The organism is Isoptericola sediminis, from assembly GCF_013085345.1.
Taxonomy (GTDB): domain Bacteria; phylum Actinomycetota; class Actinomycetes; order Actinomycetales; family Cellulomonadaceae; genus Isoptericola; species Isoptericola sediminis.
This window is the reverse complement of record NZ_JABFAJ010000018.1, coordinates 1-56,947: the sequence shown is the minus strand read 5'-3', so window position 1 is coordinate 56,947 and position 56,947 is coordinate 1. Positions and strand designations below refer to the sequence as shown.

General features: G+C 73.4%; 50 protein-coding genes, 1 tRNA gene and 1 pseudogene (1 of these 52 cut by a window edge). 30 read left to right on the top strand and 22 right to left on the bottom strand.

The window, feature by feature from the left end; genetic code table 11:
- The 6 genes from HLI28_RS09795 to HLI28_RS09770 all read right to left on the bottom strand — a co-directional run.
- Positions 1-527, bottom strand: the 5' end (the start) of a protein-coding gene (locus HLI28_RS09795) for a cyanophycinase (RefSeq protein WP_171247337.1). Its footprint begins 748 nt before the window's first position; the window shows 527 of its 1,275 coding nt (coding positions 1-527); its start codon is at positions 525-527; the stop codon falls past the left edge of the window.
- Positions 524-1,771: a M20/M25/M40 family metallo-hydrolase gene (locus HLI28_RS09790; RefSeq protein ID WP_171247336.1), complete on the bottom strand. Its 1,248-nt coding sequence runs from the start codon at positions 1,769-1,771 to the stop codon at positions 524-526. Before HLI28_RS09790 ends, HLI28_RS09795 begins: the two co-directional genes overlap by 4 nt.
- Complete coding sequence (locus HLI28_RS09785) at positions 1,768-2,574, bottom strand: amino acid ABC transporter ATP-binding protein (protein WP_216077582.1); 807 nt, start codon at positions 2,572-2,574, stop codon at positions 1,768-1,770. Before HLI28_RS09785 ends, HLI28_RS09790 begins: the two co-directional genes overlap by 4 nt.
- Positions 2,571-3,497, bottom strand: coding sequence for an amino acid ABC transporter permease (locus HLI28_RS09780; RefSeq protein WP_171247335.1), 927 nt, complete (start codon positions 3,495-3,497; stop codon positions 2,571-2,573). The genes HLI28_RS09785 and HLI28_RS09780 overlap by 4 nt, the downstream gene beginning before the upstream one ends.
- A 1-nt stretch (position 3,498) precedes the next feature.
- On the bottom strand, positions 3,499-4,464 hold the full coding sequence (locus tag HLI28_RS09775) for an ABC transporter substrate-binding protein (RefSeq protein WP_171247334.1): 966 nt from the start codon (positions 4,462-4,464) through the stop codon (positions 3,499-3,501).
- A gap of 183 nt (positions 4,465-4,647) precedes the next feature.
- The gene (locus tag HLI28_RS09770; RefSeq protein ID WP_343035765.1) at positions 4,648-6,318 is read right to left on the bottom strand and encodes a DEAD/DEAH box helicase; all 1,671 of its coding nucleotides are present in this window, start codon (positions 6,316-6,318) and stop codon (positions 4,648-4,650) included.
- Positions 6,319-6,535: 217 nt separating this feature from the next.
- Between HLI28_RS09770 and HLI28_RS09765 the strand changes: the two genes are divergently transcribed.
- Positions 6,536-7,240 carry a ferritin-like fold-containing protein gene (locus HLI28_RS09765; protein WP_171247332.1) on the top strand — a complete coding sequence of 235 codons (705 nt, stop codon included), beginning with the start codon at positions 6,536-6,538 and terminating at the stop codon, positions 7,238-7,240.
- A 98-nt stretch (positions 7,241-7,338) separates the two neighbouring features.
- Here HLI28_RS09765 and HLI28_RS15550 read toward each other — a convergent pair whose 3' ends face one another.
- Positions 7,339-7,563, bottom strand: a complete 225-nt coding sequence (locus HLI28_RS15550; protein WP_171247331.1) for a DUF3107 family protein — start codon at positions 7,561-7,563, stop codon at positions 7,339-7,341.
- A gap of 148 nt (positions 7,564-7,711) precedes the next feature.
- Here HLI28_RS15550 and HLI28_RS09755 point away from each other — a divergent pair, with 148 nt between their 5' ends.
- The 3 genes from HLI28_RS09755 to HLI28_RS09745 are packed head-to-tail and all read left to right on the top strand — an operon-like array spanning position 7,712 to position 14,919.
- Positions 7,712-11,008, top strand: a complete 3,297-nt coding sequence (locus HLI28_RS09755; RefSeq protein ID WP_171247330.1) for a PD-(D/E)XK nuclease family protein — start codon at positions 7,712-7,714, stop codon at positions 11,006-11,008.
- Entirely contained in the window at positions 11,005-14,538 is a 3,534-nt protein-coding gene (locus HLI28_RS09750; protein ID WP_343035764.1) for an ATP-dependent helicase, read from the top strand. The genes HLI28_RS09755 and HLI28_RS09750 overlap by 4 nt, the downstream gene beginning before the upstream one ends.
- A gap of 9 nt (positions 14,539-14,547) precedes the next feature.
- Positions 14,548-14,919 (top strand): hypothetical protein, encoded by a 372-nt coding sequence (locus HLI28_RS09745; protein ID WP_171247329.1) that lies wholly within the window; start codon positions 14,548-14,550, stop codon positions 14,917-14,919.
- Between the two features lie 102 nt (positions 14,920-15,021).
- On the opposite strand, the gene HLI28_RS09740 is transcribed toward HLI28_RS09745, so the two are convergent.
- The gene (locus HLI28_RS09740; protein WP_171247328.1) at positions 15,022-15,945 is read right to left on the bottom strand and encodes a macrolide 2'-phosphotransferase; all 924 of its coding nucleotides are present in this window, start codon (positions 15,943-15,945) and stop codon (positions 15,022-15,024) included.
- A gap of 74 nt (positions 15,946-16,019) precedes the next feature.
- Here HLI28_RS09740 and nudC point away from each other — a divergent pair, with 74 nt between their 5' ends.
- Positions 16,020-16,970, top strand: coding sequence for an NAD(+) diphosphatase (nudC, locus tag HLI28_RS09735; RefSeq protein WP_171247327.1), 951 nt, complete (start codon positions 16,020-16,022; stop codon positions 16,968-16,970).
- Between the two features lie 21 nt (positions 16,971-16,991).
- Here nudC and HLI28_RS09730 read toward each other — a convergent pair whose 3' ends face one another.
- The gene (locus tag HLI28_RS09730) at positions 16,992-17,255 is read right to left on the bottom strand and encodes a mycoredoxin (RefSeq protein ID WP_171247326.1); all 264 of its coding nucleotides are present in this window, start codon (positions 17,253-17,255) and stop codon (positions 16,992-16,994) included.
- A gap of 61 nt (positions 17,256-17,316) precedes the next feature.
- Here HLI28_RS09730 and HLI28_RS09725 point away from each other — a divergent pair, with 61 nt between their 5' ends.
- The 3 genes from HLI28_RS09725 to HLI28_RS09715 all read left to right on the top strand — a co-directional run bounded on the left by HLI28_RS09725 (position 17,317) and on the right by HLI28_RS09715 (position 20,220).
- Positions 17,317-19,359: an ATP-dependent helicase gene (locus tag HLI28_RS09725; protein ID WP_171247325.1), complete on the top strand. Its 2,043-nt coding sequence runs from the start codon at positions 17,317-17,319 to the stop codon at positions 19,357-19,359.
- A 155-nt stretch (positions 19,360-19,514) separates the two neighbouring features.
- Complete coding sequence (locus HLI28_RS09720) at positions 19,515-19,685, top strand: hypothetical protein (RefSeq protein WP_171247324.1); 171 nt, start codon at positions 19,515-19,517, stop codon at positions 19,683-19,685.
- Between the two features lie 166 nt (positions 19,686-19,851).
- On the top strand, positions 19,852-20,220 hold the full coding sequence (locus HLI28_RS09715; protein ID WP_171247323.1) for a WhiB family transcriptional regulator: 369 nt from the start codon (positions 19,852-19,854) through the stop codon (positions 20,218-20,220).
- 59 nt (positions 20,221-20,279) lie between these two features.
- On the opposite strand, the gene HLI28_RS09710 is transcribed toward HLI28_RS09715, so the two are convergent.
- Positions 20,280-21,356 carry a ThiF family adenylyltransferase gene (locus HLI28_RS09710; RefSeq protein ID WP_171247322.1) on the bottom strand — a complete coding sequence of 359 codons (1,077 nt, stop codon included), beginning with the start codon at positions 21,354-21,356 and terminating at the stop codon, positions 20,280-20,282.
- 188 nt (positions 21,357-21,544) lie between these two features.
- Between HLI28_RS09710 and HLI28_RS09705 the strand changes: the two genes are divergently transcribed.
- Positions 21,545-22,033 (top strand): M48 metallopeptidase family protein, encoded by a 489-nt coding sequence (locus HLI28_RS09705; RefSeq protein WP_343035763.1) that lies wholly within the window; start codon positions 21,545-21,547, stop codon positions 22,031-22,033.
- Between the two features lie 16 nt (positions 22,034-22,049).
- On the opposite strand, the gene HLI28_RS09700 is transcribed toward HLI28_RS09705, so the two are convergent.
- Positions 22,050-23,498: a zinc-dependent metalloprotease gene (locus HLI28_RS09700; RefSeq protein WP_171247321.1), complete on the bottom strand. Its 1,449-nt coding sequence runs from the start codon at positions 23,496-23,498 to the stop codon at positions 22,050-22,052.
- Positions 23,499-23,628: 130 nt separating this feature from the next.
- Between HLI28_RS09700 and HLI28_RS09695 the strand changes: the two genes are divergently transcribed.
- From HLI28_RS09695 to map, 6 genes are all read left to right on the top strand, one after another.
- On the top strand, positions 23,629-24,813 hold the full coding sequence (locus tag HLI28_RS09695; RefSeq protein WP_343035762.1) for a YlbL family protein: 1,185 nt from the start codon (positions 23,629-23,631) through the stop codon (positions 24,811-24,813).
- A gap of 155 nt (positions 24,814-24,968) precedes the next feature.
- The gene (locus tag HLI28_RS09690; protein WP_171247320.1) at positions 24,969-28,019 is read left to right on the top strand and encodes a UPF0182 family protein; all 3,051 of its coding nucleotides are present in this window, start codon (positions 24,969-24,971) and stop codon (positions 28,017-28,019) included.
- Positions 28,020-28,120: 101 nt separating this feature from the next.
- A tRNA-Met gene (locus tag HLI28_RS09685) sits at positions 28,121-28,197 on the top strand.
- Positions 28,198-28,500: 303 nt separating this feature from the next.
- Complete coding sequence (locus HLI28_RS09680) at positions 28,501-29,079, top strand: TetR-like C-terminal domain-containing protein (protein WP_171247319.1); 579 nt, start codon at positions 28,501-28,503, stop codon at positions 29,077-29,079.
- Complete coding sequence (locus HLI28_RS09675; RefSeq protein ID WP_171247318.1) at positions 29,076-30,263, top strand: GDSL-type esterase/lipase family protein; 1,188 nt, start codon at positions 29,076-29,078, stop codon at positions 30,261-30,263. Before HLI28_RS09680 ends, HLI28_RS09675 begins: the two co-directional genes overlap by 4 nt.
- Positions 30,260-31,042, top strand: a complete 783-nt coding sequence (gene map / locus HLI28_RS09670; RefSeq protein WP_171247317.1) for a type I methionyl aminopeptidase — start codon at positions 30,260-30,262, stop codon at positions 31,040-31,042. The genes HLI28_RS09675 and map overlap by 4 nt, the downstream gene beginning before the upstream one ends.
- Before the next feature lie 168 nt (positions 31,043-31,210).
- Here map and HLI28_RS09665 read toward each other — a convergent pair whose 3' ends face one another.
- The gene (locus HLI28_RS09665) at positions 31,211-34,654 is read right to left on the bottom strand and encodes a hypothetical protein (RefSeq protein ID WP_171247316.1); all 3,444 of its coding nucleotides are present in this window, start codon (positions 34,652-34,654) and stop codon (positions 31,211-31,213) included.
- Between the two features lie 568 nt (positions 34,655-35,222).
- Here HLI28_RS09665 and HLI28_RS09660 point away from each other — a divergent pair.
- From HLI28_RS09660 to HLI28_RS09635, 6 genes are all read left to right on the top strand, one after another.
- Positions 35,223-35,492, top strand: coding sequence for a DUF7218 family protein (locus HLI28_RS09660; protein ID WP_171247315.1), 270 nt, complete (start codon positions 35,223-35,225; stop codon positions 35,490-35,492).
- 99 nt (positions 35,493-35,591) lie between these two features.
- Entirely contained in the window at positions 35,592-36,089 is a 498-nt protein-coding gene (locus HLI28_RS09655) for a dsRBD fold-containing protein (protein ID WP_171247314.1), read from the top strand.
- A 140-nt stretch (positions 36,090-36,229) separates the two neighbouring features.
- Positions 36,230-37,096, top strand: a complete 867-nt coding sequence (locus HLI28_RS09650) for a transporter substrate-binding domain-containing protein (RefSeq protein ID WP_171247313.1) — start codon at positions 36,230-36,232, stop codon at positions 37,094-37,096.
- Between the two features lie 13 nt (positions 37,097-37,109).
- The gene (locus tag HLI28_RS09645; RefSeq protein ID WP_171247312.1) at positions 37,110-37,991 is read left to right on the top strand and encodes an amino acid ABC transporter permease; all 882 of its coding nucleotides are present in this window, start codon (positions 37,110-37,112) and stop codon (positions 37,989-37,991) included.
- Complete coding sequence (locus tag HLI28_RS09640; RefSeq protein WP_171247311.1) at positions 37,988-38,749, top strand: ATP-binding cassette domain-containing protein; 762 nt, start codon at positions 37,988-37,990, stop codon at positions 38,747-38,749. The genes HLI28_RS09645 and HLI28_RS09640 overlap by 4 nt, the downstream gene beginning before the upstream one ends.
- A gap of 115 nt (positions 38,750-38,864) precedes the next feature.
- On the top strand, positions 38,865-40,034 hold the full coding sequence (locus HLI28_RS09635) for a DUF2235 domain-containing protein (protein ID WP_171247310.1): 1,170 nt from the start codon (positions 38,865-38,867) through the stop codon (positions 40,032-40,034).
- A gap of 9 nt (positions 40,035-40,043) precedes the next feature.
- Here the strand turns inward: HLI28_RS09635 and HLI28_RS09630 are convergent, their stop codons facing one another.
- The 4 genes from HLI28_RS09630 to HLI28_RS09615 are packed head-to-tail and all read right to left on the bottom strand — an operon-like array spanning position 40,044 to position 42,966.
- Positions 40,044-40,418, bottom strand: coding sequence for a universal stress protein (locus HLI28_RS09630; protein ID WP_171247309.1), 375 nt, complete (start codon positions 40,416-40,418; stop codon positions 40,044-40,046).
- A 12-nt stretch (positions 40,419-40,430) separates the two neighbouring features.
- Positions 40,431-41,540, bottom strand: a complete 1,110-nt coding sequence (locus tag HLI28_RS09625; RefSeq protein ID WP_171247308.1) for a calcium/sodium antiporter — start codon at positions 41,538-41,540, stop codon at positions 40,431-40,433.
- A gap of 36 nt (positions 41,541-41,576) precedes the next feature.
- Positions 41,577-42,023, bottom strand: coding sequence for a SufE family protein (locus HLI28_RS09620; protein WP_171247307.1), 447 nt, complete (start codon positions 42,021-42,023; stop codon positions 41,577-41,579).
- A 37-nt stretch (positions 42,024-42,060) separates the two neighbouring features.
- Complete coding sequence (locus HLI28_RS09615; protein WP_171247306.1) at positions 42,061-42,966, bottom strand: sulfurtransferase; 906 nt, start codon at positions 42,964-42,966, stop codon at positions 42,061-42,063.
- Between the two features lie 182 nt (positions 42,967-43,148).
- Between HLI28_RS09615 and HLI28_RS09610 the strand changes: the two genes are divergently transcribed.
- The 5 genes from HLI28_RS09610 to HLI28_RS09590 all read left to right on the top strand — a co-directional run bounded on the left by HLI28_RS09610 (position 43,149) and on the right by HLI28_RS09590 (position 48,012).
- Complete coding sequence (locus HLI28_RS09610; RefSeq protein WP_171247305.1) at positions 43,149-44,432, top strand: GAF domain-containing protein; 1,284 nt, start codon at positions 43,149-43,151, stop codon at positions 44,430-44,432.
- 137 nt (positions 44,433-44,569) lie between these two features.
- Positions 44,570-46,093: an acetaldehyde dehydrogenase ExaC gene (gene exaC, locus HLI28_RS09605; protein ID WP_171247304.1), complete on the top strand. Its 1,524-nt coding sequence runs from the start codon at positions 44,570-44,572 to the stop codon at positions 46,091-46,093.
- A 15-nt stretch (positions 46,094-46,108) separates the two neighbouring features.
- Complete coding sequence (locus HLI28_RS09600; protein WP_171247303.1) at positions 46,109-46,513, top strand: DUF779 domain-containing protein; 405 nt, start codon at positions 46,109-46,111, stop codon at positions 46,511-46,513.
- A 60-nt stretch (positions 46,514-46,573) separates the two neighbouring features.
- A complete protein-coding gene (locus HLI28_RS09595; RefSeq protein ID WP_171247302.1) occupies positions 46,574-46,879 on the top strand; it encodes a DUF3175 domain-containing protein in 306 nt (101 codons plus the stop codon).
- An 83-nt stretch (positions 46,880-46,962) separates the two neighbouring features.
- On the top strand, positions 46,963-48,012 hold the full coding sequence (locus HLI28_RS09590; protein ID WP_216077580.1) for a hypothetical protein: 1,050 nt from the start codon (positions 46,963-46,965) through the stop codon (positions 48,010-48,012).
- A gap of 54 nt (positions 48,013-48,066) precedes the next feature.
- Here HLI28_RS09590 and HLI28_RS09585 read toward each other — a convergent pair whose 3' ends face one another.
- The 5 genes from HLI28_RS09585 to HLI28_RS09565 all read right to left on the bottom strand — a co-directional run bounded on the left by HLI28_RS09585 (position 48,067) and on the right by HLI28_RS09565 (position 51,122).
- Complete coding sequence (locus tag HLI28_RS09585; RefSeq protein WP_171247301.1) at positions 48,067-48,543, bottom strand: HNH endonuclease; 477 nt, start codon at positions 48,541-48,543, stop codon at positions 48,067-48,069.
- Positions 48,544-48,795: 252 nt separating this feature from the next.
- A complete protein-coding gene (locus HLI28_RS09580) occupies positions 48,796-49,725 on the bottom strand; it encodes a CHAD domain-containing protein (protein WP_171247300.1) in 930 nt (309 codons plus the stop codon).
- Between the two features lie 7 nt (positions 49,726-49,732).
- Positions 49,733-50,170 carry a hypothetical protein gene (locus HLI28_RS09575; RefSeq protein ID WP_171247299.1) on the bottom strand — a complete coding sequence of 146 codons (438 nt, stop codon included), beginning with the start codon at positions 50,168-50,170 and terminating at the stop codon, positions 49,733-49,735.
- Between the two features lie 108 nt (positions 50,171-50,278).
- Entirely contained in the window at positions 50,279-50,533 is a 255-nt protein-coding gene (locus HLI28_RS09570) for a hypothetical protein (protein WP_171247298.1), read from the bottom strand.
- A gap of 28 nt (positions 50,534-50,561) precedes the next feature.
- A complete protein-coding gene (locus HLI28_RS09565) occupies positions 50,562-51,122 on the bottom strand; it encodes a hypothetical protein (RefSeq protein WP_171247297.1) in 561 nt (186 codons plus the stop codon).
- Positions 51,123-51,302: 180 nt separating this feature from the next.
- On the opposite strand from HLI28_RS09565, the gene HLI28_RS09560 reads away from it, so the two are divergent.
- The 4 genes and pseudogenes from HLI28_RS09560 to HLI28_RS09545 all read left to right on the top strand — a co-directional run bounded on the left by HLI28_RS09560 (position 51,303) and on the right by HLI28_RS09545 (position 55,102).
- Positions 51,303-52,469, top strand: coding sequence for a Fic family protein (locus HLI28_RS09560; protein ID WP_343035760.1), 1,167 nt, complete (start codon positions 51,303-51,305; stop codon positions 52,467-52,469).
- A gap of 289 nt (positions 52,470-52,758) precedes the next feature.
- A complete protein-coding gene (locus HLI28_RS09555) occupies positions 52,759-53,394 on the top strand; it encodes a DUF4230 domain-containing protein (RefSeq protein WP_171247295.1) in 636 nt (211 codons plus the stop codon).
- A 240-nt stretch (positions 53,395-53,634) separates the two neighbouring features.
- Positions 53,635-53,811 (top strand): annotated as a pseudogene (locus HLI28_RS09550) (type I restriction enzyme subunit R domain-containing protein); the annotation flags it as partial.
- Positions 53,812-53,944: 133 nt separating this feature from the next.
- On the top strand, positions 53,945-55,102 hold the full coding sequence (locus tag HLI28_RS09545) for a nucleotide disphospho-sugar-binding domain-containing protein (protein ID WP_171247293.1): 1,158 nt from the start codon (positions 53,945-53,947) through the stop codon (positions 55,100-55,102).
- Between the two features lie 51 nt (positions 55,103-55,153).
- On the opposite strand, the gene HLI28_RS09540 is transcribed toward HLI28_RS09545, so the two are convergent.
- A complete protein-coding gene (locus tag HLI28_RS09540) occupies positions 55,154-56,785 on the bottom strand; it encodes an exonuclease domain-containing protein (RefSeq protein WP_171247292.1) in 1,632 nt (543 codons plus the stop codon).
- Between the last annotated feature and the right edge of the window lie 162 nt (positions 56,786-56,947).

Here is a 56,947-nt window from a genome sequence, read left to right as displayed (position 1 = left end):
GCGCCGGCCTCGAACCGGTCGCGGATCGCCGCCAGCAGGGGGGTGTCGGCCTGCGCCTCGCCCTCCGTCATCAGGGTGACGTAGCGGTACTGGTCGCCGCCCCCGAAGAAGAACCCGGTCATGTCCGCGACCCGGGCGGCGACGTCGGGGTCGGACGCCACCTCGGGGTGGTCGAGGTCGAGCGGGATCCACGTCGTCTCGCCGGCGCCGAAGCCCTCGAGGATGTCCGCGTAGTAGGTGCCGTTGAACTCGGAGTTGTTGGCCCACTGCGTCCCGGCGTCGGGGTCCTGGGAGGCCGGGATCGCCGCTGCGGTGACGATGCCGATGTGGGCGTCCGCGCCGCCCGCCCGGTCGACGATCTCGCCGTAGATCTCCTCGTTGTCGTCGTCGAGGGAACCGCCGACCAGCACGAGCTGGCCGCCGTCGGGGTCAGGTGCTGCCTGGGCGACGGTGGCCGCCGTGAGCGGTACCGCGAGGGCGGTGCCCAGCAGGATCGCGATCGTCCGGGAGTGCCGTGCTGACGTCATCGGTCGTCCTTTCGTGCGGGTCGGTCGTGCGGGGTGGTGGTGGACCGGCCGACGTCGAGGACGAGGCCGGCGAGCAGGGCGACGCGTGCGGGGACCGAGGACAGGTCGAGCCACTCGGCGTCGCTGTGGTCGCCGCCGCCGACCGGACCGAGGCCGTCCAGCGCCGGCGTGCCCGTGGCGGCGGCGAAGTTGGTGTCGCCGACCCCGCCCGTGGCGGCGCCGGAGACCGTGAGTCCGAGGTCCTGCGCCCGGCGGACCGCGCGACGCAGGAGCTCGGTGGAGGCGGGCGTCGGCTCGAACGGTGGGCAGTGACCCGACCGTGCCGTCGTGCCGTTCACGCCCGCCGCGGCCAGGTCGTCCACGAGCGCGTCGACGGTGCCGAGCATCTCGTCGAGGGCGACGGCGGTCGTCGCGCGGACCTCGAGCCGCAGCTCGGCCACGTCGGCCACGACGTTCGGGCGGGACCCGGCCCGCACGACCCCCACGTTGAGGGAGACGCCGTCGCGGGTGCGGGCCGCCTCGTGCAGCGCGACGACGAGCCGGGCCGCGGCGAGCGCCGCGTCCGCGCCGCGCTCGGGTTCGATCCCCGCGTGGGCCGACCGGCCGCGCAACGTGATGTCGACGTCGCACACGCCCTTGCGCGCCCGGACGAGGTCGCCGTTCTCGCGCGCGCACTCCAGGCCGAGCACGACGTCGGCCGTCCTGGCCAGGGACGTCAGGAGCCCCACGCTGCGGGGGGAACCGACCTCCTCGTCGGGACTGACGAGCAGGACCACCTCGCCGCGCCGGGGGCCGGGCAGGTCCGCGAGGAGCTCCATGGCGTGGATGCCGGCGAGCACCCCGCCCTTGTCGTCGCTGACGCCCGGTCCGAGGACCCGTCGCCCGGCACGGCGGGTACGGCGCCGCGCCGCGGTGCCGTCCGGGTAGACCGTGTCCGCGTGGCCGACGAGCAGGACCTGGGCGTCGGTCGGCACCGCCAGACGCGCGACCAGGGCGGGTCCGACGGCGGGACCGTCACCGTCCAGCTCCACGATCTTGGTCCGTGCACCGAGCGCCTCGACCCGGGCGGCGCACCAGGCGACCACGCGACGGGTGCCCGCGGCGTTCCAGGTGCCCGAGTCGAACGACGTCAGCTCCGTGAGCTCCTCGGCGTACCGCGCGAGCGAGCTGGTGGCCCGGCGCAGCAGGACCGAGCTCTCGGCCGAGGGGCCGGCGGTGGCCGTCGCCTGCCCGACGCCCGTCACAGGACCCTCGCGAGGAAGGACTGGGTGCGCTCGTGGCGGGGGTCGCCCAGGACCTGTCGGGGGTCGCCGGACTCGACGATGACGCCGTCGGCCATGAACGCGGCGACGTCGGCGACCTCGCGGGCGAAGCCGACCTCGTGCGTGACGACGAGCATGGTCATGCCGTCGGCCGCGAGGTCCCGCATGACGTCGAGCACCTCGCCGACGAGCTCCGGGTCGAGCGCGGACGTGGGCTCGTCGAAGAGGAGGAGCCGTGGGTCCATCGCCAGCGCCCGCGCGATGGCGACGCGCTGCTGCTGGCCGCCCGAGAGCTGCGACGGGTACGACGAGGCCTTGTCGGCCAGCCCCACACGGTCGAGCAGCTCGCGGCCCCGGTCGGCGGCCTCGGTGCGGGCCCGGCGGCGGACGACCACCGGCCCTTCCATGACGTTCTCCAGGGCGGTGCGGTGCGGGAACAGGTTGAAGCGCTGGAAGACCATGCCGATGTCGGCCCGGCGTCGCGCGATCCGGCGTTCGGACAGCTCGTAGAGCTTGCCGCGGCGCTTCTCGTACCCGACGTCGTGGCCGTTGACGAGCAGGCGGCCGCCGTCGATCCGTTCGAGATGGTTGACGCAGCGCAGGAACGTGGACTTGCCCGAGCCGGAGGGGCCGAGCAGGCAGACCACCTGTCCGGGCTGGACGGCGAGGTCGATGCCCTGCAGCACCTGGGTGCTGCCGAAGGACTTGACGACACCGCGGGCGTCGACCAGCGGGTCCTCGGGCCCGGCGTGGGCGAGCGGCGCGTCGGTGGCGGGAGCGGTCATCGGGTCCTCCTCGGCATCAGGGCCCGCGACAGCGGGCGACGGGTGGCGCCGGGGTCGACGCCGCGGCCGAAGCGCTGCTCGAGCCATCGCTGGGGGACGGTCAGCAGCGTCGTCAGCACGAGGAACCAGATGCTCGCCACGATCAGCAGGGGGATCACCTTGAAGTTCTGCGCGTACACGGCCTGCAGGTTGGACATCAGGTCCTGTCCGGCGATGACCGAGACCAGCGCCGTCGTCTTGAGCATCGTGAGGGTCTCGTTGCCCATCGGCGGCACGATGACGCGCATCGCCTGCGGCAGCACCACCCGGCGCAGCGTCTGGGCGGGCGTGAGGCCGAGCGACTTGGCGGCCTCCGTCTGGCCCTTGTCGATGGACTGGATGCCGGCCCGGACGATCTCCGCGGCGTAGGCCACCTCGTTGAGGCCCAGGGCGAGCAGGGCCGCGACGGTGGCCGGCACGAGCTGGGACGTGGGGGCGGAGAACAGCACGACGTCGGTGAACGGCACCGTCACCGAGATGGTGGGGATGAACGCGCCGAGGAACCCCCAGAAGATGATCTGGATGAGGATCGGCGTCCCCCGGAACGCCCAGATGTACACGCCGGCGACGACGCGCAGGACCGGGTTCGACGACAGCCGCATGACGGCGACGACGGTGCCGCCGACGATGCCCATGACCATGCCGGCGAACGTCAGCCAGACGGTGACGAACAGCCCGCGGAAGGTCAGGGGGGCGAAGAGGTACTCGCCGACGGTGGGCCAGTCGAGGTTCGGGTTGCGGCCCACGGCGAGCAGGAACCAGACGGAGACCGCCAGCACCAGGGCGCCGACGGTGAACCGTCCCCAGTGCCGCAGGGGGACGACGGGGAGCTGGGCGTCGGTGGGGGTGGTGGCGGGCTCGTGCGGGGCGACGGTGGTCGGCATGTCAGGACGTCGCACCGTTGATGGTGGCCTCGTCGATGGCGATGCCCGTCAGGCCGTACTCGTCGAGGATCGTGGTGTAGGTGCCGTCGTCCATCAGGGACTGCAGCGCGGCCTGGATCGCCTCGGGCAGCCCGGTGGCGGAGTTGGCGATCCCGATGCCGTTGAGCGTGGCGTCGTAGCCGTTCGGGGCGGCGGGGTCGTCGATGCTGTCGAAGGCCGCCCCGTCGTCGGCGGTCTTGGCGACGTAGCCCGCGGACGGCTTGGTGAGGACCGAGGCCACGACGGCGCCGCTGCGGATCGCGAGCTGAGCGTCGGAGTCCTTGGGGTACGTCTTGAGCTCCACCGGCTCGGCGCCGGACTCCTCGCACTCGGCGGCCCAGTCCTGCACCAGCTCGACCTGCTTGGACCCGGCCTGCGCGGCGACGGGTCGGCCGCACAGGTCGGTGTAGGTCGTGATGCCCTCCGGGTTGCCGTCGGCGACGAGCATGCCGGTGCCGGACGCGGAGTAGTCGACGAAGGTCAGCGCCTCCTGCCGTTCGACGGTGTCCGTCATGGCCGAGATCGTGACGTCGTACTTGCCCGCCTGGATCGCCGGGATGATGCCGTCGAACTTCTGGGCGGCGAAGGTGAAGTCGACGCCCAGCACGGCGCCGATCGCCTGGCCGAGGTCGTGGTCGAGGCCCGTGATCTCGTCGGACCCCTCCTCGACGTACATCTCGAAGGGCGGGTAGGGGACGTCGGTCGCGACGCGGACGACGCCGGCGTCGAGGTACTGCTGCGGCAGGAGCGCCCGGATGTCGGGGTCGACGGCGATGTCGACACCGGCCACCTCCGTGGTGGCGCCCGGGGTGGCCCCGGCGGACGACCCGGCCTCGTCCGCCTCCGAGGGCGAGCAGGCGGCGAGAGCGAGGACGGCGAGGGCGGCCACCGGGGCGGCCAGCGGTCGTGCGATCGGCGAGCGGTGCATCGTGTCAGCTCCTGTCGGTCGGTGTGATGTAACAAACATTCCAGCCCGAGCAGAAGGATGTCTAGATGTAACGCTTGTTGTTGACCATTTCGTGACCTTGGGCCACGAGAAAGGGCTCGGACCGTGACGGTCCGAGCCCTTTCCGGTCGTGCGCGAGGGGAGCTGCCCTCGCCGACGACGATGTCAGTCGGTGCCGGCCGACGGCGTGCCGCCGCCCTGGCCCTCGGCGGAACCGCTGCGGCGGCGACGCCGACGCCGGCGGCGCTGGCCGCCCTCGCCGTTCGCGTCCTGGCCCTGGGCAGGTCCCCCGGCGGGCTGCTCGGCACGCGGGCCGGCGTCGGAGCGGCGCTCCTGGCCGCCCGCGCGCTGCCCCTGGCCGCCGCGTCCGCCGCGGGAGCGACCGCCCCCGTTACGGCCATGGCCCTCGCCACGGCCCTGGCCCCCGCGGCCACCCTGGCCGCCGCGGTCCTGGCCACCGGTGCGCTTGCCGGTCTCGCCCAGGTCCTCGAGCTCCTCGGCCTCCAGGCCGCCGAGCTTCTGGGCGCCCTTGGGCAGGCGGCCCTTGGTGCCCTCGGGAATCCCGAGGTCCGTGAACAGGTGGGGCGAGGAGGAGTACGTCTCGACCGGCTCCGGGAAGCCGAGGTCGAGCGCCTTGTTGATGAGCTGCCAGCGCGGCACGTCGTCCCAGTCGACGAACGTGATCGCGGTGCCCTTGTTGCCGGCGCGGCCGGTGCGGCCGATGCGGTGCAGGTAGGTCCGCTCGTCCTCGGGGCACTGGTAGTTGATCACGTGCGTGACGTCCGTGACGTCGATGCCGCGCGCGGCGACGTCGGTGGCCACGAGCACGTCGATGTTGCCGTGTCGCAGCGCGCGCAGCGCCTGCTCGCGGGCGCCCTGGCCGAGGTCGCCGTGGATGGCGCCCGCGGCGAACCCGCGCGAGCGCAGCTCGTCGGAGACCTTCGCGGCGGTGCGCTTCGTGCGGGTGAACACGATCGTGCGGCCGCGGCCCTCGGACTGCAGGATCCGGGCCAGCACCTCGACCTTGTCGAGCGCGTGGGCCCGGTAGACGACCTGGCGCGTGTTCTTGACGGTGGCGCCCTCGTCGTCCGGGTCGGCGGCGCGGATGTGCGTCGGCTGCTTCATGTACCGGCGGGCCATGGAGACCACGGGGCCGGGCATCGTGGCCGAGAACAGCATCGTGTGCCGCACCGCCGGCGTGCGCGCCAGGATCTTCTCGACGTCGGGCAGGAAGCCGAGGTCGAGCATCTCGTCGGCCTCGTCGAGCACGACCGTCGCGGCGCGGGAGAGGTTGAGGTGGCCCTGGTTCATCAGGTCGACGATGCGGCCCGGGGTGCCCACGACGACCTCGACGCCGTTGTTCAGCGTCTCGATCTGCGGCTCGTAGGCGCGGCCGCCGTAGATCTGCACGATGCGGACGTTGCGGCCCCTGGACGCGGCCTCGAGGTCCTTGGCGACCTGGACGGCGAGCTCGCGCGTCGGGGCGACGACGATCGCCTGCGGCTTGCCCGGGGCGGGCAGCTCGTCGTACTCGGGCTCGCCCGGGGCGGCGACCCGGTGCAGCAGCGGCACGCCGAAGCCCAGGGTCTTGCCCGTGCCGGTCTTGGCCTGGCCGATGATGTCGTGCGCCTGCAGCGCGACCGGAAGGGTCATCGCCTGGATGGGGAACGGGTGGGTGATCCCGGCGTCGCGCAGGGCGGCGACGATCTCCTCGCGGACGCCGAAGTCGGCGAAGCTCACGTCCTGGGCCTGGATCGCGGCCGCGGTCGAGTAGTCGGGTTCTTCACTGGTGCCGGTCGCCGCGACGGCGTCCCCGGCGGTGGTGTCTGTGGTCACTGGTGCCTTCACATGTCGTCGGCGCGGCGGACCACACGGTCTGGCCGCGGATCGCACGCTGCGCCGGAGTGGTCGGCAGCCGATCGCGGAAGTACGTCGCGCGGTGTGCGCATCAGGTCAGCATCGAGACGACCGGGCAACCGAGGTACCCGGCCATGGTATCGGACACGTCGTGCCGCCGGGTGAGGCGTTCGACACGGGCACCTATCCTGGTCCGGTGAGCAGCCAGCGCCCCTCCGCCGTGCCCGCGTCCGTCGTCGACCTCGTGGGCTTCGCGGCCTACTCCGAGCTGGCCGAGTTCGGCCTGCTCGCCACACGGTCCGTGGACGCCCCCGACCTGGACACCCGCCAGGCCCTGGCCGACGGGGCCGAGCGCGCGATCGAGCGTGAACGGGCGATGCTCGCCGTCGTCGGCGGACCCCGTGCCGCGGTGATGGCGCCGTTCGCGGACACGCTGACCGAGTTCGACGCCCGCACGCGGACCGACGACTGGGCCGAGGGCCTGCTCAAGGGCGTCGTCGGTCACGGCGTCGCGCAGGACTTCTGCCGCACCCTGGCGGCGGCGATCGAGGATCCCGTCGGGCGCCGGCTGCGCGAGGTGCTGGACCGGCCGGTTCCCGGACCCGCCGCCGTGGCCGAGGCGGGTGCCGACGCCGAGGCGATCGAGGTGCTCGGCCGCCTCGGCGCCGCCGACGAGGTCCTGGCGTCCCGGCTGGCCCTGTGGGGTCGTCGGGTGGTCGGCGAGGCGCTGAACCTCGTGACCGTGCTCCTCGCGACGCACCCCGGCCTGGACGACCTCGCGAGCCGGGCGCCCGCAGCGCTCGGGGCCGACATCGGCGACGGCGGGTCCCGCGCCTGGATCGTCGCGCGGCTCACCGCCGAGCACACGCGGCGCATGGACCGCCTGCAGCTCGCCGCCTAGCCGACGGGCGCGCCCGGCGGGTCCGCGCGACGGCGGTGCGTGCCCGCGACCGTCCGCCGCGCCGACCCGTCACGGCCGCGGGGGAGCGGCCCGGTGGCTCAGAGCGAGCCGAAGCCCACCGGACGCTGCTCGCCGGTGCCGATCTCGACGTAGCCGAGCACCGCGGCCGGCACGAGGACCTGACGGCCCTTGGTGTCCTTGACCTCGAAGGGCTTGCCGCCCTCGAGCGCGGCGCGCACGGCCTCGGCGATCTCCTCGGGCTTCTGGTCGGTCTCCACCACCAGCTCGCGGTTCAGGTTCTGCACACCGATCGTGATCTCCACGTTGTCTCCTTCGCGATCGGCGTCGCGCCTGCGACGCCGGGTGGTTCTGGCTGACCTGATCCTATGCACGGCAGGGCCCTCGCGGTGGTGGCGTCCGCGCAGGGTGAACGGGGCCGGGGCTGTCGGTGGCGCGTGGTCGAATCGCCCCGTGACAGCCACCGCACCCGTCCGCACCACGGTCCGCCTGGTCCCGCCGGCCCCCGCGCAGTCCGCCGGGGCCGGTGTCGTGCTGGACGAGACCCAGGAGGCGGCGGTCGCGGAGGCTCTCGCGGCGCCCGTCACGCTCGTCGTCGGCGCACCGGGCACGGGCAGGACGACCGTGGCGCGGGAGGTGGCGGTCCGCGCGATCCGCGGCGGTCTGGACCCGGCGCGGGTGCTGGTGCTCGCCGCGACCCGACGCTCCGCGGCCCGGCTCCGCGACGACGTCGCCGCCGGTGCGGGCCGCACGATCGGTGCGCCGATGGTGCGCACGGCGGCGTCGGCCGCCTTCTCCGTGCTGCGCACCCGCGCGGGTGCGCTCGGCGAGCCGCCGCCCACGCTCGTGTCGGGACCGGAGCAGGACCTCGTGCTCGCCGAGCTCCTGGAGGGCAGGCTGGCCGGCGACGGAGCGCCGCTGACGCTGCCCGACGGCCTCCCCGAGGAGTCGTTGGGGCTGCGCGGGCTGCGGCAGGAGCTGCGTGACCTGCTGATGCGCGCGGCCGAGCGCGGGCTGACCCCCGCCGACCTCGCCGACCTCGGGCGCCGGCACGAGCGGCCCGAGTGGGAGCTGGGTGCGCGGCTGTACGAGGAGTACCTGGACGTCATGGCGCTCCGGCTCGGCACGCCCGACGCGGGCGAGCGCTACGACCCCGCCGTCGTCGTCGACGAGGCCGCGCACGCGTTGTCCACCTGGTCCGACGAGGTGCCGGGCACCCCGGTGCCCCGCTGGGACCTGGTCGTCGTCGACGACTACCAGGAGGCCACCGTGGCCACGGCGCGCCTGCTCGGGGTGCTGCACGGCGCCGGGTCCCGGCTGGTGCTCCTCGCCGACCCCGACACCGCCGTGCAGGGGTTCCGCGGGGCCGTCCCCGGCCTGGTCGGCCGGGCGGGTGCGCGGCCCGGCGAGGTCGGGGCCTTCGACGCCCGCACCGTCGTGCTCGGGACGGCGTGGCGTCAGCCCGCACGGCTGCGCGAGGTCACCCGCACGGTGACGTCCCGCGTGGCGACGGTCTCCGGGGCGCTGCACCGCGGCGCGGAACCCGGGCCGGACGCCGAGGACGACGCCGCCCGGGTCGACGTCGCCGTGCTGGCCGGCGCGGCCCAGGAGGCCGCGTACGTCGCCCGCGAGCTGCGCGCGGAGCACCTCCTGCACGGGACCCCCTGGGAACGCATGGCGGTCGTGGCCCGCAGCGGCGACCGGCTCGCCTCGTTGCGGCGGGACCTGGTGGCCGCCTCGGTGCCGGTGGCCCTCCTCGGTTCCGACGTCCCGCTGCGTGACGAGCCCGCCGTGGTCCCGCTGCTCGCCGCCCTGCGCGCGTGCGCCGGTCCCGACGCCCTGGACCGCATGCTGGCCGAGGGCGCGGACGGACCGCCGCCGGTGCTCGACGCGGAGACCGCCGCGCTGCTCCTGACCTCGCCCCTCGGCGGCCTCGACGTGGTCTCCCTGCGGCGGCTCCGGCGCGCGCTGCGGGCCGAGGAGCTGTCCGGGGGCGGGGGACGAACCTCGGACACGTTGCTGGTCGAGGTCCTCGGCGACCCGGACCGGGCCGCCACGCTGCCGCCCGGCGTCCGGCGCGGCGCGGTGGCCGTGGCCCGCGTGCTCGCCGCCGGCCGGGAGGCCGCCGCCGTCGAGGGCGCGACCGCGCAGACGGTGCTCTGGGCCGTGTGGGCCGCCACCGGGCTCGCCGAGCGGTGGCGGGACCTGGCGCTCGCGGGCGGCCCGGCGGGCGTGCGCGCCGACCGGGACCTGGACGCCGTGCTGGCGCTGTTCCGCGCCGCCGAGACCTACGTCGAGCGGATGCCGGGGGCGCCCGTCGGCGCGTTCGTGGACTACCTCGCCTCCCAGGACCTGCCCGCCGACTCCCTCGCCGCCGCCGCCACGGGCACCCGGTCGGTCGAGGCGCTCACCCCCGCCGGCGCCGCCGGACGGGAGTGGGACGTCGTCGTGGTCGCGGGTGTCCAGGACGGCGTGTGGCCGGACCTGCGGTTGCGCGACTCCCTGCTGGGGTCGCAGGCGCTGGTGGAGCTGCTCGCGGGCCGGTCCGCCGACGCCCACGGCGTCGGCAAGGAGGCGAGGTCGCAGGTGCTCGCCGACGAGCTGCGGGCCTTCGCCGTCGCCACGTCGCGGGCGCGCCGCCGGTTGCTCGTCACGGCCGTCGAGGACGCCGAGGACAGCCCGTCGGTCTTCTGCGACCTCGTCTCGCCGCGGGGGGACGACGGCGAGGGTCCGGACCCCCGCCGCGTGGCCGTCGGCCCGCCGCTCGACCTGCGCGGGATCGTCGCGGCCGCTCGCGCGGAGCTGGTCCGCGCGGTCACGGCGCGGCTCACCGCCGGTGACGACGACCAGGACGACGCCGACGAGGCCGACGGGGCGTCCGAGGCGGCCGCCGCGCTGCTGGCCCGGCTGGCCGAGGCAGGGATCGCGGAGGCCGACCCGCGCACGTGGTACGGCGTCGCCCGGGCCTCCAGCGACGCCGCCCTGTGGGGGCCGGAGGACGAGGTGACGGTGTCGCCGTCCAAGGTGGACACGGTCGACACCTGTGCGCTGCGCTGGGCGTTCGAGTCCGCCGGCGGCACGGCCCCCGACGCCACGCACCAGAGCCTGGGCACGCTCGTGCACAGCATCGCCGAGGAGCACCCCGCCGCGCCTCTGACCACGCTGCGCGCCGAGCTCGACCGCCGCTGGCCGGAGCTGGCGCTGCCCGAGGGGTGGCCCGCGCGGCAGCTGCGGCAGCGCGCCGAGGAGATGATCGAACGTCTCGCGGCGTACACCGCCGAGCACGGTGCGCCGCTCCTGGTCGAGCCCGCGTTCGACCTCACGGTCGGCCGCGCCCGTCTGCGGGGCAAGATCGACCGGGTCGAACCCGGCGACGGCGACGGGGTCGTCGTCGCCGACCTCAAGACCGGCCGCTCCGTGCCGGCGCAGGCGAAGGCCGCCGAGAACCCCCAGCTCGGCGCCTACCAGCTCGCCGTGGACGCCGGTGCGCTGGACCTGCCGGAGGGCACCCGCAGCGCGGGGGCGCGGCTCGTCCACGTCGCCAACGGCGCTCGCGGCGCCACCCTGCGCACCCAGCCGGCGCTGGACGTCGGGGACGACGGCTCGAGCTGGGCGCGGGCCCTCGTCGAGCAGGCGGCCGACACCATGGCGGCCTCGGCGTTCACGGCCCGCGAGAACGACCTGTGCACCATGTGCCCCGTGCGGCGCAGCTGCCCCGTGCAGGCCGAGGGACGGAGCGTGATCTCGTGACGACGCCGGACGCCGGGCGGTCCCGGCGCGACGAGGAGACGCTGCTCGACGACGGCGCCTGGGCGGCGCTCGGCGGGTCCCACCGCAGCGCGGAGCTCGGGTACCCCGCGCTGGAGACCCCGGACGAACCCGTCGACGAGGAGGCCCGGCCGCGGCTGTCCGCGCGGGACATCGCCGCGCTCCTGGGGCGTCCCGCCCCGACCGACGAGCAGGTGGCCGTCATCGAGGCTCCCCTGGAACCCGTGCTGGTCGTCGCCGGCGCCGGGTCCGGCAAGACGGAGACGATGGCCGCCCGGGTCGTGTGGCTCCTGGCGAACGAGCTCGTCGAGCCCGAGGAGGTCCTCGGCCTGACCTTCACCCGCAAGGCCGCCGGTGAGCTGGCGGCGCGCGTGCAGTCGCGGCTGGCCCAGCTCGCCCGGGCCCGGGACCGCGGTGCGTCGGACCTGGACCTGCTGGCCCGGCCGACCGTCGCCACCTACAACGCGTACGCGGCCTCCCTGGTCGGCGACCACGGCTTGCGGCTCGGCGTCGAGCCCGGCTCGCGGCTGCTCGGCGAGGCGAACCAGTGGCAGCTCGCGGCCGAGGTCGTCGAGTCCTGGGACGCCGACCTGGGCACCGACAAGGCCGTCAGTACCGTCGTCGGTGCCGTGCTGTCCCTCTCGGGGGCGCTCGGCGAGCACCTGCGGGGCGTCGACGAGGCCCGCGCGGCGTTGGAGGACATCGTCGAGCGGCTGGAGAACCTGCCGCTGGGGCCGAAGCAGAAGCAGCGGACCCGTGAGGTGGAGAAGCTGATCGGCTCGGTGGCCGAGCGGGCCCGCCTGCTCGACCTCGTGGCCGAGTACCGGCGTCGCAAGCGGAACACCGACTCCCTCGACTTCGGCGACCAGGTGGCCTTCGCCGCCGAGCTCGCCCGCACCGTGCCGGCCGTGGGCGCGGCCGAACGGGCCCGCTACCGCGTCGTGCTGCTCGACGAGTACCAGGACACCTCGCACGCGCAGGTCGAGCTGCTCGCGGGCCTCTTCGGCGGCGGGCACGCGGTCACCGCGGTCGGCGACCCGCACCAGTCCATCTACGGCTGGCGCGGGGCCTCGGCCTCGGGTCTGGCGCGGTTCCCCGACCGCTTCCGTCACGCCGACGGTGGCGCGGCGGCGGTGCGTTACCTCAGCACCTCCTGGCGCAACGACGACGCCGTCCTGCAGGCCGCCAACGTGGCGTCCCGCCCGCTGCGCGACGACACCGGCGCAGCGGTCCGGGTGCCCCCGCTGGACCTGCGACCCGGCGCCGGCCCGGGTGCCGTCAGCGCGCACGTGGCCGCCACCCTGGAGGACGAGGCCGAGGCGGTCGCGGACTTCGTCGGTGCCCGGTGGCGCCGGGCGACGCGTCCCGACGCGTCGGACCGTGTGACCGCCGCCGTGCTGTGCCGGGCGCGGTCGCAGTTCCCCGCCCTGGAGACGGCACTGCGTCGACGGGGGCTGCCGGTCGAGGTGGTCGGCCTGGGCGGGCTGCTCAGCACGCCCGAGGTCGTCGACGTCGTCGCGCTGCTCGAAGCGGTCCACGACCCCTCGCGGGGCGACTCCCTGCTGCGGCTGCTCACCGGTCCCCGCGTCAACCTCGGGGCCGCCGACCTGCACGCCCTGGGGTCCTGGGCGGCGGACCTCGCGCGCCGTGACGCCCCGCGCACCCACCGGGCCGGCCCCGACGACGGGGACGACCCGGCGGTCGTGGAGGGCGACGTCGTCGACCACCGCTCGATCGTGGACGCGCTCGACGACCTGCCCGACGTCGGGCGGGCCGCCCGTGACGGTCGTGTCCTCACCCCGGAGGGTCATGCCCGGCTGGCCGCGCTGTCCCGGCTGCTGCGGGAGCTGCGGTCGCTGACCTACCTCTCGCTTCCGGAGCTCGTCGTGGTCGCCGAACGCGCCCTCGGGCTGGACGTGGAGGTCGCGACCGCGGACGTCGTCGTCGACCGCCTCGTCGCCGCCGGCGGGGCGACCGCCGCCGAGGGGGTCAGCCGACGCGGGCGCGAGCACCTGGACGCCTTCCGCGACGTCGCCGCCGGGTTCTCCCAGTCCGCCGACGTCGCCACGCTCGGGGCCTTCCTGGCCTGGCTCGGCGTGGCCGGCACGCAGGAGCGCGGCCTGGACATGCCGGTGCGCGAACCCGACCCGGACGCCGTCCAGATCATCACCGCGCACGCCGCCAAGGGGCTCGAGTGGGACGTGGTGGCCGTGCCCGGACTGGTCGACGGTGTCTTCCCCACGACGGCCGAGAGCGCCAAGGGCCGCACCGACTCCGGCTGGCTGACCGGTCTCGGTGAGCTGCCGTACCCGCTGCGCGGCGACGCCGAGGACCTGCCGGAGCTGCCCCTGCACGAGGTCACCGACACCAAGGACCTGATCGCGCGCCGCGACGCGTTCGCGCTCGACTGCGGTGCCCACCAGCTCCGTGAGGAGCGGCGGCTGGCCTACGTGGCCTTCACCCGGGCCCGGCACGAGCTCTTCTGCACCGCCCACTGGTGGGGGACCGGGGCCCGGCCGCGCCGGATCTCCCCGTTCCTGGCCGAGCTGGCCGAGTCGGGGCTCGTCGACCCCACCGGCTGGGAGGCGTTGCCGGGCGCGACCGACCACAACCCGCGTGACGACGCCGAACGGACGGGTGTGTGGCCCGCGCCCGACGCGTCCGGCGGGTCCGCGCCCCCCGAGGGGCCGGACGCGGCGGCCGGCGACGGGGCCGCCCGGCGGCCCGCGCCCCGCGACGTGCTGCGCGCGACGGCGGCGCGGGTCGCCGACGCCTCCCGGCAGGGGGCCACGCCCCGGGACGGCGCGCTGCGCGACGCCACGGGCCACGACCTCGTCGAGCTCTCCCGGATCCTGCTCGCCGAGCGGTCCGAGCGCGACGGGCCCACGGTCGAGATGCCCGCGCACGTCTCCGCCTCGGGCCTGGTGCGGCTGTCCCGCGACCGCGGGGAGTTCGCCCGGCAGCTGCGCCGGCCCGTCCCGTCCGAACCCACCGTGCACGCACGCCGCGGGACGCTGTTCCACGCCTGGGTGGAGCAGTTCTACTCGAAGGCCTCGCTGATGGACGTCGACGACCTGCCCGGTGCCGACGAGCCCGACGCCGCCACCGACCTGGCGCTCGACGAGCTCCGCCGACGGTTCGAGGAGACGCCGTGGGCCGCGCGGACCCCCATCGCGGTGGAGCAGGACGTGGAGACCCCGATCGCCGGGGTCATGGTGCGGTCGCGCATGGACGCCGTCTTCGTCGACCCGGACGCCCCGCCCGCCGCGGACGGCGAGCCGCCCGCCGTCGTCGTCGTCGACTGGAAGACGGGCCGGGAACCGCGGGACCCGGCCGACCGCGCCCAGCGCGAGGTCCAGCTCGCCGCCTACCGGCTCGCCTGGTCCCGCTGGACGGGGCTGCCCGTGGAGAAGGTCAGCGCCGCGTTCGTCTACGTGACGTCCGGCACGACGGTGCGGCCCGCCGAGCTGCTCGACGAGGACGGGCTGGAGGCACTGGTCCGCGGGTCCTAGGCTGCCTCCATGGTCGCAGCCGTCGGTCTCGTCGCCGTCCTCGCGCTGCTCGGCGTGCTCCAGGTGCTGGTCGCCTGCGGCGCCCCGCTGGGTGCGTACGTCTGGGGCGGCCGGTACCGGGTGCTGCCGGCCCGGCTCCGGGTCGGCAGCCTGCTCGCCGTCGCGGTCTATGCAGCGATCGCGGTCGTCGCGCTCGACCGCGCGGGCGTGGTCGACGTGCTGCCCGACGGTGCCGCCCGCGTGACGATGTGGGTCGTCGTCGTGTGGTTCGCGGTGTCGATCGTGCCGAACGCGATCTCCCGCAGCCGCCCGGAGCGGCTCGTGATGACACCGGTCACCGTGCTGCTGACGGTGCTCGCCATCCTGGTCGCCCTCGGCTGACCGGTCCGGTCAGGCGGTTCCCGCGCCGCGTGCTGGCTGCGGCGCCGCTGCGGGCGGGTCCCTCGTGCCTCGGGCGGCCCCACGCTCCGCTCCACCTCCGCCTCACGCGGGGGTGTCCTCGCGGGTGGCCTCGTCGAGGTCGGCGAGCATCGACTCGGCGTCCGCGACGACGTCGGGGTAGCCGCGGCGCACGCCGTGCATCAGCCATCGCGCCAGCGCCAGCTCGCCGACGAGCAGCGCCCGGTCGACGAGACGGGGATCGGTGAGCTCCGTGCGACGCAGCCGGTACGCCTCCATGATCGCGTCGACGCAGTCCGGTGGCGCGGCCGCGAGCAGCCACGCCAGGTCGTCGGCCGGGTCCGCCACCCGGGCCTCGGACCACCCGCTGATGCTGTTCACGCGGCGGCCCGACGCCAGCACCTGGTCCGGGGCGAGGTCGCCGTGGACGACGACCGGCTGGAAGCGCCACAGGCTGATGTCCTCGAGCGCGGCCTCCCACCGGCGCAGCAGCCGGGTGGGCACCCGGCGGGTCGCGGCCGCCTCGTCCAGCTCGACCAGACGCCGCTCGCGGTACTCCGCGGCCGAGTAGCAGGGCAGCCCGCACGCCTCGACCACCGCGGTGGGCAGCTCGTGCACCGCGGCGAGGGTGCGGCCCAGGTCGGCGGCGAGGCCCGGCCCGGGGCGCAGCGAGGCCACGTCCAACGGGCTGCCGCTCAGGCGACGGTGGACGACGGCGCGGCCGCCCTCGGGCAGCAGCGCCGACCCCGCGACCCGGGGCACCGTGAAGGGCAGCACACCTGCCTCGACGTAGAGGTGCAGGGACTCCAGGAGCTCGATCTCGGCCTCCATCGCCGCACCGGCGAGCGTCGTCGACGGTGCACGCACCAGCCACTCCGTCCCGTCACCGGTCGTGACGATCGCGACGTCGTAGTCGCCGGGGACGTCCTCGGGGTGCACGGACCACGCGTCGAGGCCGGGGACGGCGGCCGTCGCGAGCGCGGCGAGAGCGAGTGGACTACGGGGCACAGTGCCACCGTAGTGCGCCCCGAGGGCGCAGCACGGGTGCGCCCTCGGGCGTGTCCTGGCGTACGGTCGCAGGCGTGAACCCCCTGGAGCTGCCGTTCTCGCGCACCCGGCACGACCGTGCGGCGCACCGCCGCACGGAGACCGGTCTCCTGGACAGGCTGCGGCAGGAGTCCACGACCCACGCCCTGGTGCTGCACCGCAAGCGCCTCGCCGTCGTCGGCGCCGACGCGCCGCGAGCGGCCCTGCTCGCGCCCGCCGGGCTGCCCGAGGGCACCTGGGTGTACCTGGGCGAGGACGACGGGTCGACGTACGTGGCGCTGCTGCTGCCCGACGACGTCGAGGACCCGCCACCTCCGGCGGGTGCCGACGGCTGGGCGGGGCTGCGCGAGCTGACCGCCGGGCAGGCCGAGGCGCTCGCCGCCGACGAGGACCCGACGGTGCTGGTGCACGGGCTCTCGGTGGAGGCGGTGGCCCTGGCGGGCTGGCACGGCACCCATCAGCGCTGCGGCCGGTGCGGGACGCCGACCGTCGTCGTGCAGGGTGGCTGGGCACGGCACTGCCCGGTGGACGAGCGCGAGACCTACCCGCGCACCGACCCGGCCGTGATCATGGCCGTCGTCGACGACGCCGACCGGCTGCTGCTCGGGCACGCCGCGACGTGGCCCGAGGGCCGGTTCTCCACACTGGCCGGGTTCGTCGAGGCGGGCGAGGCGCTCGAGGACACGGTGCGGCGGGAGGTCGCCGAGGAGTCCGGCGTCGTCGTCGGGACGGCGCCCGGCGACGTCGTGTACCGCGGTTCCCAGGCCTGGCCGTTCCCGGCCTCGCTCATGCTCGGGTTCCGGGCGCGAGCGGTCGCCACCGAGGTGCGCACGGACGACGAGGAGGTCACGGACGCGCGCTGGTTCGCCCGGGCCGAGCTGCACGACGCGGCCGCCGCCGGGGAGATCTCGCTGCCGGGACGGCACTCGATCGCACGGGCGCTGATCGAGGAGTGGTACGGCGCGGAGCTGCCGGGCGCCTGGTGACCCGGCAGCGTCCGACCGCCGTCAGGACAGGGCGGCCCGGACGTCGGCGAGCGACGGGTTGGTCGCCGCGGAACCGTCGGGGTAGACCACCGTCGGCACGGTCTGGTTGCCGCCGTTGACCTGCTCGACGTAGGCGGCGGTCTCGGGGTGCTCCTCGATGTCGATGACGGTGTAGCCGATGCCCTCGGAGTCGAGCTGCGTGCGCAGCCTCCGGCAGTAGCCGCACCACGGCGTCGAGTACATGGTGATCGTGCCGGGTGCGGGCAGCGTCGGGGCGACGGTCATCGGGGTCCTCCTGTGGAGACGGGGCGGTCGGTGTCGGCACCGGCTGCGACAATCGCAGACGATGTCCCCCACGACCAACTCACCGGGCGCCCTGCTTCATCCCGACGCGATCCTGGACGCGCTCGACCCCGAGCAGCGTGACGTCGCGCTCGCGCTGACGGGCCCGGTCTGCGTGCTCGCCGGCGCGGGGACGGGCAAGACCCGGGCGATCACCCACCGCATCGCGTACGGGGTGCGCACCGGGGCCTACCCGCCGACGTCGGTGCTCGCGGTGACCTTCACGGCGCGGGCCGCGGGGGAGATGCGCACCCGGCTGCGGGATCTCGGGGCGCACGGGGTGCAGGCCCGCACGTTCCACGCGGCCGCCCTGCGCCAGCTCGGCTACTTCTGGCCCCGCATCGTCGGCGGTGCTCCGCCGCAGATCCTGGAGCACAAGGCGCCGGCCGTGGCCGAGGCCGCGCGCCGCATCGGGGCGAGCGTGGACCGCGTCGCCGTGCGGGACCTCGCCAGCGAGGTCGAGTGGTCCAAGGTGTCCCTCGTCACGGCCGAGGACTACGTGCGGGCCGCCGCGGCCGACGACCGTCCGCCGCCGTCCGGCTACGACCACCAGACGGTGGCGCGGCTCATCAGCGCCTACGAGGACGTCAAGACCGAGCGGGGCGTCATCGACTTCGAGGACGTCCTGCTGATGCTCGCCGACATGCTCGGCTCCCACCCGCACGTGGGCGACCAGGTCCGGTCCCAGTACCGTCACTTCGTCGTCGACGAGTTCCAGGACGTCTCGCCGCTGCAGCACTTCCTGCTGAACCAGTGGCTGGGGAACCGGCGCGAGCTGTGCGTGGTGGGCGACCCGTCGCAGACCATCTACTCGTTCACCGGGGCCACGCCGCACTACCTGCTCGACTTCACGCGCACCTACCGCGACGCCCAGGTGGTCCGTCTCGTGCGCGACTACCGCTCCACCCCGCAGGTGGTCTCCCTGGCCAACGACCTGCTGCGCCGGGGCCGCGTGACCGGGGCGCTCGAGCTGGTGGCGCAGCGGCCCTCCGGACCGGCGGTGTCCTTCACCACCCACGACGACGACGAGGCGGAGGCGGCCGGCATCGCCGCCCGGGCGGCGCGGCTCATCGCCTCGGGGGTGCGTCCCAGCGAGATCGCCGTGCTCTACCGCACCAACGCGCAGTCGGCCTCCTTCGAGTCGGCGCTGTCCGAGGCGGGCGTCAGCTACCAGGTGCGTGGCGGCGAGCGGTTCTTCACCCGCAAGGACGTGCGGGACGCGATCGTGCTGCTGCGCGGTGCGGCGCGGTCCGCCGACCCGGACCAGCCGATGCCCGAGCAGGTCCGCGACGTGCTCGTCAGCGCCGGGTGGTCCGCGGAGCCGCCGCACGCCCGGGGAGCCGCCCGGGAGCGGTGGGAGGCGATGCAGGCCCTCGTGGCGCTCGCGGACGACCTGGCGGCCGCCGCGCCCGAGGACGCGCCGGCGACGTTGCCGATGCTGGTCGACGAGCTGGCCGAGCGTGCGGCCTCCCAGCACGCCCCGACGGTCGAGGGCGTCACGCTCGCCTCGCTGCACTCCGCCAAGGGCCTGGAGTGGGACGCGGTGTTCCTCGCGGGCATGAGCGAGGGGCTCATGCCGATCTCTCTGGCCGAGACCGACGACGGCGTCGCGGAGGAGCGCCGCCTGCTGTACGTGGGCATCACGCGGGCGCGCGAGCACCTGGAGATCTCCTACGCCCGGTCGCGCAACCCCGGCGGCCGGGCGACCCGCAAGCGCACCCGGTTCCTCGACGGGATGTGGCCGGACGACGGCCGGGGTCGTCGTGGTGGCTCGCGCGGTCCGCGCGGGCAGGCGCGGTCCCAGCTCTCCGGCGAGGCCGACCTCGCGCTGTTCGACGCGCTGCGGGAGTGGCGCCTGACCGTCGCCCGGGAGGTCGACAAGCCCGCCTTCACGATCCTCGGGGACGCGACGCTCGCCGCGATCGCCGAGCTGCGTCCGTCCTCGACGGCCGAGCTGGCGCGGATCAACGGCATCGGCCCGGCGAAGATCGACCGGTACGGAGCCACCCTGCTGGCGCTCGTCCAGGGGGCTCCCGGTCGCCCGTGAGGAGGCGCCGGACGGGGCGCACCGAGATTCCCGAAAAAGTTCTGGAAAAAAGATGTGGCGAGTCCGCGACCGAGGTCTATGCTCGTGGAGACCGAGTTCGTTGCGGTGACCGCCGAGAGGTGGGAACCCGAGACCAGTGAGGAGGTGGGCACGAGATGGACAAGATGACGCGATTCATCGGCGACAACGGCATCGCGACAGGGGAGAAGTATGCCTTCATCCACGTCGTTCCGTCCGCCCGTCTCCGCACGCCCGGCGGCGGAGCAGGCATCGCTCTCGTCGCTCTCGCACCCGGCTCCGCACCCTGGAGACATCCGGTCCACTGACCGGTCCAGGCCGCGGAGTCCACGGGACCCGCGGCCTTCGTCATTCCTGACCGGGAGATCGGCCTCCACGGCCGGACGAACCGGCCCCTCCGACACACGGGGGGACCACCCGTAGGTCCTGAACACCGACGTTCACACCACACCCAGGACCTGACGGAGGAACATCGTGCGTCTCGCACAGCTGTTGGACGAGCGGCTGGTCGATGCGACCCCCGCCGGCGGCAGCCGCCCGTGGACCCCCCACCAACCCGTGACCCAGGACCCCGCCGAGGTCGCTGCGTTGGACCGGCAGTTCGCCGAGCTGCTGCCGTGCCGGAGCAACGACCCCGAGCTCTGGTTCGCCGAGCACACCGTCGACGTCGAGCGGGCCAAGGCCCTGTGCCGGTCGTGCCCGCTCCAGGCCGGCTGCCTCGCCGGCGCGCTCGACCGGAGCGAGCCCTGGGGCGTCTGGGGCGGCGAGGTCTTCGTCGACGGCGTCGTCGTGGCCCGCAAGCGGGGCCGCGGGCGGCCCCGCAAGAGCGAGCAGGCAGCCTGAGCCGTGCTCGCCGTCGACCCGCGAGGCGGTGCACCACGACCGGTGCACCGCCTCGCCGGCTACCCGGACCGGTCCGCCACCGGCGGAGGTGCGGTCCCGGTGCAGCCGCACGCCGGGTGCGGCGCCATCGCGCGGACCCGGGGAAGCGGGTCCGGCAGGCTGATCTCGAGCACGGCGTCGGCCGCGGCGGGCCGGGCGCCGTCGAGGTGCGCGAGCACCTGACCCACCGCGACGGCTGCCCCGGTCGTGGCCAGGACGGTCTCCTGTCCGGCGTCGCCGGGCCGTGCGGCGAGCTGGGCGACCAGCCGGGGCCAGTCCGGGTCGGCGTCCACCTCGTGGTGGTAGCGGCAGGCGGTGCACGCCGTCGTGCCGGGTCGTACGAACGGCCCGACCTCGATCCCGGCCTCGCCCGCGACCAGCGGCAGGTGGGCGAGGCCGTGGCTCATCAGCCGGGCGAACGCCTCCGGCGGGTCCGTCCCGCCGCAGACGACGACCACGTCGGGCGGTGCCTCGTCACGCCACGTCGACCCGAACCGGGTGCGGGGGTGCCGGGCCGCCAGGACCGACTGCAGGCGGGCGGCGCGGCGGTGGCCGACGTCGGCCTCCCGGTAGAGGCCCAGGCCCAGGTCCGTGAGCTGCACCGGACGGTCGTCGTCGAGCATCACGGCACCCAGTCCGGCGGACGCCAGATGGGCGGCGGTCAGCGCCCCCAGCCGGCCGAGCCCCAGGACCGCCACCTGCCGACGGGCGCGCCGGGTCAACGTGCGCAGCCCGTCGCCGTCGGGTCGGAGGGCGGCGAGCGCCGGGGCGTCCGCCGCGCCGCCGGCGGTCGCCAGGACGGTGCCCGGGGGAGCGGCGGGCGGGACGAGGAAACCGCCCGCGGTCAGTGCGGCGACGATCTGCGCCCGGCGTTCCGGCGCCACCCGGTGCCGTGCGGCACCGTGCTCCAGGTCGTCGTGCCGAGAGGTCGCGGCCTCGCGGAGCCAGGCCCGTTCCCCGTCCGACAGCCCGCAGACGACGAGCGACCAACGGGTGTCGGAGCCGAGCTGGAGCCGGCCGGGCCCGCGGTCCAGGACCGGCACTCCCCGCCGCAGACGGAGCGCGCGCGTCGCGGGACCGGCGTCGGTGACGGGCATGTACCCAACCTCGCACGGCTTTCGTCCGTGTCGTGCGGGTCGTCCACAGTGCTGTGGACAGGTCCGTTATAGCCTGGTTCCGTGTGTCCTGGCACACAGTCTTGACGATCTCCCGGTATTCTCATGAGGTGACCCCGGACACGTTGGCGTCCGTCGAGGTCCGACGGAGCCGCCGTCGGACCGCTACGGTGAGCGCTTTTCGCGACGGTGACCGCACCGTCGTGGCGATCCCTGCGCGGTTCTCCCAGGCGCAGGAGCGCGAGTGGGTCGCCAAGATGGTGGCCCGGCTGGAGGACAAGGAGCGTCGGCGCCGACCCTCCGACGACGAGCTGGTCGAACGCGCCCGGGACCTCTCGGTCAAGTATCTGGACGGTCTCGCCCGCCCCACGAGCGTGCGCTGGGTGAGCAACCAGGAGCGCCGTTGGGGGTCGTGCACGGTCGGGGACGGATCCATCCGCCTGTCGACCCGCCTGCAGGGCATGCCGGAGTGGGTCATCGACTACGTGCTGCTGCACGAGCTGGCCCACCTGCTGCACGCCGGGCACGGCCCCGACTTCTGGCGCCTGCTGGAGACCTACCCCCGGACCGAGCGGGCGCGCGGGTTCCTCGAGGGCGTCTCGTTCTCCGGGGGCGGCGCGCCCGCCGACGACGCCGACTCCGGGTCGTCGGCCGGCTGAACCGCTCCGCCGCCGGTCAGTCCGTCCGGCGGTCCTCGGCGTCCGGGTCGTCGGACGGCTCGTCGCCGTCCGGGCCGGACTCGCCCAGGATCTGCGCCAGGGCCGCGTCGACGTCCGAGTGCTCCTCGTCCTGCGCGCGCCGACGGTCGAGGTAGCCCGTGGGGTCGTCGAGGTCCTCGGGGCCCGGGAGCAGGTCCGGGTGGTCCCACACGGCGTCCCGGGCCTCCGGGCCGCCGGTGGCGACGAGGTGGGCGAACAGCGCGGCGGCGTCCCGGGACCGTCGCGGGCGCAGCTCGAGGCCGACCAGCGACTTGAACGTGTGCTCCGCGGGGCCGCCGGCGGCACGACGGCGCCGGATCATCTCGCGCAGCGGCACCGAGTGCGGCAGGTGGGCCAGCGACGCGGTCGCGGCGACCTCCGAGACCCAGCCCTCGACGAGCGCCAGGGCCGTCTCCAGCCGCAGCAGCGTCGCCTCCTGCTCCTCGGTCGTGTGCAGACCGAAGACGTCCCCGGACAGGGCCCCGCGCAGGGCCTCCTGGTCGGACAGGTCGATGCCGCGCACCTGCTCCTCGAGGGCGTCGAGGTCGATGGTGATGCCCCGGGCGTACCGCTCCACGAGACCGTGCAGGTGGCTGCGCAGCCACGGGACGTGCACGAACAGCCGGGCGTGCGCGGCCTCGCGCAGGGCCAGGTAGAGCTGCACCTCGTCGTACGGGGTGTCGAGCCCCTCGGCGAACTTGGCCACGTTCGTGGGCAGCAGCACGGTGGCGTGGTCCTCGAGCAGGGGGATGCCCACGTCGGTGGCGCCGAAGACCTCGCGCGAGAGCGTGCCGGCGGCCTGGCCGACCTGCATGCCGTAGACCGCGGACCCGAGGCCGCGCATCATCGTCGCCGGGTCCAGATCACCCAGCCCGCCGCCGGGGAACACCGGCATGCCGGGCAGCCCCAGCGCTCCGGCTCCCTCGTCGCCGAGCTGGTCGCGCAGCACCGTGGCCAGCGCGTCGGCGACGGAGGACGCGACGGGGGCGACGAGCCGCTGCCAGGCCGGCAGCGTCGCCTCGACCCACTCGCTCCGGCTCCAGGCGTGGGTCGCGCCGCCCGACGGCGGCAGGTCCGTGACGGCGTCGAGCCACAGCTCGGCGACGCGCAGGGCCTCGGTGGCGGACTTCGCCTGGCCGCCGGTCAGGGACGGGTCGCCCTCGGCGACCGCGACCTGGCGGGCCAGGTCGTGCGCCACCTCGGTGTTCACCGGCCCCTCGGAGGAGGTGAACATGCGCTGCAGCTGGCTCATCAGACGCTGCATGGTCGCCGGGTCCGGTGCCGCTCCGCCCATCAGCGCGGCGGGGTCGAGGCCCTGCGCCCGCATCTGGCTCAGCACCTCGTCGGTCCGGTCGCCGAAGATGCCGCGCAGCGCGTCCCGCAGCATCTCCTCGCGGGCGTCGGGGTCGTCGGGCAGGTCGCTCATGGGTGTCCTCGGCTCCTTCCGCGTGCGGCGTCCGCCGCACGTTCACGGTATCCGGGTCCGACGTCGACGGAGCGGCCGGGGTTCCCCCTTTCGCTCACGGCGCACTGCGCGCATCGGCGATGATGGGGCGGTGAGCTTCGAGGACCGCAGTCATCAGCCGTACGAGAGCTACGGGCAGGCGCTCGCCCCTCTCGACGTGCCCCGTGCCCGTGAGGGAGCGCCGCGACGCCGGATGAGCCCGCGGTCGACGACGCTCGTCGTCTCGTTGCTGATCACCGCCGTCCTGGCGGCCGTGCTCATGGTCTCGCCCGCCCCGTACGCGATCCGCACGCCCGGGCCCACCGAGGACACGCTCGGCACCCAGGAGGCCGCCGAGGGGCAGAGCGCGACGGCGGTACCCCTCATCGAGATCTCGGGTGCGGACACCTACCCGGCCTCGGGGGAGCTCCGCCTGACCACCGTCTCCGTGTTCGGCGGACCGGGCGGCGACGTGCTGTTCGGCGACGTGCTGTGGGGCTGGACCGCTCCGGAACGGTCCGTGCAGCCCGTCGAGTCGATCTTCCCGGAGCCCATCACCTCCGAGGAGCAGCAGGAGCAGGGCCAGGCCCAGATGCTCAGCTCGCAGGAGTCGGCGACGGTGGCGGCGCTGACCGAGCTGGGCTACGAGGTCCCGACCACGATGACCGTGGTCGCCGCGGCGGAGGACACGGGCGCCGAGGGGGTCGTCGAGGAGGGCGACGTCATCGTCTCGCTCGACGGCGAGCCGCTCGCCACCTACCCGGAGCTGCTGGCCGCGCTCGACGGCGTCACGCCCGGCGACGACGTCGTGCTCGGGGTCGAGCGCGACGGCGAGCCGACCGACCTGACCGTCACCACGGGCCAGGGCGACGGTCGCGCCCTGCTCGGCGTGCTCATCGACCCGGTCTACGACTTCCCCGTGGACGTCACGATCCAGATCGAGGACATCGGCGGCCCGAGCGCGGGCACGATGTTCGCGCTGGGGATCGTCGACCTGCTGACGCCGGAGGACGAGCTCGGCGGTGTCGTGGTGGCGGGTACGGGCACGATGGACGTCGACGGTCGCGTCGGCCCGATCGGCGGGATCGAGCAGAAGATGTACGGCGCGCTGCGCGACGGGGCCACCTGGTTCCTCGCGCCGTCGGACAACTGCCCGCAGGTGGTCGGCCACGTGCCGGACGGCCTGGACGTCGTGTCCGTCGGCACCCTCGCCGAGGCTCGCGACGCCATGGAGGCCATCGGCGCCGGTGAGACGTCCGACCTGCCGAGCTGCGAGGGCGAGGCCGGCGACGCCTGAGGGGCGTGCCACCGGGCGGGGTGATCGTGACCGACTCGTGAGCGGCGTGAACCCCTCCCGTGCCGGAAACGTGGGAACCTGGAACGACGCCGGGACGTTTGTCCCGATGTCCGACGCATGTGTCCCGACCCGAGCACGAATGAGGTGCCCGCACCGTGTCCTTCGCCCCGCCCCGACGTCCTGACGGTCCAGCCCCGTCCCGACGTCGCAGCCCGCTGCTCATCACGCTGGTGGTGCTGGCGGCCCTGGTGGTCGTGCTGCTGTTCCTGACGAACTTCTGGACCGAGGTCCTCTGGTTCACCCAGGTCGGGTACGCCAACGTGATCTGGACGCAGTGGATCACCCGCAGCGTGCTGTTCGTCGTGGCCTTCCTGATCATGGCGGCCGCCGTCTACAGCTCCTTCGCCGTCGGGTACCGCACGCGGCCGATCTACGCGCCGTCGACGCCGGAGCAGGCGACGCTCGACCAGTACCGCGAGGCCGTCGAGCCGCTGCGCAAGGTCGTCACCTACGCGGGTCCGGTGCTCATCGGGTTCTTCGCCGGCGTGGCGGCGTCCGCCCAGTGGGAGACCGTCCTGCTGGCCCTCAACGGGCAGCCGTTCGGGACCGCCGACCCGGAGTTCGGCCTCGACGTCGGCTTCTACGTCTTCATGCTGCCCGTGCTGCGGTTCGTCGTCAGCTTCCTCATGGCGGTCCTGGTCATCTCGACCATCGCCGCCGTGGTCACCCACTACCTCTACGGTGGCGTCCGCCTGGGCCCGATCGCCGACGGCGCGTCGCGGACCACGACGGCGGCGCGGGTGCACCTCGCGGTGCTGGGCACGCTGATCATGCTGCTCGTCGCGACGAACTACTGGCTCGACCGGTACTCCATCCTGACGAGCCAGCACGAGCGGTTCGACGGCGCCAACTACACCGACGTGCACGCCGTCATCCCGTCGAAGGAGATCCTCACCGGCGTGGCCGTCCTGGTCGCGATCCTCTTCGTGGTCGCCGCCTTCCGCGACACCTGGCGGCTGCCGGCCATCGGCGTCGGGCTCATGGTCGTCTCCGCGATCGCCATCGGCGCGATCTACCCGGCCGTCGTGCAGCGCTTCCAGGTCGACCCGAACGCCCAGTCGCTCGAGGCGCCGTACATCCAGCGCAACATCGACGCGACGCTCGACGCGTTCGACATCGCCGAGGTGGAGTCCCAGCAGTACGACGCCACCACGGTGGCGGAGGCCGGGCAGCTGCGCGACGACGCGGGTACGACGACCCAGGTGCGGCTCCTCGACCCGCAGGTCGTCAGCCCGTCCTTCCGGCAGCTGCAGCAGAACAAGCAGTACTACAACTTCACCGACAACCTGGCGGTGGACCGCTACGAGATCGACGGCGAGTCGCGCGACACCGTGATCGCCGTGCGCGAGCTGAACCTCAGCGGCCTGGCGGACCGGAACTGGACGAACGACCGCACGGTCTTCACCCACGGCTTCGGCGTCGTCGCGGCCTACGGCAACCAGCCCGGCCCGGACGGGCAGCCGGCCTTCTTCGAGGGCGGGATCCCCACGCAGGGCGCGCTGACCGACATGTTCCCCGGCGGGTACGAGCCGCGGATCTACTTCAGCCCCGAGGCGCCGCCGTACTCCATCGTCGGAGCGCCCGAGGGCACCGACCCGTGGGAGCTCGACTACCAGGCGGACGCCGAGGGCGGGCAGCAGGAGCTGTACAGCTTCCCGACGGACGAGGTGTCGGCCGGTCCGGAGATCAGCACGTTCCTGCAGCGGCTGCTCTACGCGCTGCGGTTCGGCGACGAGGAGATCTTCTTCTCCGACCGTGTCACCGAGGTCTCCCAGATCCTCTACGACCGCGACCCTCAGGAGCGGGTCTCGAAGGTGGCCCCCTGGCTGACCCTGGACAACAAGGTCTACCCGGCGGTCGTCGACGGCCGCGTCAAGTGGGTCATCGACGCCTACACCACGTCGGACGCCTACCCGTACTCGGCGAGCAACCAGATGCAGGAGGCGACGACGGACTCCCTGACCGCCGCCGCCCAGGGTCTGCCGGTCGAGGCCCCGCCGGAGGTCAACTACATCCGCAACTCCGTCAAGGCCACCGTGGACGCCTACGACGGGTCGGTCACCCTGTACGCCTGGGACGACGAGGACCCGCTGCTGCAGGCGTGGAACGACGTGTTCCCGGACTCGGTGCGCCCGATCTCCGAGATGTCCGGCAGCCTCATGTCGCACGTGCGCTACCCGGAGGACCTGTTCAAGGTCCAGCGCACGCTGCTCGAGCGCTACCACGTCACCGAGGCGCAGCAGTTCTTCGCCGGTTCCGACGAGTGGCGCACCCCGGACGACCCGGTCGGCAGCGACGACGCCCTGATGTCGAAGCAGCCGCCGTACTACCTCACCCTGCAGATGCCGGGCGAGGACGACGCGGCCTTCTCGCTGACGAGCACGTTCATCCCGGGTGGTTTCACCGACCGGGAGATCCTCACCGGCTACCTGGCGGCCGAGGCCGACGCGGGGTCGGAGGACGGCGAGATCGCCGAGGGGTACGGCACGCTCCGGCTGCTCGAGCTCCCGCGCGACTCGACGGTCCCGGGCCCCGGGCAGGTGCAGAACAACTTCAACTCGAACCCGACGATCTCCGAGCAGCTCAACATCCTGGGCCGTGGTGACTCCGAGGTCGTGCGCGGCAACCAGCTGACCCTGCCCGTCGGCGGCGGCCTGCTGTACGTCCAGCCGGTCTACATCCAGTCCGGGTCGGGCACCCAGTTCCCGCTGCTGCGTCGCGTGCTGGTCGCCTTCGGCGACCAGACCGGGTACGCCGAGACCCTGGACGAGGCGCTCGACCAGGTCTTCGGGGGAGACTCCGGTGCGGAGGCCGGCGACGCCGACGAGGCCGAGACCGAGGTGCCCACCGACCAGGTGGACCCCGAGACCGGTGAGCCGATCGAGCCGTCCCCGGAGCCCACCGAGGCCGAGCCGACCCAGGAGCCGACGCCGTCGCCGACGGAGACCACCGAGGAGACCCAGGCGCCGCCGGCCGGCGACGCCCAGGCCCGGCTGGACGCCGCGCTGCAGGACGCCAACGAGGCGTTGAACGACAGCAACGAGGCGTTGCAGAACGGCGACTGGACCGCCTACGGCGAGGCCCAGGAGCGTCTGCAGACCGCGCTGGAGGAGGCCCTGGCCGCCGAGGGCGAGCTGAACCCCTGAGCCGGTCGGTCCGGGCAGAGGGACGTGCTGTGACCTGCGTCCCATCTGCCAGGACCGATTGGACGGGGCCGGATTCCGTGTCCTAGAGTTAAGGACATCGCCGCGGGGTGGAGCAGTTCGGTAGCTCGCTGGGCTCATAACCCAGAGGTCGCAGGTTCAAATCCTGCCCCCGCTACCAAGGAAGTATCCCGGCAAAGGCCCTTCCGATCGAGAGATCGGGAGGGCCTTTGTCGTTCCCGGGTCTTGGTGCGGCGTGGCTGGTCGTCGCGGGCGAGGTCGATGAGGACCTCGCGCAGGGTCCCGCCGGTGGCGGCGTTGATGACTTTCCCGTCGTGGTCGTGGATCAGGAGCAGGACGTGGGTTCCGGCGTGGGGCCGTCCGAACCCGTTCACCGGCATCGCGCAGGTTCTGGCGTGGACGGCTGGACGCCGTTACCTATGCGCATTAGGATAAAACCATCAGCGCATAGGAGGGGGGCGGAATGCCTCGTCAAGGACTGACCACCGGTCGCGTCACAGCGGCCGCGGCCGATCTCGCCGACGACGTGGGCCTGGAGCAGGTCACCCTCACGGCGTTGGCCAAGCACTTCGAGGTCGCGACCCCCAGTCTCTACACCCACGTCCGCAGCCAGGCCGACGTTCGCACCGGTGTCGCGCTGCTCGCGCTGGCGGAGACCGCCGACTTGGTCGCCGCGGCCATCGCCGGGGTGAGCGGACGTGCTGCCCTGGCAGCCCTCGGCGGTGTGTGGCGGACCTATGCCGTCGAGCACCCCGGGCGCTACGCCGCGTCCCGGTTGCCGCTCGACGCCGAGACGGCCGCGGCGAGCGCCGGGCGGCGGCACGCGGACCTGTCGCGGGCCGCGCTCCGCGGTTACCGGCTGTCCAGTGCCGACGAGGTTCACGCCGTGCGCTTCCTCGGCGCCACGTTCCACGGCTACGCGGCCCTCGACGCCGCCGGAGCCTTCGGCCACGGTGCGGCCGACGCACCTGCGTCCGACGAGTCCTGGGAGCGCGTCCTGGACGGGCTCGACGCCATCTTGAGATCCTGGGAGGCCCGATGATCGACCCGTTGCTCATCCACGGAGCGCTGGAGCTCGAGCGCACCGACCGTGGACTGCTGCCCCATCGGCTACCGGCCTGGGCGCGCGCGCAGTCCGACGATCCGCAGCTCCACCACGCCGCAGCACAACCCGCGGGTGTCCGCCTCGCGATCCGCACCGCGGCCACTCGGCTGGAGCTCGACGTGCTGCCGACCAAGCGGCGCTACGTCGGTGCGCCCTCGCGACCCGACGGCTGGTACGACGTGCTGGTCGGGGGCGAGCTGGTCGAGCGCCACCAGGCGCCGGGCGGCAACGTGCTCCACGTGGACATGATGACCGGTGCCAGCACGTTCGACGCCGGCGAGCCGACGACCCTCGTGCTCACCCTCCCGGGTGGCGACAGCGAGGTGGAGGTATGGCTGCCGCACGACGAGCAGACCGAGCTCCTCGCCCTCCGCGCCGACGCCCCGGTCGCGCCGCTCGAGGACGACCGCCCGCGCTGGGTCCACCACGGCAGCTCGATCAGCCACGGTTCGCTCGCCACCTACCCCACCGAGCCGTGGCCGGTCGTCGCCGCCCGCCTCGCCCAGGTCGACCTCACCAACCTGGGTCTCGGCGGCAGCGCTCTGCTGGATCCGTTCGTCGCCCGGACGATGCGTGACACGCCGGCCGACGTCATCAGCGTCAAGGTCGGCATCAACCTCGTCAACCAGGACCTGGTGCGCCGGCGCGCTCTGGGACCCGCAGTCCACGGTTGGCTCGACACGATCCGCGACGGGCACCCCGAGACGCCCCTGGTGATCGTTTCACCCATCCACTGCGGAATCCACGAAGCAGTTCCCGGACCGACGGGAGTCGACACGGCCGCCTTCACCGAAGGGCGGGTGGCCTTCCGGGCGGAGGGAGACCCGCAAGGGGCAGCTCGCGGGGCGCTGACCCTGCAGGCGGTTCGCGAGGTGCTCGCTGAGGTCGTCGAGCGTCGCGGCGACCCGCACCTGTCCTACGTCGACGGGCTGACCCTGTACGGCCCCGAGGACGCCGAGCGGCTGCCGCTGCCCGACAACCTCCACCCCGATGCCGCCACCCATCGACTCATCGGTGAGCGGTTCGCTGCGGTGGTGGCGCCGGGGGCCGGGCAGGCCGGCCGGGCTGGACGCACCGTGGGTGGATCGATCATCAGCCCCGAGGAGAGCGCCTGCCGATGATCGAGATCTTGACGCCTGCCCAGGTCGACCGTGCCCGGGTGACCGGAGCCCTGGTGGCGGACATCCTGCAGACCCTGAGGCGCAGGGCCGTGGTCGGCACGAACCTCCTGGACCTCGACGGATGGGCTCGGGACCTGATCCGCGACGCCGGGGCGCAGTCCTGCTACGTCGACTATGCGCCGTCCTTCGGGCGGGGGCCGTTCGGTCACTACGTCTGCACGGCGGTCAACGATGCCGTCCTCCACGGCCGCCCCCGCGACTACCGGCTGGCCGACGGCGACCTGGTCACCCTCGATCTGGCCGTCCTCAAGGACGGCGTGGCCGCCGACTCGGCCATCAGCTTCATCGTCGGCGATCGACGGCCTCCGCAGAGCGTCGCCCTCGTCGAAGCGACCGAACGCGCCCTGGCAGCCGGCATCGCCGCTGCCGGACCCGGGGCTCGCATCGGCGACCTCTCGCATGCCATCGGCACCGTGCTGAGCGCTGCGGGCTACCCGATCAACACCGAGTTCGGCGGGCACGGCATCGGGAGCACGATGCACCAGGACCCGCACGTCGCCAACGCGGGACGTCCCGGCCGGGGATACCGGTTGCGGCCCGGGTTGCTCCTCGCCCTGGAGCCGTGGGTCATGGCGGACACCGACGAGCTCGCCCTCGACGCCGACGGGTGGACGCTGCGCAGTGCGACCGGCTGTCGCACAGCGCACAGCGAGCACACGATCGCCATCACCGACGACGGTGCGGAGATACTCACCCTGCCGACGGGCCGCCTGCGCTGACCACGTCGGGTTGCCCGGGGCTGCTGCCCGCCTCGGACGGGTGTGCGCGGCGCCCGCCCAGGTCGCTTCCCGCAGGACCCGTTCGATCGAGCGCGAGGAGCCGGCACCCGTCCCGGGCGGTGTTCCCGTCCCGGGCCGGGCGCCGGCTCCGTCGTGTCGCGACCGGTGTCAGGCGGCCGGCAGCGTGACCCGGATCGCGCGCACGGCCCCCGTCCGGCGGAAGACCTCGGCGCTGACCTCGGCCGGGATCGCGGCCCCGGAGACGGCCTCCACCCCGTCGGCGCCCTCGACGCTCACCGCGAGGTCGGCGCCCCGCCGGTAGACGACCGGGACCTGGCAGAACGTGAACGCGAGGCTCGAGGCGGGCAGCTCGACGGCCTGCTCGGTCCCGCCGACGTCGACGTACCGGAACGTCGTCGGCTCCGCGGTCCACTCCTCGGCACGGAGCAGGACGGGGCGGAACACGATCCGGCCCTCCTCCACCCGCAGGCCGAGCTCACCCATGCGGGTGAGGACCTCCTCCTTGACCTGGCCCGTCATCCCGGGCTGCTGCGCCCCGCGACCCTTCGGCGTGTGGGAGTAGGGGTCGACCGGGAAGGCGCCGTAGACCTCGGGCGGCTTGCAGTAGCCGAGCCCCTGGCGAACGTCCTCGTACCGGGCCCGGAGCTCGTCGACGACGGCTGCGTCGGCACCCTCGGCCACGGCACGCTCGAGGTTCTCCTGCACCGCGAGCAGCAGCTTGGACACCATGTGCCAGTAGATGCTGCCGAGGCCCTCGTAGGCGAAGAAGGACCCGGACCGACCGGTGAACTCCGCGTGCCGGAAGACCTCCTCGAAGACGGAGAGCAGGGCCTCCCGGCCGGTCGCCACCGCCTCGTCGAGCGCGCCGTCCGTCTCCGGATCCTCGAGGGCGTCGAGCGCCGCGTCGACGTCCCGGGCGTTGTGGATGCCCGGGGCGAAGCGGTAGTCACCCCCCGCGTCCTGCAGGACGATCGACCGGTCCCCGGCGCGCACCAGGGCGTCGATCAGGGGGGCCTGGGCCGCCTGCGCGGGCGAGACCCGGTTCTTGTCCAGGAACCCGGGGAGGTCGCGGTCCGGGTACAGCAGGTAGCTGTGCTGGTCGGCGCGGTACAGCGCGCTCTCGCGCATCGCCCGCAGCACGTCGAGCGACTCGGCGGGCGTCAGGAACCCCGAGGACAGGATCGCGACCTGTCCCTCGAGCATCTCCTGCAGCCGGTTGATCGTGACGCGGCCCGGCCCCAGGTCGAGCGTGTTGTACGAGTGGTAGAGCCCGTCGGCACGGCGGTTCGCCCGCAGGCCCGAGTCGACGTACGCGAGCACGGTGTCGACCACCTCGCGCACCTCCTCCGCCCCGACCACGGTGCGCTCACCGGTGAGCCCGGCGTAGACACGCTCGCGATAGGCCGTCCCGGCCGCGCCCAGGGCGTCGACCACGCGTCGCCGCTCGACGTCGTCGAAGCCGTCGACGGTGCCGGAGCGGTGCCGGCTGAGGACGTCGCCGACCTCCCTGAGCAGCTCCCGGACCTCGATGCCGACGGTCAGCTCCTCGTCCAGCAGGTCGCGCACGGTGCCCAGGTAGCGGCGCAGGTACGCGAGGGTCACGACGGACAGTCCGCGCCCGACGAGCGCGTTGTTCGCGTCGTTCCACTCGGGCCGCTGCGTGTTCATCCAGATGCCGCCCTCGGGCACCAGGTTCACGACCTTCGCCAGGGTGAGCACGAGCAGCTTCTCGGCCAGGGTGACGTGCAGCAGGTGCCCGTCGGGGCCGTGCACGAGCTTGCCGTCCGCGCCCTCCACCTCGGCACGGCGCGCGATCGCGGCCGCGGCCTCGGTGTCGAAGGTGATCGTCGCGTAGGGGTTCTCGACGGTGTCGGCGTAGGACGCGATCCGGTACGGCACGTCAGCGTGCGTGAAGACCGCACGGTTCACCAGGTGCCGCACGCTCCCGGGGTGGAAGCGCTCGGAGGTCTCGAGCAGCTTGACGAGGTAGACCAGCTGGTGGTCGCTCCAGTACCCGATGTTGGACCACGGGTTGTCCGGCTCGGGGACCTCCCAGTCGATCCCTCCGCGTGAGATCCGGTACGGGTTGTACCCGTCGGCGGTGGTGGCGTCGAGGAAGACGGCGACCATCGACTCGACGTACTCGGGGAAGGACCACGCCAGCGCCTCCCAGTTCTGGAAGATGTCGCGCCAGTTGCCCTGGTGGTCCAGCAGGGGTTCACCGTCGGCGTCCCGCAGCGAGATCTGGAACTTGTTCCACGGCCGGCTCGGGTCGCCGTGGCGACGGCCGAAGGTCAGCGGCAGGTACTCGGTGCACAGGCGCCAGAGGTCGGCGTCCCCGCTCTCCTCGGCCGCGGCCATCAGCTCCTCGTGGGACAGGGTCGAGGGCAGCGACGCGAGCACCTCGGCGCAGCGCTCGGCGACGAGGGGGCTCCGGGTGCGGACGAAGGCCCGGACGTCGCCCCCGCGGAGCTGGTAGCCGCCCGCCGGGACGCCTCCGCGCATCGTGTTGAACAGCACGTTGGCACCGTGGTGGGCGGTGGCCAGCTCGTCGCCGGTCAGCTGCGCCGCGTCGGTGGCCGCGAGCAGGTCCTCCAGCCCGCGACGGGTCGCCTCGATGTCCTCGTCGAGTCGCGCCGCGAGCGCCGTGGGGTCGGCCAGCTCGTCACGCAGGGCCACGACGTCCGGTGCGGACCGCGAGACGTCGGCCACGACGCGCCAGGTGCGCTGCGCCCCGGGTTCCAGCACCAGACGGGTGCGGACGAGGTAGGCGCCCCGGCCACCCCGCACGTCCAGCTCCTTGGTCAGCGCCTCGCCCGCCTGCGCCGCGTCGAGCTGCCGCTCGGACAGCAGGTGCTCGACCTGCTCGAGGCCCACCTGCCAGGCGACCGAGGCCTGCAGGGACTCGCTCGCCTCGGCGAGGTCGGTCAGGGCGGAGTTGAGGTAGTAGACGCCGAGGCCGCCCGGGGCGAGCTCGGCCCGCTTGTAGGCGTCCAGCAGGATGCTCAGCTCGTTCTGGACCTGGGCGGTGGTGCCGGCGGGCAGGAGGTTGCGGAACCCGTCCACGACCTCGAGGTCGACCGGGCGCTCGGCGAGGGACGTGATCTGGCAGCTGCGCACCACCCCGTACCGTGCGCTGGTCTGCCACACGACGCGCAGACGCAGTCCGAGGTCGGTCCGGGTCTCCTCGAAGACGACGCTGGTGCCGAGGAAGTCCTTGTAGAGGCTGCGGTCGACGGCCGGGTCGCCCGGTCGCGTCTCGGCGAAGGGCTGCCAGGACACGACGTCGCCGTCCGCGCGGTGCACCCGGACCGTGGTGAGGCCGCCCGTGCGACCCGCCCCCTCGGCGACCTTGTCCTCGGTGTAGTATGGGAAGATCGCGTGGTCGGCGTCACGGCGGCCCGCGGTCAGTCCTCCGGTGCTCGAGATGAACATCCACAGGTCGCTCGCCCCGGCGATGGTCATCAGGAAGGGCGGCATCTGGTCGTACGACGTGATCGCGTAGTAGCGACGGTCGTCGAGACCGAGGTGCGAGCCGTCGACGACGGCGTGGCCGACGAGCCGTTCGGAGGTGGGCCCGGTCGTGGTCATGCGCTGCTCCTTGCGGTTGTGGTGCGGGGCGGACCGGTGTGCGGGAGCGCTCCCACACCGCTGGTTCGCCCAGTGCTGGCATCAGAGGGGAGTGCACGGGGATGCGCGCTCGAGAGCTCCCTGACGCGGGGGGACGCGGCGTCGTCGATGCCGCGAGTAGGGGTGCCGGGACCGGCCGTGTCCGCGGCGCTAAGGTGCGGAGCCGCGGGCGCGTTCCCGTGCTCCGTCGGGTCGGGGTCGCCGACCGGGGAACCGGCGTGGGGGACGACCACCGCAGGCATCCTGCCCATCGCCACCTCCACTGCTCGCGGCCGGAAGGTTCGCAAGGTGCGAGGGGCCGTCGCCGGTCGAGCACACAGGAAATTACCGTCCCCGGAATGCTCGTGCAACAACGTCCCGGGGGACGTCGGACGGGCGAGCCGGGCACGACCCGGCGGGTCCTGCCGGTCGAGGTGTCGACCGGGTCCGCCCGCCTCGCCGGTCGTGCCGGCGGACCTCGGCCCGTCCCGCCCAGGTGCGGACGTCGTCCCGCCGTCCCACGATGGAGGGACGAGGAGAGGAGCACGCCGTGCCACGACAGGATCCCGGCCCCAGCGTCAAGGACGAGGAGCTGTACGAGAAGCTCCGCGACGAGGGCAACAGCAAGGAGAAGGCCGCCCGGATCGCGAACGCGGCCGCGAACCGCGGTCGCGGCGACGTCGGCCGCGAGGGTGGCGAGTCCCCGGCGTACGAGGACTGGACCGTCGACGAGCTGCACGAGCGCGCCGCCGAGCTGGGCATCGAGGGGCGGTCCTCGATGCGCAAGGACGAGCTGATCGAGGCTCTGCGGTCGCACTGAGACGGCCGATCGGCCGGTTGCCCCTGGCGTGCCGTCGTCGCCGGGAGCACCATGGAGGGACAGGTTCCGTGGCTCGACGGGGAGACGGAGGCGAGGAGCATGAAGGCCTCGGTGGGGGACAGGATCATCACCGCGTCCGGCGTGGTGGGAGGCGCGGTCCGTGACGGCGTCGTCACGGAGCTCCACCACGACGACGGGTCCCCGCCCTACACGGTGAGGTGGTCGGACACGGAGGAGGAGTCCTTGGTCTATCCCGGGCCGGACTCGCTCGTGCAGCACGGCGACGCCGGGGCCGCGGACGAGACGGCCCGCCCTGCGCGCGCCGCCACCTGGACCGTCCAGCTGTCGCTGGTGGAGGCGTCGGGCAGCACGACGGCGGAGGCGGTGCTGGTGGCCGGCCCGGTCGAGCACGCCGACGTCGGCCCGTTGCGGTCCGTCGGGCACGCCCGCAAGGACCCCCACGACACGGAGATCCCGGTCATCGGCGACGAGGTGGCCGCCGGGCGTGCGCTGCGGCGTCTCGCCGACGCCCTGCTCGGGCAGGCGGAGGAGGACATCACCGCCTCCACCGGCGTGCCGGCCCACGTGCACGACTGAGCGGACGGCCGGGCGGGACCGGCCGGCGGGGTGACCGGACGCACAGTGCCGCGCGGTGTCCCGGCCGCCGCCGCGCGCATAGGCTCGGTGCGGCTCTCGACGGTGATCCGCGCCGTCGTCCCGACCAGGAGGACCCACCCGTGCGAACCCGTCCCGTTCTTGCCGTCGCCCTCGCGCCCGCCGTGCTGCTCGGGCTGACGGCCTGCTCCACCGCCGACGAGGGTGGTGCGGACGACGCCGCGAGCGCCACGCCGTCCGCGTCCGAGGCCTGCGCCGCGGGCGACCTGCCGACGCTCACCGAGGGCACCCTCACCGTCGGTGCCGGCGAGCCGTTCGAGCCGTGGTACGTCGGCGAGCCGACCAGCGGCGAGGGCTTCGAGTCGGCCCTGGTCTACGCCGTCGCCGAGGAGCTGGGGTACGCGGCCGAGGACGTCGAGTGGGAGACGGTGACGTTCGAGCAGATCATCTCCCCGGCGATCAAGCCGTTCGACCTCGCCGCCTACCAGACCACCATCACCGAGGAGCGGGCGGAGGCCGTGGACTTCTCCAGCCCGTACCTGACCAGCCACCAGGGCGTGATCGTGGCCGACGACGGTGACTACGCCGACGCCACGAGCCTCGCGGACCTGGAGGGCGCCCGCATCGGCGTCACCGCCGCGCAGACCTCGCTGGACGCCGCGGAGTCCGCCTGGGGCGACGCGGTGGAGATCACCCCCTTCAACGCCGCCGGGGACGGCATGACCGCGCTGACCTCGGGCACCATCGACGCGATGGTGATGGACGTCGACCAGGGCGTGGCGGCTTCGACGGTGTACTTCCCGGACACCCAGGTCGTGGGCACGCTGCCGGACGTCGGCGAGCCGGAGCAGCTCGGCCTCGTGCTCGACAAGGACTCGGAGCTGACCGAGTGCGTCTCGCAGGCCGTGGACGCCCTGGAGGCCGACGGCACCCTCGACGAGCTGCGCACCGAGTGGCTGAAGTCGGACGACGTCCCCGAGCTGTCCTGACCGCGCGACGGCGATGACCGGAGCGACGGACGGCCCGGCCCTGTCGGAGCGTGCCCGGGCCCGGGCGGAGTACCGCCGGGCCCAGCACCGGCGCGCCCTGCTGGTCGCCGGGACGGCGACGGCGATCGTGCTGGTCGCCGTCGTCGCGGTCGTCACCACCGCTCCCGGCTGGGAGCGGGCCCGGGAGGCGTTCTTCTCCCCGGAGCGCGCCTGGGAGGTCCTGCCCGAGGTCGCCGAGGGGCTGTGGCTCAACCTGCGGGTGTGGGTCGTGGCCTCCGTGGTGGGCCTGACCGTCGGCCTGCTGCTGGCGGTCGTGCGCACCTCCCGGCTGCCGGCGCTGTTCCCGCTGCGGGTGTTCACCGTGCTGTACGTCGACGTCTTCCGCGGGGTGCCGGTGCTGCTGGTGCTGCTGCTGGTCGGTTTCGGGCTGCCCGCCCTGCGGCTGGAGTGGCTGCCGGTGAGCGCGGCGTTCCTCGGCGGTCTGGCGATCCTCCTGACGTACACGGCCTACCTCGCCGAGATCTTCCGCGCCGGGATCGAGTCCGTGCACCCCTCCCAGGTCGCCGCCGCGCGCTCCCTCGGGCTCACCCGTGGCCAGGCGGTGCGCAAGGTCGTGCTGCCGCAGGCGGTGCGGAACGTCTCGGCGCCGGTGGCGAGCATGCTGGTGTCCCTGCAGAAGGACTCCGGCCTGATCTCGATCCTCGGCGCGGTCGACGCGATCCGGGCCGCCCAGATCGCCACCACCGGCGACTACAACTTCACCCCGTACGTGGTGGCCGGCGTGCTGTTCCTGCTGATCTCGATCCCGCTGACCCGGCTCGTCGACGCCTGGTCGGCCCGGCAGGGCTGGCGCGGCTCGCTCCGCGGCGTCAGCGGTGCGGGGGTGGTCCGGTGACCGCACCGCCGCTGCTGAGCCTGCGTGAGGTGCGCAAGTCGTTCCCCGCGGGACCGGGCCGCCGGGCCGGCCGCCGGACGGTGCTCGACGGCATCGACCTGGACGTGGGCGAGCACCAGTGCGTCGTCCTGGTGGGGTCCTCGGGCTCGGGCAAGTCGACGCTGCTGCGCGTGGTCGACCTGCTCGAGGACGTCGACGACGGCCAGGTGCTCCTCGACGGGGTCGACGTGGCCGACCCCTGGGTGGACGCCGACGCCGTCCGGGCCCGGCTCGCCATGGTGTTCCAGCAGTACAACCTGTTCCCGCACCTGTCCGTCCTGGACAACGTGACCCTGGCGCCGCGTCTCGTGCACCGCCGTCCGCGGGGCGAGGCCGAGGAGGCCGGCCGGGCGCTGCTGGCCAAGGTCGGTCTGGCGGACAAGGCACGCGGCTACCCCGACCAGCTCTCCGGCGGGGAGCAGCAGCGCGCCGCGATCGCCCGGGCGCTGGCCGGTGGACCCGAGCTGCTGCTGCTGGACGAGGTCACCTCGGCCCTCGACCCGGAGCTGGTCGGGGAGGTCCTGGATCTGCTGCTGGAGCTGCGCGCCGAGGGCACCACGATGCTCGTCGCGACCCACGAGATGGACTTCGCCCGCGAGGTCGCCGACGAGGTCGTCTTCCTGCACGACGGCCGGGTGCACGAGCGCGGCACGCCCGCCCAGGTCCTGGACGACCCGCAGCGGGACCGGACCCGGGAGTTCCTGCGCCGGCTGCGCTGAGCCGCGCCGGCTGCGCCGGGCCGACCGCGTGCGTATCACCCGAGGTCGCGCGACGCTCTGGGTAGGCAGTGGGGCGTCGCGCGACGCCCTCCGTCGGCGAGGGGACGTGGTGACGATGAAGCGCCTGATCCTGTGCTGCGACGGCACGTGGAACCATGCCGCCAACCAGTACGTGTCGAACATCGAGAAGATCGCCCGGGTCCTGCGCCGGGGCGCGGTCGACGACGGCGTCGTCCAGGTCGTCGAGTACGTCGGCGGTGTCGGCTCGCAGGGGTACCTGTTCGACAAGGTGCTCGGCGGCGCGTTCGGGTCGGGTCTGACTCACAACGTCGTCGACGGCTACCGGTTCCTGGCCATGAACTACGACCCCGGCGACGAGATCGTGGTGCTCGGCTACTCCCGGGGCGCGTACACCGCGCGCAGCGTCGTCGGCATGGTGGGGGCGGTGGGCCTGCTGACGCGCGAGGCGCTCGTGGCCGGCCGGCTGCACGACGCCGCGGACCTCTACCGCGAACCGGCCGACGACGACGCCGAGCGCGCCGCACGGCAGGAGCGGCGGGACAGGTTCCGGGCCGAGAACTCCCACCCGAGGGACCCGCGGGGGCCGGTGCGGTTCCTCGGCGTCTTCGACACCGTCGGCACGCTGGGCGTCCCCGGGCTGACGCGCCGCCGCTACCGGTTCCACGACGTGAAGCTCGGTGACGGGGTCCAGGTGGCCCGCCAGGCGCTCTCGGTGGACGAACGCCGGTTGTCCTACTCGCCGTGCCTGTGGACCGTGCCGGGCGACAGCCCCGAGGGCCGGGTCCGGCAGGTGTGGTTCCCGGGCGGGCACGGCGACGTCGGCGGCGGGGGACCGCGTTCCGGGCTGTCCGACGTCGCGCTGGAGTGGATGGTGGGCGAGCTGCGCGAGGTCGGCGTCGCGATCGACGAGGACCTGTGGAAGCAGCAGGTGGCGCACCAGGAGGAGCTGGTCGTGGACGTCCGGCCTCGGGTGCTGTTCCGGCTGATCAACCGGGTCAAGCGCCTGCGGCCGGGCAGCGGGGTCGTGGACGGCCGCGAGGTGTTCCGGCACGGCCTGCGGGTGCTGGCCCGGCGCGACGGCGAGGTCTGGGGCGACGGCGTGTGCGTCGCCGAGCCGCTCGTGCGCTACGTCGCACGCGACCGGTACGCCGAGCACGCCCCGAACCTGCAGCAGTGGATCGACGACTGCGGCGGGGTGGACAAGTTGCCGGTCGTGCCCCTCGCGGCGCTGCACGAGGACGAGCGTCACCTGACGGTGCGGTGAGCGTCCCGGTCAGGAGTCGTAGGCGTCCTTGACCACGAGGACCGGCACCGAGGCGTCCAGCAGCACCCGCTGCGTCGTGGTGCCCATGAGGAACGTGCCGTGGCTGGACCGCTTGCGCGACCCCACCACGACGAGGTCGGCCCCGACCTCGTCGGCGGTGTCGAGGATGGCGTCCGCGGGTTCGGTGTCCTCGTCGCGGTAGCTGATCGCGGCGTCGGTGTCCCCGAGGATCGCGGAGAGCTCGGCCGACGGGCCGTCACCGGGATCCTGGGCGTCGAGCACGAGCACCCGCAGCGGCAGGTCGCGTCGACGCGACTCCTCCAGCGCGGTCCGGACTGCCGCCTCGCCGTGCGGGCAGGCGCGATAGGCCACGAGCACCGTCATGGGCCCACTGTGTCACACCTCGCGCCGGCCGCGTCGCAGACCCAGCTCGTAGGCCGTCAGGGCGACGAGCCAGACCGCGGTGACCGGCAGGACGAACCCGAACAGCGCGCCGCCGAACGGCTCCTGGGCGTCGTGGTCGGTCGCGGCGAGCAGCACGTAGGCCAGGTAGGCGACGTACAGGACGACCAGGAGGACGCCCTCCCAGCGCACGATCGCCTGCCCGGTGAACGCGATGGGCAGGAGCACCAGGGCGACGGCCACCATGACGGGCAGGTCGAGGTTCACGGCGGCGGGGTCGACGTCGATCCCGCCCGGGGCGATGACGGCGGTGAGGCCGAGCACGGCGCCGATGTTGAAGATGTTGCTGCCGACGATGTTCCCCACGGCCATGTCACGCTCCCCGCGCCGCACCGCGATGACGCTCGTGGCGAGCTCCGGCAACGACGTGCCTACCGCGACCACGGTCAGGCCGATCACGAGGTCGCTCACCCCGAACGCGGAGGCGATCCGGGTGGCGCCGTCGACCAGGAACCGGGCGCCGCCGACGAGCAGCGCCACCCCGACGACCACGAGGGCGACGTCGACCCCGACCGAGCGCGCGCGGGTCGTGCGCAGACGGCCCAGGGGCCCGCCGTCGTCGTCGGTCCCCGGGACGGTGGTGACCGTCTCCGTGCGCCGGGCGACGAGCGTGGTGAGGGCCACGTAGGCGGCCAGGAGGCCCAGCAGCATGACGCCGTCGGTCGTGCTGATGGTGCCGTCGAGCGCCAGCACGAGGGCGAGCACGGACATCCCGACCATCACGGGGATGTCCGTGCGCACCAGGCGGTTCGTGACCGCGAGCGGGACGACGATCGCCGCCGCCCCGAGGACGAGCAGGATGTTGGCGATGTTGCTGCCCACGACGTTGCCGACCGCCAGCCCGGGGGAGCCGGACAGCGCGGAGCCGGCGCTGACGGCGAGCTCCGGGCTCGAGGTCGCGAAGGACACGACGGTCAGGCCCACCACGAGGGCGGACATCCCCAGGGTCCGCGCCAGCGACGCCGCGCCGCGGACGAGGGCCTCGCCGCCCCCGACGAGCAGCACGAACCCGGCGAGCAGGAGCAGGACGCTGGTGAGGCTCACGCGACAAGGCTACGGGCGGGCCGCCACCGCCGGCGGTCAGGCGGCGGCGAGCTGCTCGACCACCTGCCGCTTGGCCCGGGTGAGCATGCCGGCCATGCCGTTGAGCCGCAGGGCCGAGACCGCCCGGGTGAGGCCGAGCTGCAGCGGGAAGTCCTCGGGGACGTCCAGCACCTCACGGGTGGTCAGCCCGGACAGCCCCTGGGCCAGGATCGAGGCGAAGCCCCGCGTGGTGGGGGCCTCCTCGGGCGCGGTCGCGTAGAAGTGCACGACGTCGCCGTCGACCTCGGCGAAGGCGTGCACCGGGGACTGGCACTCCTCCACCTTCTCCAGCAGGGCGGGGGAGTCCGCGTACCGGGCGGGCAGGGGTGGCAGCTCGCGGGAGAACTCCAGCAGGAGCTGCAGCCGCTCGGACTCGGTCAGGGCCAGGAAGTCCTCCCGGATCTCGGCCAGCTGGTCGGGCAGCGCGGGGGCGTCGTCGGTCATGGGTCCATCGTCTCTCACGTCGCGTCGGGTCCGGGGTTCAGCGGGCCGGCGCCTCGCCGGGCTCCGCGCCGGCCGCGATGGGCACGCGCACGGCGTTGCCCCACTCGGTCCAGGACCCGTCGTAGTTGCGCACGTCGGGGATGCCGAGCAGGAAGTGCAGTGCGAACCAGGTGTGGCTGGACCGCTCCCCGATGCGGCAGTACGTGACGACCCGGTCGTCGTCCGTGATGCCCAGGCCGCCCTGCTGGTAGATGGCCTCCAGCTCGGCCCGCGGCTTGTAGGTGCCGTCCTCGGCGACCGCCGTGGCCCACGGGACGTTGTGGGCGGTGGGGATGTGACCGCCGCGCAGCACGCCCTCCTCCGGGTAGTCCGGGATGTGCAGCCGCTCGCCGGTGAACTCCTGCGGGGAGCGGATGTCCACGAGGGGGCCCTTGCCCAGGTGGTCGAGCACGTCCTCGCGGAAGGCGCGGAAGGTGGTGTCGTCGCGCTCGACGACCGGGTAGTCGACCGGCGTCGGGGCGGGGGCGTCGGTGGTCAGCTCGCGGCCCTCGGCCACCCAGAGGTTGCGCCCGCCGTCGAGGAGGCGGACGTCCTCGTGGCCGAACAGGGTGAACACCCAGGCCGTGTAGGCGGCCCACCAGTTGTTCTTGTCGCCGTACAGCACGATCGTGGTGTCGCGGGCGATGCCCCGGGAGCCGAGCAGGTCGGCGAAACCCCGGCCGTCCAGGTAGTCGCGCTCGACGGGCAGCAGCAGGTCGGTGTGCCAGTCGACCTTGACGGCGCCGGGGATGTGGCCGGTCTCGTAGAGCAGGACGTCCTCGTCGGACTCCACCACGACGAGGCCCGGGTCGTCCCGGTGCGCGGCCAGCCACTCGGTGGTGACGAGGCGCTCCGGGTGCGCGTACTCCTGCAGTCGCGGGGTGGGGTCGAGCGGTGCGGGCATGATCTCCTCCTGGTGCGGCGTGGTCCGGGAGCCACCCTAGGCCGCGGGCGACCAGCCCCGACACCGCGGTTCCACGATGCGGGACCAGCATGTGAGATGGCTGGTCCGTGCGCTCGGGACACCCCGGACGCGACGCCGCCCTACACTGTGGATCACCACCGGACGACGACGTCGGAGGCTCCATGGGGCATCGACCCAGCACCCCGCACGGCGACCTCGCGCATGCGCTGTCGCCCGCCGTCCCCGTCCGGCGCGACCGGCGTTCCGTGCGCAGCGCCCACGACGTGTTCCTCGACACCGGCGCCGTGCCGCCCGGGCTCGACCCCCTCGTCGCCGCCTCCTGGCGCCGCAGCCGCTCCTGCGGCGTCGACCCCGACACGCCGCGCACCACGAGCGGGCTGTCGCCCGACGAGCTCGACGCCTACCGTGCGGCGCACCCCCTGCACGACCTCATGCCCGTCGTGCGCGACCTCGTCGTCGACGCCGCCCGCGACGACGGGCTCGTCGTGGCCGTGTCCGACGACGCGGGACGCCTGCTGTGGGTCGAGGGGGACCTGCGCACCCGCGGTGCCGCCGAGCGGGTCGGATTCGTCGCCGGTGCCGTCTGGCGCGAGGAGAACGTCGGGACCAACGCCCCGGGCACGGCGCTGGCCACCCGGCGGCCGGTGCAGGTGCTGGGGGCGGAGCACTTCTCGCGGCCGGTGCAGCAGCTCAACTGCGCGGCCGCCCCGATCCAGGATCCCGACGGCCGTGTCCTCGGGGTCCTCGACGTCACCGGTGGACGGGCCGCCGGCTCGCACGTCGCGCTGTCCCTGGTGCGCGCCACCGTCGCCAGCCTCGAGCGGGAGCTCGCGGCACGGGCCGCAGGTGCCCGGGACGCGGCCGGTGACACCCACCCCGCCCTGCGGCTGCTCGGCACGCCCGCCTGGTGGTCCCCGGACGGCGAGCGCCGGCTCTCCGGACGGCACGCCGAGATCCTCGCGCTCCTCGGCGCGCACCCGCGCGGCCTCACCGCGGAGGAGCTCGCGGTGCTGCTGCACCCCGGCGAGCTGTCCGAGGTGACGGTCCGCGCCGAGATCTCCCGGCTGCGCCGCTCGGCCGGGTCGGTGGTGACCGGGTCGCGGCCCTACCGGCTCGCCGCCCAGGTGCGCAGCGACGTCGACGCCGTCCGCGACCTGCTCGCCGCCGGTGACGTGGCCGGTGCGGTGCGGGCCTACACCGCCCCGCTGCTGCCGCGGTCCTTCGCCCCCGGCGTCGAGCGGATGCGCGACGAGCTGGCCGCCGAGATGCGCTCGGCGGTCCTGGCCGACGGCGACCCGGACGTCCTGGACGGGTGGACCCGCACGGACGACGGTGCCGAGGACGTGGAGGCCTGGCAGCAGCTCGTGGCGCGGTCCGACCAGGGCGGCCCCCGGTGGGCCCGGGCGCGTGCCCACCTCGCCGTCGTCGACGCCGGCCTGCGCTGAGCGGCGCCGACCGACACCTGCAACGCCGCTGCAACGCTCGCCGCCTAACGTCGCCGGCACGACGCGACGACGCGTCGTCATCATCCCGTCCACCGGACGCGGGTGGTGCGGTGAGCACTGCGAGGAGGCAGGACGCCATGACCGTCTACACGGCACCGGGACAGCCCGGGTCGATCGTGGAGTACCGCAGCCGCTACGACCACTGGATCGGCGGCGAGTACGTCCCCCCGGCGAGCGGGGAGTACTTCGAGAACCCCACCCCCGTCACCGGGCAGACCTTCTGCGAGGTCGCGCGCGGCAACGCCGAGGACGTCGAGCGCGCCCTGGACGCCGCGCACGGCGCCGCCCCCGCCTGGGGCCGCACGTCCGTGACCGAGCGGGCGAACATTCTCAACGCCATCGCCGACCGCATCGAGGCCAACGTCGAGAAGATCGCCGTGGCGGAGAGCTGGGAGAACGGCAAGGCCGTGCGCGAGACGCTCGGCGCCGACATCCCCCTGGCCGTCGACCACTTCCGGTACTTCGCCGGCGCGATCCGGGCCCAGGAGGGGTCGATCTCCGAGATCGACGGCGACACCATCGCCTACCACTTCCACGAGCCGCTCGGCGTCGTCGGGCAGATCATCCCGTGGAACTTCCCGATCCTCATGGCCGTGTGGAAGCTGGCCCCGGCGCTCGCGGCGGGCAACGCCGTCGTGCTCAAGCCGGCCGAGCAGACCCCGGCCTCGATCCTGTACCTGATGGACATCATCGGCGACCTGCTGCCGCCGGGCGTCGTCAACGTCGTCAACGGGTTCGGCGTCGAGGCGGGCAAGCCGCTCGCGTCCTCGTCGCGGATCCGCAAGATCGCCTTCACCGGCGAGACGACGACGGGCCGCCTGATCATGCAGTACGCCTCGGCCAACATCATCCCGGTGACCCTCGAGCTCGGCGGCAAGAGCCCGAACGTGTTCTTCTCCGACGTCGCCTCGGCCCAGGACGACTTCTACGACAAGGCCCTCGAGGGCTTCACGATGTTCGCCTTCAACCAGGGCGAGGTCTGCACCTGCCCGTCCCGGGCGCTCATCCAGTCCGACATCTACGACCAGTTCCTCGGTGACGCGCTCAAGCGCACCGAGGCGGCCGTCCAGGGCAACCCGCTGGACACCGAGACGATGATCGGCGCGCAGGCCAGCAACGACCAGCTCGAGAAGATCCTGTCCTACATCGACATCGGCCAGGCCGAGGGCGCCAAGGTGCTCACCGGCGGGCAGCGGGCCGACCTCGGCGGGGACCTGTCCGGCGGGTTCTACGTGCAGCCGACGATCTTCGAGGGCAAGAACTCGATGCGGATCTTCCAGGAGGAGATCTTCGGTCCCGTCGTCTCGGTCACCGACTTCGCCGACTACGACGACGCCATCAAGATCGCCAACGACACCCTCTACGGGCTCGGGGCCGGCGTCTGGACCCGCAACGGCACGACGGCCTACCGGGCCGGCCGCGACATCGAGGCCGGCCGCGTGTGGACGAACTGCTACCACGCCTACCCGGCCGCGGCCGCGTTCGGCGGGTACAAGGGCTCCGGCGTCGGGCGCGAGAACCACAAGATGATGCTCGACCACTACCAGCAGACGAAGAACCTGCTCGTCAGCTACTCCGGCGTGCGGGACGGGTTCTTCTAGGCCGAAGGAGGATCGATGACCGACGCCGGCGGGCCCGACGGCCCCGCGCGCGTCGCCGTCACCGACGCCGCGGCCGAGCTCCTGGCTCGGCTGCGGCGCCGGCACGGCGAGCTGATGTTCCACCAGTCCGGTGGCTGCTGCGACGGCTCGAGCCCCATGTGCTACCCGGCCGGTGACTTCCTCACCTCGGACGCCGACGTGCACCTGGGCGACCTGGCGCTGTCCGACGGGGAGGATCTCTTCACCGTCCCGGTCTGGATGAGCAGGGCGCAGTTCGAGTACTGGAGCCACACCCACCTGACGATCGACGTGGTGCCCGGCCGCGGAGCCGGGTTCAGCGTCGAGGCGCCGGAGGGGGTGCGGTTCCTCATCCGGTCGCGAATGCTGACCGACGCCGAGCTGACTGCACTGGGCCGCTGAGGCACGGCGCCAGGGCGCCCGGGGCTGCGTCGTCGCCCCGGGCGTCCTAGCGTCGTGCCCATGGCGCAGGACGAGCACGACCCTCACGACGGCCGGGGCGAGCGGTGGTCGCAGGACGTCACCGACCACTCCGACGCCCTCGACCTCGAGCACGACGTCTTCACCCAGGACGACCCCGCGGCGATCGCCGCGTCGCTGAAGCGGTCCGCCGAGGCCAGCGACCGGCGCAAGGGGTCGGCCTACTCCTCGGCGATGTCGATGCTGACGTTCTACCTCAACCGGGCCGGGCGCAACCTGCCGCCCGAGCGCCGCGAGGTGCTGGAGCAGGCCAAGACCGAGCTCCGGCGCGCCTTCGGGCGGGAGTGACCGTCCGACGGCGTTGACCTGGGCATCGGTCCGATGCCCGGTGGGGTGTCGCCGGGCCGTGCGGACCCGCTATGTTGCACCCCGTGAGCACCGAAGCAGAGGCCCTCCCGTCCGTGTCGTCGCTCCCGGCGTGGCTCGTGCCGTCCGTGTACCTGAACTGGTCGACGGACTGGCTGCGCGAGTCGGTCGCCATCGCGACGCGTTCCCGCGAGCACCACCTGCCCGGGGGACCCGACGGTCCCAAGCGCGGGGACGTCGTGGTGACCGTCCTCGGCGAGGCCGGGGTCGTCGCCGCGGTCGAGCTCATGGGAGCCTCCGACGGCGACTCCTGGGTGACCGACGAGCTCTTCGGCCCGGACCGCCCGATCGTGTGGGCGGACCTCTTCGACGGTGCCGACGCCTACATCGGCTCCTCCGGCTGGCTGCCGGCCGAGCACGCCCGCGCCGTCCTCGACGGGGTCGCCAACCAGTTCCACGACGGTCCGGTGCACACGATCGACCCGGGCGACTGCGGCGCCGGCGAGGCCGCCTCGGACGTGCACGCGCTGCGCATCATCGGCCACCGTGCGGTGACCGGGTGGGCGCTGCGGCGCGAGGAGCGCTGCGCCACCTGCGAGCAGTTCGTGGACGTGCGCGAGATGCAGGCGCACGACGACGGTGCGGTGCGACTGGGCACGACGACCGCCGGCGGGCGCACCCTGGAGCAGGTCATCCGCGACGTGCACCTGCTGTGCTCCCACTGCCACGAGCTGATGCACGAGCACTCGGTGACCGCACAGCGCAACCGACTGCGCCCGCAGTGCCCCGGCTGCGGCATGCGCGGCAAGACGAAGCGCATCGTGTGGGGCATGACCTTCTCCGAGGACGTCGTCAGCGCCGAGCCCGACGTCGTCTACGGCGGCTTCGAGGTCCCGGTGCCGACGCCCGAGTGGTACTGCACCGACTGCCACGCGAACTTCGGCAGCACCGTGGTCGCCTCCCGGGTCCTGGACGCCGACGGCCCCGCCGTCCCGCAGCCCGTCACGGGCACCATCTCGATGGTCGGTGATGACGCGCTGACGGCCGGTTCGGCCACCGACGCGCCGCGTCCCGCGGACGACGACCCCCGCTGGGAGCCCCACCCGGGGATCTGACAGGTCCCGACCCCGGCCGGCCCTCCGTCCTGCGACGGGGGCCGGCCCGGCCGGTCAGGCGGCCAGGGGCCGGAGCTGCTGGCGGTGGCGGACGACCCCGTGCCGACCCGCCGCCGGGACGTGCGGGGTGAGGCGCAGCGGCATCCCGGCCTCCAGCGGCGTCCGGTTCGCCTTGCGGTGGTTGCAGGCCTCGCAGGCCGCGACCAAATTCAGCCAGGAGCTGTCCCCGCCGCGCGACCTCGGTATCACGTGGTCCACGGTCTGGGCCGGCCCGCCGCAGTAGGCGCACTCGCCGTCGCGCTGCTTGACGCCGTCCTTGGTGACGGTCGGCCGGGTGCCCCGGTAGATCCATCGCATCGCCACGTATCGCACGAGCCGCAGGACACGGGGGAGCGGGTAGGGGCCGAAGGACCTCCCGTCGACGGACTCCTCGACCACCGCGACGCCGCGCACCAGCATCGTGATGGCGTGCTTGACCGACACGCGGTGCAGCGGCTCGTAGCCGGCGTTGAGGACCAGCACGTCGGCCACGGTCCTGCTCCTTCCGGTGCGGTGCGCACGGGCCCGTGGGCCGGTGCGCTCTCGGCGGCTCCTCGAGGGGTCGGTGTCGGGTGCGGCGGCGATCCGGGCAGGACCTCCGGACAGGCCGGTCTGTGGTGCCTGTCACGGAAAAAATATGAGCGCCTGGCCGGGAAGTCCAGAGTTTCGGGCAGGATCAACCTGACGATCGCCCGGAAGATCCTGTTTCGGGCGGAAAATGACGACGTCTGCCGACCGGTACGGCTACGGAGCCTTCGACGTCAGCTGGTCGACGGCGTCGGGCAGATCCGCGAGGGCGTCGGCGGCCCGCCGTGTCGCGGCGCGGGCGAGCCGGTCGTACGGCGCGGGGTCCTCACCGTGGGCCGCTGCCTCGGCCGCGTGGTCCCGGGCGAGGAGCGCGAGCAGCAGCGCGTCGCGGTGGTCCCCGAGCGACGACTGCACCGCCTTGCCCGCCGCGCCGAGCTCCTTCGCCGACGAGCCCAGCACTTTCGTCGGGGTGCGCGTCACCGCGCGGGCCCCCTGGGAGAGGCGCCGTCCGGCCTTGCGCAGCCGGTGGGCGCGAGCCAGCAGGTCGTCGAGCGCCGCCCGGTCGTCCAGGTCCTCGACGGTGACCTCGGCCAGGGCCTGCAGGTCGAGGTCGGCCGCGGCGCGGCCGACCCGGTCGACGGCCTTGCGCAGCCGCTGGCGGGCGACCTTGCCGGCCCGTCGGTCCGCAGCCTTCCCGCGCGGCGGTTCCCGGACCCAGCGGATCAGCTCCGCCGTCGTCGCCCGCATCTGCAGCCCACCGGCGTAGTCGACGAAGCGGGCGTGCGCAGCCGCGTGCTCCCGGTCGAGCTCCGCCACCAGCCGCGCCCGGGCGTCCCGCGAGACGCTCGCCGCGGCGCCGACCGACTCGACGTCGGCCCGCCGCACCTCCAGGTCGCGCGCCTCGCCCAGCACGTCGCCCAGCTCGGCGAGGCGACGGCGCAGCTGCTTGACCTCGTTGCGGTCGAACACCGGACGGTAGACGGCCAGCACCGTGCGCAGCCTGCGGACCGCGGTGCGCAGCCGGTGGACGGCGTCGTCCTCGTCCGCGAGCGCGGGCGGGAGGCGCTGCTCGATGCGCCGGACGTGCTCGGCCACGATCGTGGTGAAGACCTCGCCGGCGGGATCGGCGCTGTGTGGAGGTGCCATGATCCCGTCAGGCTAGTGACCCGGCGTCGTCCATCGCGAGCGGACGCACCGCCGAGCCCGATCCGACGAACAGGCCGTGCAGCCGGAATCCGTGCGTGGCGGCCTGCTCCCGCAGGGCGGCGTTCCAGGCCCGGTCCGCGTCGGTGATGGTGTCGTCACCGGGTCGGCACAGGACCGCGACGACGCTGCCGCCCGCCGCGGACTGCTCGGTCACGGAGGCGATCACCATGCCGAACCGGCGGGCGTCGTCGACGTCCGGCTTCTTGGGGACCTCGCGGACGGGGACCAGCACACCGGTGGCGCGGTCGTCGCTGCGGATCCACGACAGGCAGAGCGTGCGGGAGCGGGGGAGCGCGGCGGCGGCGAGGGTCGAGGCGAGGGCGAGGCGGTCGTCGTCGGTGAGGACGAGGTCGCCGGGGCGGATACGGGTGGGCGTGGTGTCCATGGCGGCGACGATCGCGCACGGGACGGACCACTGCCGCCGTTCTCCACAGGCATGTGCTCGCCGGATCTTCCGGAGAGGCTGGGGGTGACCGTGGAACGGCTCGACCGGTCAGGCGAGCCCCATCGCGCGGGCCACCTCCTCCTCGGTGACCTGCTCGGGCACCACCACCGCGCCGGAGAGCGAGACCTTCGACTGCAGCAAGCGCTCGAGCCCGACGATCGCGGTGAAGAACACCACGTTGTTCAGGATCGGCACCAGGCACAGGAGCAGGGACACGAGGCCGACGACGAAGCCCGCGACGGCCAGACCGTTGGAGGGGGCGGACGCGGCAGGTGCAGGCGCCTGCGGGTATGGGGTGGACATGGTCATCCTCTTTCGGTCGATGGTGGCTTCAGTCCTCGACGACGATCAGGTCGAGGCCGGAATCGGGGTGGTAGGACCAGGTAGCCGTGAACCGGCCCCAGGTGTCGCTCTGATGCCCGTCGAGCGCGCGGGTGGTACCCATGAGCTCGGTGACGCGAGCCGGTGTCCCGAGCTCGCTCAGGACGCAGGCGAGGTCGTCGAACGTGGCGCCGGAGTAGTCGTCGGAGCCCTGGACGTCGAGCACCAGCGTGGTGCCGCCGTCCTCGAGCCGGATGCCGTCAACGGCTCCGCAGCTGTCGTAGGCCGCCGACAGCTGAGAGCCCGACGCAGCGGGCGGTGGTGCGGCAGCCGACGGCGGTTCGTCCTCGGCGCCGAGGGCGGACCATGTGGCGGCACTCCCGACGGCGGCGCCCAGGACGAAGGCGATGCCGGCGACGAGCACGGTGCGCCGCCCGCTGGTGGCAGCGGTGGCGGCCGCGGCGCGGTGCTGAGGCTGCTCGGGGTGGGGGCCATGCGTGGCCCCCTGGGGCGCGTACCGCCGGACGATGGCGGAGGTGACCCGGTGCCCGGGCTCGCGCAAGGGAGCCATGCAGACCTCGCCTGAGGTATCACGGCCCCGTACGAAGCCGTCCCGTCGTGCTGCTGCCCTGGAGGCTCTGCGCCAGCAAGTCCGTTAGAGCCGAATCCGATACCCCGCGAACGCCTTAGCATCGGTTCCGCAATCTTCCGATGCTAACCTGGACGCGTGTCATCGGATACGACATGGCCCGTGTTCGGCATCGAGCTGCTCGACTGGGAGCCCTCGGACGTCGAGTACGGCCCGCGCGCGGGCCGCAGCCGTCGCCGGGGATCGTACGAGGCGGCCGTGCCGGCGCGCATCGCAGACGCCGAGCTCCGTCTCGACGGGCCGACGGCCGCGCTGGTCGCCGAGGCGAGTTCCGAGATCGCCCGTCTCGATGGTGAGTCGCTCGGCTCTCTGATGTCGTTCGCCTCGCTCCTGCTGAGGACCGAGGCGGCGAGCTCGTCTCAGATCGAGAACCTGACCTCGTCCCCGAAGGCGATCGCCCTGGCGGAGCTGGGACGCCGGGGCCGAGCCAACGCCGACGAGATCGTCGCCAACGTCGGCGCCATGACGCGCGCTCTCGACGTCGCCGACCATCTGGACACCGACGCCATCCTGACGATGCACCAGGTCTTGATGAGGGACCACATGCCGGGCGCCGCCGGTGTGTGGCGGGACGCGGCCGTCTGGATCGGCGGCTCTGCCCGGAGCCCGCACGGGGCGGCCTACGTGGCGCCGCGGAGCGACCTGGTGCCGGGTGCCATGGAGGACTTGGCGGCCTTCATCGCGCGCGACGACGTTCCCGCGCTCGCCCAGGTGGCCGTCGCGCACGCCCAGTTCGAGAACATCCACCCGTTCCCGGACGGCAACGGGCGCACCGGCCGTGCCCTCATGCACGCCCAGCTGCGCCACGCAGGCCTGACCCGACACGTCGTCGTGCCGATCTCGGCCGGGCTGATCGCCGAGACCGAGCGGTACTTCGCGGCCCTGACCGCGTATCGCTCCGGCGATCCCGTGCCGATCGTCACCGAGGTGTGCGAGGCGGTCTTTCCGGCGTTGCAGAACGCACGTGAGCTCATGCGCGACGTGTCCGACGCCCATGCGCGGTGGGTGGGAATCATCCGGGCCCGTCGCGGTGCCGCCGCCTGGCGCCTCGCGGACATCCTCGTCGAGCGCCCCGTGATCGACTCCCGTCTCGCCGCGGAGCTCCTCGGCGTCACGACGGCGAACGCCCAGGTGGCCATCGACCGCCTCGTCGAGGACGGCGTCCTCGACCAGATCGGACGGGGAGCCCGCGACCGGGTGTGGCAGGCGGTCGAGGTGGTCGAGGCGATGGAACGGTTCGCGGACCGTTCCCATCACCGCCTGGTGTGAAGCGCCGCAACTTCGCCGCTTCGGAGGCAGATTGGGCCGATTGGCCCTAGGTTGTCCCACGACCGATGCCAGAAGTGCTCCAGGGCAAGAACGCGGAGTCGGGATCGACGGCGACGAGGCCCGGAACGCACCTGGTGTGAACGCGATCCGCCACGAGGTAGGAGATCAGGTGTCCGAGCAGCCGCCCGTCGCCACTGAGGAGAGGCCGGAACACGCCTCCCCGGAGAAGCCGGATGATGTCCCGCCCCGTTCCCGGGGCGGTGTTTTCCTGAAGGCCTTCCTGGGCGTGATGCTCGGCATCGTCGGCGCGCTGGTGCTGCTCGTCGTACTGGTGTGGGGTGCCATCCGGACCGAGCTGGTCTCGTTGCCAGAGCTGGAGAACCCCTTCGCCACCGAGGAGGTCGACCGCTCCGACCGGCCGGTGCTGCTGGGCATCCAGAACCTCGCCCGGTTCGTCGCGGCCCAGGGGAACTACCAGGTGGTCGTGGACCTGGAGCAGGACACGAAGTACGTGCCGGACTGGCTGATGGGCGAGCGCACGATCTTCCTCGCGGATGGTTCGGTCGAGGTCTACGTCGACTTCCGCGACCTGCCCGAGGAGGCGGTCGTCGTCTCCGAGGACGGTTCCACCGTGACGGTCACCCTGCCGGAGCCCGCTTTCGCGGAGCCGCGGATCGATCTCGAGCAGAGCAGGGCGCTCTCCGACTCGCGAGGTCTGATCAACCGCGCCGAGGACTTCTTCGCCGACGACGACGGCAGCCGCCAGCAGACGCTCCTAAAGGCGGAGGAGATGCTCACCGCTGCCGCCCGGGAGAGCGACCTGGAGAGCCGCGCCGAGGAGAACACGCGCAAGACGCTCGAGGGACTGATCGGCGGGCTGGGCTACGAGACGGTGGAAGTCGTCTTCGAGGGGTCGGCGGGCTGACTCGCTGGCGTCGGTGGAGCAGTGGGCTTTGCGCGGCACTACCCCGAGCCGCTCACAGCCATTACTCGGCCCGTGCCTCGTCGATCTCGGCTTGCCTACGACGGGCTCGATCGGCGAGGCCGCCGAAGAACCGCTTGTGGCCTCGCTCGCTCGGGCGACGCCGTCCGTACCCGTGTTGACCGCTCTTGACCGGAGTCCATTGGACCGCTCGAGAGTGTCCGCACTGCGTCGTCGGGCGGCCTCGTCATCGTCAACGACATGCTGCTCACCAGCTACGACTCGCCGTCGCTGCACACGCTCTACCTCGACTGGCCGCTGCGCGGTGCGCTGCTCATGCAGACGCTCGCCCGGGTGAACCGGACCTTCCGCGGCAAGGACTCGGGGCTGCTCGTCGCCTCCGTGCCCGTGGCCGAGCACAAGTACCCGCCGGACAAGCGGCAAGACGCCGTCGTGCTGGTCATGAACCAGTTGGAGGCGTTGGTGACCCACCGCGCTGCGTGACCGCCGACGGCAGGCGGCGAGCCGACCCGCCCCGATCTACGGTGAGGTCGTGCGCTTGCTGTTCGCCTCGACGGGCAACCTCGGCCATTTCCTGCCGCAGGTTCCGCTCGCCCACGCCGCCGGAGCGGCCGGGCACGAGGTCCGCGTCGCCGCCCCGGCCGGCTTCGCCGACCAGGTCGCGCGGGAGGGCCTCGTCGTGGCGCCGTTCGACGAACCGTCGTCCGACGCGATGGGCCGTGCGTTCGGCGGCATGGCCGGCCTGTCGATGGAGGCCGCCAACGAGCTGATGATCCAGGAGATCTTCGGGCGGCTCGACGGCGGTGCCGCGCTGCCGCGGCTGCTCGACACCGTCCGCTCGTGGCGGCCGGACCTTGTGGTCCGCGACCCCTTCGAGCTTGCCTCACTCGTCGCCGCGGAGGCCGAGGGAATCCCGCACCGGAGCGTCGGGCTCTGCCTCGACGGACTGATCGCAAGCACGGCGCCTTGGTTCACCGACCCGGCGGAGGAGCTGGGTCGGCCCCTCGGGCTCGACGCCGACGGGTTGATCTCCGCGCAGCGTTCCGCGCCGTCCTTCACCGTGCTGCCGGCGTCGTTCGACGACCCGCCGTCGGGCGGGCGCGACGTCGTCCGGTTCCGGCCCGGGCCCACGACGGACGCGCCAGAGGGACGCGGCCTCCCTCCGGAGACGTCGGATCTTCCGCTGGTGTACGCGAGTCTGGGGACCGTGGCAGGCACGATGCCGTCCGCCGAGCAGACCTACCGCGAGCTGCTCGCCGCCCTGGCGTCGCTGGACGTCCGCGTCCTGCTCACCGTCGGCCGCGCTCTGGACCCCGACCGGCTGCGTGCGTGGCCGGACAACGCTCACGTCGAGCAGTGGTGGCCCCAGGAGGAGGTGCTGCCGCACGCGGTGGCCGTGGTCGGTCATGGGGGCTTCGGCACCACCGCGGCGGCCCTGGCCGCGGGCGTGCCCCAGGTGGCTGTGCCGCTGTTCGCGCTCGACCAGTGGTTCAACGCCCGCCGCCTGGACGAGCGCGGCCTCGGAAGGATGGTCACCCCGGGAGAGGACTTCCCGGACCGGCTCGGCCAGGCCGTCGCGGCGGTCCTCGACGACGCGGACGTCCGTGCGGCGGCCGAACGCGTCGCCGGGGAGATGGCGGCGCACCCGCCGCCCGCCGCCGTCATCGGCCGACTGGTCACGATCTCGTGACGGACGCGTTCATCCGGTGACTACGGTATCGGTCGGCCCCGGCTGGGGTGCTCAGTCCTGGTCGGCTCGAGCGCGCGCGTGGGCCTCGATCAGGGAGCGGGGAACGCGGCCCCGGTCGCTGACCTCGTACCCCTGCTGGCGAGCCCATCTGCGGATGGCGGCAGGGCTGTGGTCCGTCCGCGTCGGGGAGGCGGCCGAAGTGCTGCCGGTGGTGTCGTCCGATTCCCCTGTCGTGCTCTTCGGCTGCAGATAGGTGAGTAGCACGTCGAACTGGTCGGGGTGGACGGTGCGAGTGCCCAGCTCGGAGGCCTTCGCCGCTTTGCCGCCAGCAAAGGTGCCATCCGTCACCAGCATCACTGTCGTCCGAGAGACTTTGCCCATCACCCGGACGCCGAGCTCCTCGGCTCGCTTCTCCAGGGCATTGCGTTGGACCTCGTCGCAACCGGTAAAGACCACCTTGTCACCCACCCGCAGGGGTTCGCCGAGAGACCAGTCGTCCGGCAGCGGACGCAGGTCGGCGCTCAGCCGCGCAGCGCGGGCCTCGTCGGCGTGGCTGATGATGCGCCGCAACGTCATGGGCTCGACGTCGAGGATCTCGGCGATCGTGGAGAGTTCAGCACGCTCATCACGGGAAACATGTCCGTCGTCGAGCGCGCGGTGCGCTAGAGCCGTGACGAAGGCGTGGTGTGCCGACGCGACCTCGTCGGACCCGAGCTCGTATGCCTCGATCAGATCGGCCAGGGCACCAGCTTCTTCCTCGGTCATGACACCGTCTTCGAGAACTTCCAGCAGAAGCTCGAGATAGGGAAGCGTGCCCTCCGGGGCACCGTCGTCGAGCAGCTCGGTGAGGCCCAGATTCGTGAGCTGCCCGACCAATGGCCCTTGTCGCTGGCGTCGAGGCGTCGTCCGCCTGAGTTGGGCGCCAACGGTGTTCGGGCGGCGTTCGAGCGGCGTCGTCCGCGGTCGCCGGGTCGGCCCGTCGGGCCAGATGACGTCGCGAGCGTCGGTACGGACCTGGCTGAGGTCGGGGTGCACAGGGACATGCGGCATCGACAGATAGCGGTTCATCAGGTGCCCCGTGGCCCGCGCATCACCCAGAGCCGAATGGGCCCGATCGAGCCGGACACCGGTGGCAGCGCAGCAGTCGGCAAGACGCCGTCGCTCGAGCCATGGCAGGTAGTGGTGGCTTCCCTGCAGCGTGCAGTACGCCGGGACCAGGGGAAGATCCCATCCGCTGCGCTCGTACTCGGCGCGCAGGAATGCGAGGTCGAAACGCGCGTTGTGGGCGACGACCGTGGTGCTGCGGAGCAGGCCGGCCAGTGCGTGTGACTGTTCGCGGAACAAGGGAGCTCGTGCGACGTCGGCCTCGGTGATCCCGTGGATGTGGGTCGCGCCGACCGGTCCCTCCGGGTTGAACCGCGTCGACCACTCGTCCACGATCGACCCGCGGTGGTCGAGACGCACCACGGCCAGCTCCACGATCCGGTCCTGGCGGGGGCTGAGTCCGGTGGTTTCGATGTCGATCACCGCGAAGACAGGCTCGCTCGACTGCTCGTCGCCAGGGTCCCACGGGGCCGCTGAGTGCGGCGTCGACTTCGTTGTCTTGAAGATCCGTCCAAACAGTCCCACGAGCGCACCACACCTTCCAGCAACCGGGTCGGCGTCGACCGTTCCGGCGAGCATGGCACGAGCGGCCGGTGCCACACAGCCCGATGCGTGGGTGAAAGATCCGGATTGGTCGCCTCGTCCACTGGCTCGTCGAACCGCCGATGTCTCCGGGCCGAGTAGTGGACCGGGTACAACGCGACACCTCGACGTGGTCCCCGCCGCGGGTGCACACGACGA

Excerpts from the sequence above, each read along its gene's own strand:
- HLI28_RS09785 (WP_216077582.1), bottom strand. The coding sequence starts at position 2,574 with ATGACCGCTCCCGCCACCGACGCGCCGCTCGCCCACGCCGGGCCCGAG.
- HLI28_RS09780 (WP_171247335.1), bottom strand. The coding sequence starts at position 3,497 with ATGCCGACCACCGTCGCCCCGCACGAGCCCGCCACCACCCCCACCGAC.
- HLI28_RS09775 (WP_171247334.1), bottom strand. The coding sequence starts at position 4,464 with ATGCACCGCTCGCCGATCGCACGACCGCTGGCCGCCCCGGTGGCCGCC.
- HLI28_RS09745 (WP_171247329.1), top strand. The coding sequence starts at position 14,548 with ATGGTCGCAGCCGTCGGTCTCGTCGCCGTCCTCGCGCTGCTCGGCGTG.
- HLI28_RS09730 (WP_171247326.1), bottom strand. The coding sequence starts at position 17,255 with ATGACCGTCGCCCCGACGCTGCCCGCACCCGGCACGATCACCATGTAC.
- HLI28_RS09725 (WP_171247325.1), top strand. The coding sequence starts at position 17,317 with ATGTCCCCCACGACCAACTCACCGGGCGCCCTGCTTCATCCCGACGCG.
- HLI28_RS09720 (WP_171247324.1), top strand. The coding sequence starts at position 19,515 with ATGGACAAGATGACGCGATTCATCGGCGACAACGGCATCGCGACAGGG.
- HLI28_RS09710 (WP_171247322.1), bottom strand. The coding sequence starts at position 21,356 with ATGCCCGTCACCGACGCCGGTCCCGCGACGCGCGCGCTCCGTCTGCGG.
- HLI28_RS09700 (WP_171247321.1), bottom strand. The coding sequence starts at position 23,498 with ATGAGCGACCTGCCCGACGACCCCGACGCCCGCGAGGAGATGCTGCGG.
- HLI28_RS09680 (WP_171247319.1), top strand. The coding sequence starts at position 28,501 with ATGCCTCGTCAAGGACTGACCACCGGTCGCGTCACAGCGGCCGCGGCC.
- HLI28_RS09675 (WP_171247318.1), top strand. The coding sequence starts at position 29,076 with ATGATCGACCCGTTGCTCATCCACGGAGCGCTGGAGCTCGAGCGCACC.
- map (WP_171247317.1), top strand. The coding sequence starts at position 30,260 with ATGATCGAGATCTTGACGCCTGCCCAGGTCGACCGTGCCCGGGTGACC.
- HLI28_RS09665 (WP_171247316.1), bottom strand. The coding sequence starts at position 34,654 with ATGACCACGACCGGGCCCACCTCCGAACGGCTCGTCGGCCACGCCGTC.
- HLI28_RS09655 (WP_171247314.1), top strand. The coding sequence starts at position 35,592 with ATGAAGGCCTCGGTGGGGGACAGGATCATCACCGCGTCCGGCGTGGTG.
- HLI28_RS09645 (WP_171247312.1), top strand. The coding sequence starts at position 37,110 with ATGACCGGAGCGACGGACGGCCCGGCCCTGTCGGAGCGTGCCCGGGCC.
- HLI28_RS09635 (WP_171247310.1), top strand. The coding sequence starts at position 38,865 with ATGAAGCGCCTGATCCTGTGCTGCGACGGCACGTGGAACCATGCCGCC.
- HLI28_RS09630 (WP_171247309.1), bottom strand. The coding sequence starts at position 40,418 with ATGACGGTGCTCGTGGCCTATCGCGCCTGCCCGCACGGCGAGGCGGCA.
- HLI28_RS09620 (WP_171247307.1), bottom strand. The coding sequence starts at position 42,023 with ATGACCGACGACGCCCCCGCGCTGCCCGACCAGCTGGCCGAGATCCGG.
- HLI28_RS09615 (WP_171247306.1), bottom strand. The coding sequence starts at position 42,966 with ATGCCCGCACCGCTCGACCCCACCCCGCGACTGCAGGAGTACGCGCAC.
- HLI28_RS09610 (WP_171247305.1), top strand. The coding sequence starts at position 43,149 with ATGGGGCATCGACCCAGCACCCCGCACGGCGACCTCGCGCATGCGCTG.
- exaC (WP_171247304.1), top strand. The coding sequence starts at position 44,570 with ATGACCGTCTACACGGCACCGGGACAGCCCGGGTCGATCGTGGAGTAC.
- HLI28_RS09600 (WP_171247303.1), top strand. The coding sequence starts at position 46,109 with ATGACCGACGCCGGCGGGCCCGACGGCCCCGCGCGCGTCGCCGTCACC.
- HLI28_RS09595 (WP_171247302.1), top strand. The coding sequence starts at position 46,574 with ATGGCGCAGGACGAGCACGACCCTCACGACGGCCGGGGCGAGCGGTGG.
- HLI28_RS09580 (WP_171247300.1), bottom strand. The coding sequence starts at position 49,725 with ATGGCACCTCCACACAGCGCCGATCCCGCCGGCGAGGTCTTCACCACG.
- HLI28_RS09575 (WP_171247299.1), bottom strand. The coding sequence starts at position 50,170 with ATGGACACCACGCCCACCCGTATCCGCCCCGGCGACCTCGTCCTCACC.
- HLI28_RS09570 (WP_171247298.1), bottom strand. The coding sequence starts at position 50,533 with ATGTCCACCCCATACCCGCAGGCGCCTGCACCTGCCGCGTCCGCCCCC.
- HLI28_RS09565 (WP_171247297.1), bottom strand. The coding sequence starts at position 51,122 with ATGGCTCCCTTGCGCGAGCCCGGGCACCGGGTCACCTCCGCCATCGTC.
- HLI28_RS09555 (WP_171247295.1), top strand. The coding sequence starts at position 52,759 with ATGCTCGGCATCGTCGGCGCGCTGGTGCTGCTCGTCGTACTGGTGTGG.
- HLI28_RS09540 (WP_171247292.1), bottom strand. The coding sequence starts at position 56,785 with ATGCTCGCCGGAACGGTCGACGCCGACCCGGTTGCTGGAAGGTGTGGT.